At 59.1% G+C, this 55,105-nt stretch carries 63 protein-coding genes and 11 pseudogenes (2 of these 74 only partly in view); 30 read left to right on the forward strand and 44 right to left on the reverse strand.

The features are described from left to right. The 6 genes from GKE73_RS00810 to GKE73_RS00830 form a co-directional block, all read right to left on the reverse strand. Positions 1-572, reverse strand: partial view of a TolC family protein gene (locus tag GKE73_RS00810; RefSeq protein WP_230368706.1) — the 5' portion only. 352 nt of this gene lie to the left of the window's left edge; 572 of the gene's 924 nt are visible here — the first part of the coding sequence; it begins with the start codon at positions 570-572; the stop codon falls past the left edge of the window. Between the two features lie 113 nt (positions 573-685). Continuing rightward, positions 686-2,299, reverse strand: a complete 1,614-nt coding sequence (locus tag GKE73_RS00815) for a GMC family oxidoreductase (protein ID WP_230368707.1) — start codon at positions 2,297-2,299, stop codon at positions 686-688. Next, positions 2,296-2,676, reverse strand: coding sequence for a hypothetical protein (locus tag GKE73_RS00820; RefSeq protein WP_230368708.1), 381 nt, complete (start codon positions 2,674-2,676; stop codon positions 2,296-2,298). The genes GKE73_RS00815 and GKE73_RS00820 overlap by 4 nt, the downstream gene beginning before the upstream one ends. A 9-nt stretch (positions 2,677-2,685) precedes the next feature. Next, the gene (locus GKE73_RS21995; protein WP_280954665.1) at positions 2,686-2,814 is read right to left on the reverse strand and encodes a hypothetical protein; all 129 of its coding nucleotides are present in this window, start codon (positions 2,812-2,814) and stop codon (positions 2,686-2,688) included. A 1-nt stretch (position 2,815) separates the two neighbouring features. Continuing rightward, positions 2,816-3,913 carry an aldehyde dehydrogenase family protein gene (locus GKE73_RS00825; protein WP_230368709.1) on the reverse strand — a complete coding sequence of 366 codons (1,098 nt, stop codon included), beginning with the start codon at positions 3,911-3,913 and terminating at the stop codon, positions 2,816-2,818. Continuing rightward, positions 3,913-4,245, reverse strand: a complete 333-nt coding sequence (locus GKE73_RS00830; protein WP_230368710.1) for a hypothetical protein — start codon at positions 4,243-4,245, stop codon at positions 3,913-3,915. Before GKE73_RS00830 ends, GKE73_RS00825 begins: the two co-directional genes overlap by 1 nt. A 302-nt stretch (positions 4,246-4,547) precedes the next feature. Here GKE73_RS00830 and GKE73_RS00835 point away from each other — a divergent pair, with 302 nt between their 5' ends. After that, positions 4,548-4,691: a hypothetical protein gene (locus GKE73_RS00835; protein ID WP_230368711.1), complete on the forward strand. Its 144-nt coding sequence runs from the start codon at positions 4,548-4,550 to the stop codon at positions 4,689-4,691. Positions 4,692-4,749: 58 nt separating this feature from the next. Here the strand turns inward: GKE73_RS00835 and GKE73_RS00840 are convergent. The 4 genes and pseudogenes from GKE73_RS00840 to GKE73_RS00855 all read right to left on the reverse strand — a co-directional run. Further along, a pseudogene (locus GKE73_RS00840) lies at positions 4,750-6,171 on the reverse strand (DNA translocase FtsK); the annotation flags it as partial. A gap of 394 nt (positions 6,172-6,565) precedes the next feature. Continuing rightward, the gene (locus GKE73_RS00845) at positions 6,566-7,066 is read right to left on the reverse strand and encodes a hypothetical protein (RefSeq protein WP_230368712.1); all 501 of its coding nucleotides are present in this window, start codon (positions 7,064-7,066) and stop codon (positions 6,566-6,568) included. Between the two features lie 104 nt (positions 7,067-7,170). After that, positions 7,171-7,734, reverse strand: coding sequence for a hypothetical protein (locus GKE73_RS00850; RefSeq protein ID WP_230368713.1), 564 nt, complete (start codon positions 7,732-7,734; stop codon positions 7,171-7,173). 31 nt (positions 7,735-7,765) lie between these two features. After that, entirely contained in the window at positions 7,766-8,047 is a 282-nt protein-coding gene (locus GKE73_RS00855; RefSeq protein WP_230368714.1) for a hypothetical protein, read from the reverse strand. Positions 8,048-8,326: 279 nt separating this feature from the next. Here GKE73_RS00855 and GKE73_RS00860 point away from each other — a divergent pair, with 279 nt between their 5' ends. Together GKE73_RS00860 and GKE73_RS00865 are read left to right on the forward strand one after the other, a co-directional pair. Next, the gene (locus GKE73_RS00860) at positions 8,327-9,226 is read left to right on the forward strand and encodes an alpha/beta hydrolase (RefSeq protein WP_230368715.1); all 900 of its coding nucleotides are present in this window, start codon (positions 8,327-8,329) and stop codon (positions 9,224-9,226) included. Next, positions 9,181-9,342, forward strand: a complete 162-nt coding sequence (locus tag GKE73_RS00865; protein WP_230368716.1) for a hypothetical protein — start codon at positions 9,181-9,183, stop codon at positions 9,340-9,342. The genes GKE73_RS00860 and GKE73_RS00865 overlap by 46 nt, the downstream gene beginning before the upstream one ends. A gap of 147 nt (positions 9,343-9,489) precedes the next feature. On the opposite strand, the pseudogene acnB reads toward GKE73_RS00865, so the two are convergent. Beyond that, a pseudogene (gene acnB / locus GKE73_RS00870) lies at positions 9,490-12,084 on the reverse strand (bifunctional aconitate hydratase 2/2-methylisocitrate dehydratase). Positions 12,085-12,265: 181 nt separating this feature from the next. Here acnB and GKE73_RS00875 point away from each other — a divergent pair. From GKE73_RS00875 to GKE73_RS00915, 10 genes and pseudogenes are all read left to right on the forward strand, one after another. Then, a complete protein-coding gene (locus tag GKE73_RS00875) occupies positions 12,266-12,646 on the forward strand; it encodes a LysR family transcriptional regulator (protein WP_230368717.1) in 381 nt (126 codons plus the stop codon). Beyond that, positions 12,589-13,173: pseudogene (locus tag GKE73_RS00880) on the forward strand (LysR substrate-binding domain-containing protein). Before GKE73_RS00875 ends, GKE73_RS00880 begins: the two are co-directional and overlap by 58 nt. Before the next feature lie 78 nt (positions 13,174-13,251). Continuing rightward, complete coding sequence (locus tag GKE73_RS22000; protein WP_280954666.1) at positions 13,252-14,466, forward strand: aconitase family protein; 1,215 nt, start codon at positions 13,252-13,254, stop codon at positions 14,464-14,466. A gap of 49 nt (positions 14,467-14,515) precedes the next feature. Continuing rightward, positions 14,516-15,952 (forward strand): aconitate hydratase AcnA, encoded by a 1,437-nt coding sequence (gene acnA / locus GKE73_RS22005; RefSeq protein ID WP_280954667.1) that lies wholly within the window; start codon positions 14,516-14,518, stop codon positions 15,950-15,952. Positions 15,953-16,139: 187 nt separating this feature from the next. After that, the gene (locus GKE73_RS00890) at positions 16,140-19,091 is read left to right on the forward strand and encodes an MASE3 domain-containing protein (protein ID WP_230368718.1); all 2,952 of its coding nucleotides are present in this window, start codon (positions 16,140-16,142) and stop codon (positions 19,089-19,091) included. Further along, entirely contained in the window at positions 19,075-19,614 is a 540-nt protein-coding gene (locus GKE73_RS00895; protein ID WP_230371370.1) for an HD-GYP domain-containing protein, read from the forward strand. The genes GKE73_RS00890 and GKE73_RS00895 overlap by 17 nt, the downstream gene beginning before the upstream one ends. 234 nt (positions 19,615-19,848) lie before the next feature. Then, positions 19,849-20,850: a class 1 fructose-bisphosphatase gene (locus GKE73_RS00900; RefSeq protein WP_230368719.1), complete on the forward strand. Its 1,002-nt coding sequence runs from the start codon at positions 19,849-19,851 to the stop codon at positions 20,848-20,850. 104 nt (positions 20,851-20,954) lie between these two features. After that, positions 20,955-21,827 carry an NAD(P)-dependent oxidoreductase gene (locus tag GKE73_RS00905; protein WP_230368720.1) on the forward strand — a complete coding sequence of 291 codons (873 nt, stop codon included), beginning with the start codon at positions 20,955-20,957 and terminating at the stop codon, positions 21,825-21,827. Further along, positions 21,827-22,603, forward strand: coding sequence for a hydroxypyruvate isomerase family protein (locus tag GKE73_RS00910; protein ID WP_230368721.1), 777 nt, complete (start codon positions 21,827-21,829; stop codon positions 22,601-22,603). The genes GKE73_RS00905 and GKE73_RS00910 overlap by 1 nt, the downstream gene beginning before the upstream one ends. Before the next feature lie 484 nt (positions 22,604-23,087). Further along, positions 23,088-24,413 (forward strand): annotated as a pseudogene (locus GKE73_RS00915) (DEAD/DEAH box helicase). A 229-nt stretch (positions 24,414-24,642) separates the two neighbouring features. On the opposite strand, the pseudogene GKE73_RS25200 reads toward GKE73_RS00915, so the two are convergent. The 5 genes and pseudogenes from GKE73_RS25200 to GKE73_RS00940 all read right to left on the reverse strand — a co-directional run. Next, positions 24,643-24,852, reverse strand: a pseudogene (locus tag GKE73_RS25200) (YkgJ family cysteine cluster protein); the annotation flags it as partial. Between the two features lie 79 nt (positions 24,853-24,931). Next, positions 24,932-25,330 carry a hypothetical protein gene (locus GKE73_RS00925; protein ID WP_230368722.1) on the reverse strand — a complete coding sequence of 133 codons (399 nt, stop codon included), beginning with the start codon at positions 25,328-25,330 and terminating at the stop codon, positions 24,932-24,934. Then, complete coding sequence (locus tag GKE73_RS00930; protein WP_230368723.1) at positions 25,327-25,971, reverse strand: hypothetical protein; 645 nt, start codon at positions 25,969-25,971, stop codon at positions 25,327-25,329. The genes GKE73_RS00925 and GKE73_RS00930 overlap by 4 nt, the downstream gene beginning before the upstream one ends. Before the next feature lie 184 nt (positions 25,972-26,155). Continuing rightward, positions 26,156-26,886: pseudogene (locus GKE73_RS00935) on the reverse strand (pseudouridine synthase). Between the two features lie 380 nt (positions 26,887-27,266). Next, positions 27,267-27,560, reverse strand: a complete 294-nt coding sequence (locus GKE73_RS00940; RefSeq protein WP_230368724.1) for a helix-hairpin-helix domain-containing protein — start codon at positions 27,558-27,560, stop codon at positions 27,267-27,269. Positions 27,561-27,880: 320 nt separating this feature from the next. Here GKE73_RS00940 and GKE73_RS00945 point away from each other — a divergent pair, with 320 nt between their 5' ends. Further along, entirely contained in the window at positions 27,881-28,183 is a 303-nt protein-coding gene (locus tag GKE73_RS00945) for a YMGG-like glycine zipper-containing protein (RefSeq protein WP_230368725.1), read from the forward strand. Positions 28,184-28,253: 70 nt separating this feature from the next. Here the strand turns inward: GKE73_RS00945 and GKE73_RS00950 are convergent, their stop codons facing one another. Both GKE73_RS00950 and GKE73_RS24440 read right to left on the reverse strand, forming a co-directional pair. Then, positions 28,254-28,790 carry a sulfite exporter TauE/SafE family protein gene (locus tag GKE73_RS00950; RefSeq protein ID WP_312854328.1) on the reverse strand — a complete coding sequence of 179 codons (537 nt, stop codon included), beginning with the start codon at positions 28,788-28,790 and terminating at the stop codon, positions 28,254-28,256. Between the two features lie 98 nt (positions 28,791-28,888). Further along, positions 28,889-29,017: a hypothetical protein gene (locus tag GKE73_RS24440; RefSeq protein ID WP_312854329.1), complete on the reverse strand. Its 129-nt coding sequence runs from the start codon at positions 29,015-29,017 to the stop codon at positions 28,889-28,891. A 28-nt stretch (positions 29,018-29,045) separates the two neighbouring features. Between GKE73_RS24440 and GKE73_RS22010 the strand changes: the two genes are divergently transcribed. Next, positions 29,046-29,174 (forward strand): hypothetical protein, encoded by a 129-nt coding sequence (locus GKE73_RS22010; protein WP_280954668.1) that lies wholly within the window; start codon positions 29,046-29,048, stop codon positions 29,172-29,174. Here the strand turns inward: GKE73_RS22010 and GKE73_RS22015 are convergent. From GKE73_RS22015 to GKE73_RS00970, 5 genes are all read right to left on the reverse strand, one after another. Next, on the reverse strand, positions 29,171-29,353 hold the full coding sequence (locus GKE73_RS22015) for a MarC family protein (protein WP_312854330.1): 183 nt from the start codon (positions 29,351-29,353) through the stop codon (positions 29,171-29,173). The genes GKE73_RS22010 and GKE73_RS22015 overlap by 4 nt on opposite strands. Continuing rightward, complete coding sequence (locus GKE73_RS00955) at positions 29,328-29,876, reverse strand: MarC family protein (RefSeq protein ID WP_280954669.1); 549 nt, start codon at positions 29,874-29,876, stop codon at positions 29,328-29,330. The genes GKE73_RS22015 and GKE73_RS00955 overlap by 26 nt, the downstream gene beginning before the upstream one ends. 244 nt (positions 29,877-30,120) lie before the next feature. Continuing rightward, on the reverse strand, positions 30,121-30,435 hold the full coding sequence (locus tag GKE73_RS00960; protein ID WP_230368726.1) for an EamA family transporter: 315 nt from the start codon (positions 30,433-30,435) through the stop codon (positions 30,121-30,123). A gap of 105 nt (positions 30,436-30,540) precedes the next feature. Then, the gene (locus tag GKE73_RS00965; protein ID WP_230368727.1) at positions 30,541-31,029 is read right to left on the reverse strand and encodes an EamA family transporter; all 489 of its coding nucleotides are present in this window, start codon (positions 31,027-31,029) and stop codon (positions 30,541-30,543) included. A gap of 93 nt (positions 31,030-31,122) precedes the next feature. After that, a complete protein-coding gene (locus GKE73_RS00970) occupies positions 31,123-31,311 on the reverse strand; it encodes a hypothetical protein (protein ID WP_230368728.1) in 189 nt (62 codons plus the stop codon). Positions 31,312-31,385: 74 nt separating this feature from the next. Between GKE73_RS00970 and GKE73_RS00975 the strand changes: the two genes are divergently transcribed. Genes GKE73_RS00975 through GKE73_RS00985 form a run of 3 tightly spaced genes read left to right on the forward strand, consistent with a single transcriptional unit; the run spans position 31,386 to position 32,637 of the window. Continuing rightward, a complete protein-coding gene (locus tag GKE73_RS00975; RefSeq protein ID WP_230368729.1) occupies positions 31,386-31,604 on the forward strand; it encodes a hypothetical protein in 219 nt (72 codons plus the stop codon). Beyond that, entirely contained in the window at positions 31,540-32,424 is an 885-nt protein-coding gene (locus tag GKE73_RS00980) for an aminotransferase-like domain-containing protein (RefSeq protein WP_230368730.1), read from the forward strand. Before GKE73_RS00975 ends, GKE73_RS00980 begins: the two co-directional genes overlap by 65 nt. A gap of 3 nt (positions 32,425-32,427) precedes the next feature. Continuing rightward, positions 32,428-32,637 carry a hypothetical protein gene (locus GKE73_RS00985; protein ID WP_230368731.1) on the forward strand — a complete coding sequence of 70 codons (210 nt, stop codon included), beginning with the start codon at positions 32,428-32,430 and terminating at the stop codon, positions 32,635-32,637. 22 nt (positions 32,638-32,659) lie between these two features. Here GKE73_RS00985 and arfB read toward each other — a convergent pair whose 3' ends face one another. Beyond that, positions 32,660-33,145, reverse strand: a complete 486-nt coding sequence (arfB, locus tag GKE73_RS00990) for an alternative ribosome rescue aminoacyl-tRNA hydrolase ArfB (RefSeq protein ID WP_230368732.1) — start codon at positions 33,143-33,145, stop codon at positions 32,660-32,662. A 98-nt stretch (positions 33,146-33,243) separates the two neighbouring features. Between arfB and GKE73_RS00995 the strand changes: the two genes are divergently transcribed. Then, positions 33,244-33,459, forward strand: coding sequence for an alkylphosphonate utilization protein (locus GKE73_RS00995; RefSeq protein ID WP_230368733.1), 216 nt, complete (start codon positions 33,244-33,246; stop codon positions 33,457-33,459). A gap of 205 nt (positions 33,460-33,664) precedes the next feature. Beyond that, positions 33,665-34,198, forward strand: a pseudogene (locus GKE73_RS01000) (peptidylprolyl isomerase); the annotation flags it as partial. Positions 34,199-34,459: 261 nt separating this feature from the next. On the opposite strand, the gene GKE73_RS01010 reads toward GKE73_RS01000, so the two are convergent. The 6 genes from GKE73_RS01010 to GKE73_RS01035 form a co-directional block, all read right to left on the reverse strand. Further along, positions 34,460-34,966: a hypothetical protein gene (locus GKE73_RS01010; RefSeq protein ID WP_230368734.1), complete on the reverse strand. Its 507-nt coding sequence runs from the start codon at positions 34,964-34,966 to the stop codon at positions 34,460-34,462. A gap of 220 nt (positions 34,967-35,186) precedes the next feature. Further along, positions 35,187-35,861, reverse strand: coding sequence for a hypothetical protein (locus GKE73_RS01015; protein WP_230368735.1), 675 nt, complete (start codon positions 35,859-35,861; stop codon positions 35,187-35,189). 150 nt (positions 35,862-36,011) lie between these two features. Continuing rightward, positions 36,012-36,290, reverse strand: coding sequence for a hypothetical protein (locus GKE73_RS01020; protein ID WP_230368736.1), 279 nt, complete (start codon positions 36,288-36,290; stop codon positions 36,012-36,014). Between the two features lie 117 nt (positions 36,291-36,407). Then, positions 36,408-37,064: an FAD-binding oxidoreductase gene (locus GKE73_RS01025; RefSeq protein ID WP_230368737.1), complete on the reverse strand. Its 657-nt coding sequence runs from the start codon at positions 37,062-37,064 to the stop codon at positions 36,408-36,410. Then, positions 37,057-37,209 (reverse strand): hypothetical protein, encoded by a 153-nt coding sequence (locus tag GKE73_RS01030; RefSeq protein ID WP_230368738.1) that lies wholly within the window; start codon positions 37,207-37,209, stop codon positions 37,057-37,059. The genes GKE73_RS01025 and GKE73_RS01030 overlap by 8 nt, the downstream gene beginning before the upstream one ends. A 19-nt stretch (positions 37,210-37,228) precedes the next feature. Continuing rightward, complete coding sequence (locus tag GKE73_RS01035; protein WP_230368739.1) at positions 37,229-37,786, reverse strand: FAD-binding oxidoreductase; 558 nt, start codon at positions 37,784-37,786, stop codon at positions 37,229-37,231. Positions 37,787-37,918: 132 nt separating this feature from the next. Here GKE73_RS01035 and GKE73_RS01040 point away from each other — a divergent pair, with 132 nt between their 5' ends. The 3 genes from GKE73_RS01040 to GKE73_RS22025 are packed head-to-tail and all read left to right on the forward strand — an operon-like array spanning position 37,919 to position 38,647. After that, positions 37,919-38,146, forward strand: a complete 228-nt coding sequence (locus GKE73_RS01040; protein ID WP_230368740.1) for a FadR/GntR family transcriptional regulator — start codon at positions 37,919-37,921, stop codon at positions 38,144-38,146. Continuing rightward, complete coding sequence (locus tag GKE73_RS22020; RefSeq protein WP_280954671.1) at positions 38,139-38,456, forward strand: FadR/GntR family transcriptional regulator; 318 nt, start codon at positions 38,139-38,141, stop codon at positions 38,454-38,456. Before GKE73_RS01040 ends, GKE73_RS22020 begins: the two co-directional genes overlap by 8 nt. 23 nt (positions 38,457-38,479) lie before the next feature. Beyond that, entirely contained in the window at positions 38,480-38,647 is a 168-nt protein-coding gene (locus GKE73_RS22025) for an FCD domain-containing protein (RefSeq protein WP_376767402.1), read from the forward strand. 285 nt (positions 38,648-38,932) lie between these two features. On the opposite strand, the gene GKE73_RS01050 is transcribed toward GKE73_RS22025, so the two are convergent. Beyond that, entirely contained in the window at positions 38,933-39,259 is a 327-nt protein-coding gene (locus GKE73_RS01050; RefSeq protein ID WP_230368741.1) for a rhodanese-like domain-containing protein, read from the reverse strand. 397 nt (positions 39,260-39,656) lie between these two features. On the opposite strand from GKE73_RS01050, the gene GKE73_RS01055 reads away from it, so the two are divergent. The 3 genes from GKE73_RS01055 to GKE73_RS26365 all read left to right on the forward strand — a co-directional run bounded on the left by GKE73_RS01055 (position 39,657) and on the right by GKE73_RS26365 (position 40,842). After that, positions 39,657-40,304, forward strand: coding sequence for a class I SAM-dependent methyltransferase (locus tag GKE73_RS01055; RefSeq protein ID WP_230368742.1), 648 nt, complete (start codon positions 39,657-39,659; stop codon positions 40,302-40,304). Positions 40,305-40,408: 104 nt separating this feature from the next. Then, the gene (locus tag GKE73_RS01060; protein ID WP_446686317.1) at positions 40,409-40,753 is read left to right on the forward strand and encodes a thioredoxin domain-containing protein; all 345 of its coding nucleotides are present in this window, start codon (positions 40,409-40,411) and stop codon (positions 40,751-40,753) included. Next, the gene (locus GKE73_RS26365; RefSeq protein WP_446686318.1) at positions 40,714-40,842 is read left to right on the forward strand and encodes a thioredoxin family protein; all 129 of its coding nucleotides are present in this window, start codon (positions 40,714-40,716) and stop codon (positions 40,840-40,842) included. The genes GKE73_RS01060 and GKE73_RS26365 overlap by 40 nt, the downstream gene beginning before the upstream one ends. Positions 40,843-40,935: 93 nt before the next feature. On the opposite strand, the gene GKE73_RS22030 is transcribed toward GKE73_RS26365, so the two are convergent. The 3 genes and pseudogenes from GKE73_RS22030 to GKE73_RS01070 all read right to left on the reverse strand — a co-directional run bounded on the left by GKE73_RS22030 (position 40,936) and on the right by GKE73_RS01070 (position 45,333). Next, entirely contained in the window at positions 40,936-41,181 is a 246-nt protein-coding gene (locus tag GKE73_RS22030; RefSeq protein ID WP_312854331.1) for a GGDEF domain-containing protein, read from the reverse strand. Then, positions 41,127-42,272, reverse strand: a complete 1,146-nt coding sequence (locus GKE73_RS01065; RefSeq protein ID WP_280954672.1) for a sensor domain-containing diguanylate cyclase — start codon at positions 42,270-42,272, stop codon at positions 41,127-41,129. The genes GKE73_RS22030 and GKE73_RS01065 overlap by 55 nt, the downstream gene beginning before the upstream one ends. A gap of 242 nt (positions 42,273-42,514) precedes the next feature. Beyond that, positions 42,515-45,333, reverse strand: a pseudogene (locus GKE73_RS01070) (valine--tRNA ligase). 186 nt (positions 45,334-45,519) lie between these two features. On the opposite strand from GKE73_RS01070, the gene GKE73_RS01075 reads away from it, so the two are divergent. Next, a complete protein-coding gene (locus tag GKE73_RS01075; RefSeq protein WP_230368743.1) occupies positions 45,520-46,686 on the forward strand; it encodes a diguanylate cyclase in 1,167 nt (388 codons plus the stop codon). Positions 46,687-46,810: 124 nt separating this feature from the next. On the opposite strand, the gene GKE73_RS01080 is transcribed toward GKE73_RS01075, so the two are convergent. The 10 genes and pseudogenes from GKE73_RS01080 to GKE73_RS01120 form a co-directional block, all read right to left on the reverse strand. Continuing rightward, positions 46,811-46,957, reverse strand: coding sequence for a hypothetical protein (locus tag GKE73_RS01080; RefSeq protein WP_230368744.1), 147 nt, complete (start codon positions 46,955-46,957; stop codon positions 46,811-46,813). After that, positions 46,924-47,718, reverse strand: a complete 795-nt coding sequence (locus GKE73_RS01085) for an ATP-binding cassette domain-containing protein (protein WP_230368745.1) — start codon at positions 47,716-47,718, stop codon at positions 46,924-46,926. The genes GKE73_RS01080 and GKE73_RS01085 overlap by 34 nt, the downstream gene beginning before the upstream one ends. Then, positions 47,670-48,500: an ATP-binding cassette domain-containing protein gene (locus GKE73_RS01090; protein ID WP_230368746.1), complete on the reverse strand. Its 831-nt coding sequence runs from the start codon at positions 48,498-48,500 to the stop codon at positions 47,670-47,672. Before GKE73_RS01090 ends, GKE73_RS01085 begins: the two co-directional genes overlap by 49 nt. A 4-nt stretch (positions 48,501-48,504) precedes the next feature. Further along, a complete protein-coding gene (locus tag GKE73_RS01095) occupies positions 48,505-49,011 on the reverse strand; it encodes an ABC transporter permease (protein WP_230368747.1) in 507 nt (168 codons plus the stop codon). A gap of 1 nt (position 49,012) precedes the next feature. Next, entirely contained in the window at positions 49,013-49,312 is a 300-nt protein-coding gene (locus tag GKE73_RS01100) for a hypothetical protein (protein WP_230368748.1), read from the reverse strand. A 67-nt stretch (positions 49,313-49,379) separates the two neighbouring features. Further along, entirely contained in the window at positions 49,380-49,562 is a 183-nt protein-coding gene (locus tag GKE73_RS01105; RefSeq protein WP_230368749.1) for a hypothetical protein, read from the reverse strand. An 8-nt stretch (positions 49,563-49,570) separates the two neighbouring features. Next, the gene (locus tag GKE73_RS22035; protein ID WP_312854332.1) at positions 49,571-50,020 is read right to left on the reverse strand and encodes an ABC transporter permease; all 450 of its coding nucleotides are present in this window, start codon (positions 50,018-50,020) and stop codon (positions 49,571-49,573) included. Beyond that, positions 49,989-50,510, reverse strand: coding sequence for an ABC transporter permease family protein (locus GKE73_RS22040; protein WP_280954673.1), 522 nt, complete (start codon positions 50,508-50,510; stop codon positions 49,989-49,991). Before GKE73_RS22040 ends, GKE73_RS22035 begins: the two co-directional genes overlap by 32 nt. A gap of 10 nt (positions 50,511-50,520) precedes the next feature. Further along, a complete protein-coding gene (locus GKE73_RS01115) occupies positions 50,521-52,278 on the reverse strand; it encodes an ABC transporter substrate-binding protein (protein ID WP_245393808.1) in 1,758 nt (585 codons plus the stop codon). Positions 52,279-52,355: 77 nt separating this feature from the next. Then, positions 52,356-53,191, reverse strand: a pseudogene (locus GKE73_RS01120) (SDR family NAD(P)-dependent oxidoreductase). Positions 53,192-53,330: 139 nt separating this feature from the next. On the opposite strand from GKE73_RS01120, the gene GKE73_RS01125 reads away from it, so the two are divergent. The 3 genes and pseudogenes from GKE73_RS01125 to dxs form a co-directional block, all read left to right on the forward strand. After that, the gene (locus tag GKE73_RS01125; RefSeq protein WP_280954674.1) at positions 53,331-53,603 is read left to right on the forward strand and encodes an exodeoxyribonuclease VII small subunit; all 273 of its coding nucleotides are present in this window, start codon (positions 53,331-53,333) and stop codon (positions 53,601-53,603) included. Further along, positions 53,593-54,492, forward strand: a pseudogene (locus GKE73_RS01130) (polyprenyl synthetase family protein). The gene GKE73_RS01125 and the pseudogene GKE73_RS01130 overlap by 11 nt, the downstream one beginning before the upstream one ends. A gap of 21 nt (positions 54,493-54,513) precedes the next feature. Continuing rightward, positions 54,514-55,105, forward strand: a pseudogene (gene dxs, locus GKE73_RS01135) (1-deoxy-D-xylulose-5-phosphate synthase) (it continues 1,269 nt past the right edge of the window).

A 55,105-nucleotide genomic window follows, 5' to 3' on the forward strand; every position in this document is an offset into this window, starting at 1 on the left:
CCAACATCGCGCCGATAGGCCGACAGGCTGGTCAGCAGCTCCCGCGCCACCTGTTCGGCATCGCGCGCGCGCAGCACGTTGAAATAGGCCTCGGCCACATCCAGTTTGACATCTTGTCGCGTCCGCTCTTCGCCATATTGCGCGGCCTGTTCCGCGGCCTGAGCAGCATCATGCAGATGCGTCAGTCGGCCACTGGTATACACCGGCAGGCTGATGCGCGCTTCGGCCAACGTTACCTGATCATCCGACAGCGACGCCTCCATGCTGCCGGGCAACAGGCCACGTAGCGGCAGCGGCAAACCGGAGGTGAGCGGGCTGAGGTCCATGCGTGCCTTCGGCTCGCGTTCCAGTTTGAGCCAGTTGCCTTGCAGGCTGACCACCGGGCCAGCCGCCGCTTGCGCCGCGTGGCGCTGCTCGCTGGCGGCGTCCACCTTGCGTGCTTCCGCTTTCAGCGTGCGGCTGCTGCCCAGTGCTTGCGACCAGGCTTGTTCCAGCGTTTCTGCCGAGGCGGGCAGCAGCACCAGCCCCAACAGCAACGGCACAAGACAACGGTTGATAACGGGGTATGCCATTAGCGTAATAAACCGAAATTTATTAATATCACGGTTATTTTAACTCAGAAACTTCGCCATGGCTGCGGCTATCCCGTCGTCCGGCCCTTTCATCGAAATTATTTCACCCATGATCAGGCCTTGCGCCATGTCTGCAACAACTGCGCCGCCGCACGCAAGGCAAAGGCATACACCGACAGCTGCGGGTTGGCACCAATGCTGGTGGGGAACACCGAGCCATCGATCACCGTCAGGTTAGCCAATTGCCAATGTTGGCCGAAAGCATTGACCACGCCCTGCTGTGGTGTGGCGCTCATTGCCGCGCCGCCCATCACATGAGCGCTGACCACGCGCGCCAGCAACGGTTCCAGTGGTAATTGCGCGATATGTTGTTGTGCCTCGCGCCAACGGCTCATCGGCCGCGCCTGTTCATGAATGGTCAACACCTGACGCGCTCCGGCAGCAAACTGCACCTCCGCCATGGTCAGCCAACTGCGGCGGATGCCGTCCCAGAGCGCATCGGTGAGCGGATAGTCCAGTTCCGGCGAGCCATCCGACCGCAGGCGCACCTGCCCGCCGGGGCTATCCGCATGAAAACCATCGCGCTGCAACGCCAGCATCACGTTCAAATGCGGCATCGACGAGGCCAAACGGGCAAACTCGGCGCCGAAGCCGCTGAGCGTGGTGCCCAGCAATACAGGGTGCACCGGTGGCACTTCCAGCTTGTACCCCAGCGGCCCATCCAGCGGCTGGGTATGCATGAAATGATCGGAATAAACGGTTTGCGGCGCTCCATTGAACGCCTCGATCGGCTCGGCCATGACGGCACCGGACAACGCCACCGGATGCAAAAAGGTCCGGCGACCTAGCTGTTGATAGGGGTCATCCAGCTCGCTGCGCAACAAAATGGCCGGGGTGCCAATGGCACCGGCGCTGAGCACCACATGGCGCGCCCGTACTTGCAGGGTATGGCCAGTGGGGGTGATGCCATCGGCAGCGAGCAGGCTGCATTGCACCCCCTCCACCTGCTGACGATTGGCATGCAGCCGCAGGCGTTCCACCCGCGCCCGCGTCACCAGCTGCGCGCCATGCTGCAAAGCGCCGGGGATGGTAGTCACCAGCATTGACTGCTTGGCATTGATCGGACAGCCCATGCCGCAGTAGCCCAGATTCCAGCAGCCGCGCACATTGCGGCGAATTCGGCCAAACTTCAGGCCCAGCGTCTGACAGCCGCGTTCCAGCACCGTGTTATTGGCATTAGGCACCATGCCCCAGTCAGCAATACCCAACCGCGCCTCGGCCTGTTCAAACCACGGTGCCATGGCCGCTTCGGTCAGTTCGTTCAAACCATGACGGGACCGCCACCACGCCAGCGTTTCGGGTGGCGTGCGGAACGAGCTGGTCCAGTTCACCGTGGTGCTGCCACCCACCGTGCGCCCCTGCAAAATGGTAATGGCCTTGTCGGCGGTTTTGCGGCTGGCCGATTCCTGATACAGCTGTGGATAGGCCTGCGATTCCAGCAAACGAAAATCGCGGGACGAGTGCAATCCGCCCTCTTCCAGCATCAGCACCGATAACCCCGCCTGCGCCAGCTGCTCCGCCACCATGCCGCCACCGGCGCCAGTGCCGACAATCACCACATCGGCGCTCAATATCAGGTCTTGCCCAACCCGGCTGCCATCAGTCACGCGCCAGCCGCTGGCCAGCCCGTCTGCCACCGGGTCAGGAATCGTTACACGTGCAGTCATGGCAAGCGCTCCAGAACGTATGCAGGCCGGGTGTAGCCCAAGGCTGGCCAACTGGCCGGATTACCAAACCAGGCGGCGGCAATCAGCGCATGTAACGCCTGATAGCCCGTGCGCTGCCACTGCAAGCGGCTGATTTGCCAACTGCGCAAGAACGCTGACAGCTCGGCCACACCCGCTTGCGACCACGGCACCGCCACGCCCAGCAGATAACGGCGCGCCCAGCGATTGGCCAGCAGATCAAACAACAGGCGAACCTCGCGCTGCACGGCAGGCGGCAGGCTTGGCAACCGCCTGATCGACACCACGCACCACCTCATCACGCGGCACATCCGGCTGTCCCAGCAGTACCGGCGCCAGCGCCCGGACGATGACCGCATCCAGCGGTGTCAGGAATCGCCAGCCAGACGGTGATACAGCCGATGACGCAGGATCGGCGGCAGGAGCCGCCAACCAGCAGCCAGTACTGCCACGCCACCCACCAGACCGGTTTTAAACAATTGACGGCGGGTCAGCATGTCAGCGCCCCAACATCCACTTGAGCATCCATACCACGCGCGCGCCATAAGGTGGCCGGGTCAACCACACCCCGCTCAAGCGGCTTTGCTCGAACACAGGCTTGAGTTTGGAGAAAGTCAAAAAGCCTTCGTAAGCATGGTAATGCCCCATGCCGGACGGCCCGACACCGCCAAACGGCAAGTCATCCTGTGCCACCTGCAACAAGGTGTCGTTGATGGCCACGCCGCCGGAAATGGTTTCGGCCAACGTCCGGCGGATACGTGCAGGTTGGGTGTCAAACAGATACAGCGCCAATGGCCGCGGGCGGGCGTTGACATAGGCGAGCGCGTCGTCAAACTCACGGTAGGTCACCAGCGGCAGAATCGGCCCAAAGATTTCCTCTTGCAGCAGCGTGGCACTATCCGGGCAACCCAGCACCAGCGTCAGCGCCATCTTGCCCGTGGCAGCAAGGTTTTCTTGCACCGGATTGATCTCGATTGCCGTCGCGCCAGCCGCCACCGCTTCCTGCAGCCAGGCTTGCAAGCGGCCCCGATGACGCGCATTGATAATGGCGGTGTAATCCGGGTTTTCGGCCAACGTGGGATAGGCCCTGCTGGCAGCCGCCCGCAGCGCCTGCGTCAAGGCATCAATTTGGTTTTCCGCTACCAGCACATAATCCGGCGCGACACAGGTTTGCCCGGCATTGAGCAGCTTGCCCGCCACGATGGATGCCGCCGCCCGGCTAATATCCGCGCCCGGAGTCACAATTGCCGGGGACTTGCCGCCCAGCTCCAGCGTCACCGGTGTCAGGTTCTCTGCTGCCGCGTGCATGACCTGCCGCCCGACCGCCGTCGAGCCGGTAAACAGCAGGTGATCAAACGGCAAGCGGGTAAATGCCTGTGCCAGCGCGGCTTCGCCATTGACCACCGCCACCCGTTCGGGCCCGAGATAGCGTTCCAGCAAGGTAGCCAGCAGCGCCCCGGTGGCCGGGGTGTACTCCGACATTTTGATCATCACCCGGTTACCCGCCGCCAGCGCCGCCACCAGCGGGCCGATGGCCACGAAAATCGGGTAATTCCACGGCACCACAATACCTACCACACCCAGCGGCTGCGGCATCACACGGGCACGCGCCGGTTGAAACCACAGCGATACCCGGCGCCGCTGGGGCCGCATCCAGCCTTAAGATGGTGGCGGGCATGGCGAATACCCTGCAAGGCCGGAAACAGTTCCGCCAACTGTGTTTCCACCTCGCTGCGATGGCCAAAATCACGGCTGACGGCTTCGACAATCGCGCTTTTGTTGTCCAGCAACAACCGCTCCAGCTGGTTCAACCAGTCACGGCGCTGCGACAGGGTCGGGACGCGCTCCTGCTGCCAGCTCGCGCGCAAGCGTGCATAAGTGGCCTGCAGATCCTGCTCTTCAGGCGACAACGAGGAAGGAAGGCTCATACGGGGTCATCCTTGTGCGGTGGGATTTTTTAAAAACGTATGTTTGAAGCTTGAACTCTAAACAGACTAACACCCTATTTAACGCGTTGTCACCGGCCACACATCTGAGCGTGGTACTTCGCACACACTGCACGTCGAATCGGAGGCCATGCCCCAGCGGATGCGGCCTTCGGCCAACTTAATGACAGCACCATGACGTTTCACACAAAAAAACCCTGTTTTTCCCCTTGAGCTATCCGCCAGCTGTCACCACAATGAAAATATCAAGGCCCGCCCGGGGCCCGCACACGGAGGAAAGCACAATGGCACCTTTTTTATTTTTACTCCTGATGGTGGCTTTCGCCGTGGTGATCGGGCTGCTGCTGGCACCAGTACAAAAGCGACCGGAACTGATCCCGATTCGTATCCGGCATGACGACACCACCCGCCGCCCGCCACGCCGCTAAATAAAAAACGCGGTACAACATTATCTGTTGTACCGCGTTTTGCTTGCTTCGCCCCGGCTTAGTAATCGCGCTGTGGCACCAGTACGGTGCGGTTGCCATTGTTCTCCATCGAACTCACCAGCCCTGCCGCCTCCATCTCTTCAATCAGACGCGCCGCCCGGTTATAGCCGATGCGCAAATGGCGCTGTACCGAGGAAATAGACGCCTTGCGGGTACGCAGCACAATCTCCACCGCCTCGTCATAGAGCGGATCGGTTTCCGACGCCGCCAGCGCCTTGGCCGTAGCCGCAGCGGATTCTTCCTCCGCCTCGCTTTCCCCGGTCAGCAAGCCTTCTACGTAGTCCGGTTCACCAAACTGCTTGAGGTGTTCCACTACCGCGTGCACCTCGTCATCGGTGACAAATGCCCCATGCACGCGTTGCGGATAACCGGTCCCCGGCGGCAAAAACAGCATATCGCCCTGACCCAACAGCGTTTCTGCCCCCATCTGGTCCAGAATCGTGCGGCTATCCACCTTGCTGGATACCTGAAACGCAATACGCGTCGGAATATTGGCTTTGATCAGGCCGGTAATCACATCCACCGACGGGCGCTGCGTTGCCAGAATCAGGTGAATCCCGGCCGCCCGCGCCTTCTGTGCCAAACGGGCGATCAATTCTTCGATCTTCTTGCCCGCCACCATCATCAGGTCGGCAAATTCATCCACCACCACCACGATAAACGGCAGCGGCGCCAGTGGTTCCGGCGTTTCCGGTGTCAGGCTGAACGGGTTGGTAAGTTTGCGTCCCGACTGTTCGGCCTCACGCACCTTGTCGTTGTAACCGGCCAGATTGCGGACACCCAGCGCGCTCATCAGACGATAGCGGCGCTCCATCTCGCCCACACACCAGTTAAGCGCGTTGGCCGCCAGCTTCATGTCGGTCACCACCGGCGCCAGCAGGTGCGGAATGTCGTTGTAAACCGACAATTCCAGCATCTTGGGGTCGATCATGATGAAACGCACCTCATCCGGCGTCGCCTTATAGAGCAACGACAGAATCATCGCGTTCACGCCAACGGATTTACCGGAACCGGTCGTCCCCGCAACCAGCAAGTGAGGCGCCTTGGCCAGATCGGTCACCACCGGCTCACCGGTAATGTCCTTGCCCAACACGATGGTCAATTTCGAATGGGACGCCTGAAACTCTTCCGCCGACAAAATCTCCGACAGACGAATCATCTGCCGCTTGTCGTTGGGCAACTCCAGCCCCATGCACGTCTTGCCGGGAATGGTTTCCACCACCCGAATCGCCGCCAGCCCCAAGGCGCGCGACAAGTCTTTCATCAGGTTAACCACCTGATTACCACGCACGCCCACTCGCTTACCCACCTCGTAACGGGTAATCACCGGCTAGGCGTAGGCGTCCACGACACTGACCTTGACCTTGAATTCGGCCAACTTCTCCTCGATGACAATCCCCCGCTCCAGTAGCTCGTCTTCCGAGTACACCACGCTCGCCTCTTCTGCCGGACGCAACAACGTCAGCGGTGGCAGACAGCTGTCGTCAAAAGCCACAGTAAGCTTTTGGCTGTCGGCGCCACTTGGGGCGCAACCACCGCTACTGACGGCAACATCGACGGCTCGACAGGGGCAACCGGTGTTGTGGCCGCCAGCGGTTCATCCAATACCTGCCAAACCAGCCCTGATGGAGCTGCCTTTGAGTCGGCAGAAGGATGCGGCGCGTCCTCCAACAGCACCCACGGCGCAATCGCCGTGGCAGATGGCGTATCCGCCGGTGCTACCGGAGCGACATGTGGCACCAGCACTGTCGGTGGGTTATCTGCCTCAACCTCAATCGAATCAACAGTCGCAACCTCCGGCGGCACAGCTAGCTTCACCACCGGTTCGGCTGTTGGCAACGACTCGGCCTCTGGCACCGCCTGCGGCTCCGGTGAGCTAACCGGCCAATGCCGGGCGTGCGCGGCGAGGTTTCCAGCAGGGTTGTCGTCGTAGTCGCTGCCGTCGGCGGCGTCGAAATCTCCGACCGCGAGAGCGGTACGTTATCAGCAGGGATGGTTGGCTCGGCTACCGGCGCGGCCACCTCCGGCTCCACCGACGTCCGGCTTTCGCCAAGGGGAGAAATTGACGGCACAACCGCAGACGGCTGAATGGCGCAAGATGCCTGTGCAGATGGCATCACGACTGGTACCACCACCTCAGGCTCCGGCACCGCCGCCGCTTGCTCTGGCGATGGCTTGGGCGCGACAACCGGCGGATTAATCCAGCCGCTCAACACTGCCGGTTTGCTCACCGGTTTTTCATGCCGAACAATCTCCGGTATCGCTATCTCCGGCTGAATACGATTCACTACCGGCTTGGCCACGTTCGGAGTCAACGCTTACTTTAACGGTGATACGGGTTTAACTGGCGCCGCCACACCCGGCACCGGTGGCGGCGCACCGTGCAGAGCCCTGGATCTGAGCGCGCACTTCTTCCGGATCAATCACGGGCAGTGGTGCTTTTTTCGGCCGGGCAATCAAGCTTCCGTTGCGCCCGGCGTAATAGCGGGCTGGATTGCAAATTGGCTTGCAATTCTTCCCTGCCGATAACCGGCAAATCCTTAGGCAATGGCGTCGATGCCGGAATCGTCTTTTTCAGGCGGTAATGTTTGGGTAACTGCACAATTTCCGGTGGTGGCGCAGGCGGAACCGTAACAGGGCTCGGCGCGGTCGGCAGGGTAATCGTTTCTCTTGCCGTAGCCTTAGTCTGGCTTGGGCGCTGAGGCGGCAAGGCATCACGCGGCGCGGTGGGCAACTCAACCACTGGTAGCGGCACAATCGGTTTGCTTACTGAAGCCACTGGTACAGCGGCATCTGCCTTGGTTGGCCCGGTTTCGGTACGAGGTCGCGACAGCGTTACCGGTTTGTCTACCGGTGGCACGCTCGCAGGCTTAGGCTCGACGACCGCAGGGCGCTCGATAGCTGCTGGCGCGGCGCTCATGGCACTCGCCTCGGGCTCTGCCAACGTGGCCACCGCTGGCGTCTCTGGGCTGGTTTCGGCCACGATGTTGGGTTTGACCGGATCACGCCGCCGCTCACGGAAGGTGGCTAAGCATGGGTTCTATCGGCTCGGATTCATCGGTACCCAGCAAACGATCCAGCCGTTTGAGCAAGTCAGCACCGAGCGGAAAGGTTTGCAAGCGTGGCGGCAAGCGCACCCAGCCGGTCAGGCGGTTAAGCCATTGTTGCCCGTCAAACTGGCTCAGCTGTTGTTGCAGCCGCTCGCGTAACTGCGCTGGGTCAGGTCGCCCTGCGTATACCCACCATCCACCAGCCGCCGCAACGACTACCAGCAATAAAACTAGAACAAACCACACAGTCGAAAATCCAGAGTAGCCAAGATTAGTCGCCAAGGTCACGGCAACTCACTGCCATGGCCCGCCTCCCCTGCCAACAACACGGCAACAGGGACAGGAATTGTACCGCCTTTGTCTGCAATACGCTGGCCATGCTGCACACAACATCATCAACAAGCCATGCGGCGGCGTTATGCCAAACAATTGTGACAAACGCTATACTTCAGCAACCCATGCCGAATCACCCAGACCATCAGCCGTACCCTTGCCCCAGCGTTAACGCTTGCCGATAGGATCATGATGAAAATATCGAAACTGCTGCTCAGTATTGGCCTGCTGTCATGGCTAAATGCCACCTGCGCCCCGGCTCTTGCCGACACACCGCTACGCTCGCTCCTGCGCGAACGGCTGGCCGCCCGCCAAAACGCCTCATCAAATGACGGTTACGGGCGCTTTATCAACCACCTGAGTTGTGAAAAATTGGCTCGCTTGTCGCAAGGCAAAAACCGTAATGGACAGAGCAGCAGCACACCCAGCCAAACCGCTTCGTATGGCTCACACCCGGCACAGAAGCTGGAGCTTTACCTGCCCGAGCACACTAAAACCGCCGCGCCCATCATCATCATGGTACATGGCGGCGCGTGGTGCGTTGGCGATATGGACGCGGCCAATGTCGTCAACAACAAACTGGCCCACTGGCTACCCAAAGGGTTCATCTTTGTTTCGGCCAACTACCGCATGCTACCGGATCAGGCCGACGTATTGACCCGGGCTAGCGATGTCGCCAGAGCCATCGCTTATGTACAAAAGCACGCGGCAGACTGGCATGGAGATCCATCCCAAATCATTGTCATGGGCCATTCCGCTGGCGCACATCTGGTATCGCTGCTGAGTGCTGATCCGGCCATGGCACGCACATACGGCGCCCAGCCCGGCTTGGCAGCATTTCGCTGGATAGCGCCGCACTTGATGTCCCGGCCACCATGCAGGCACAGCATCCGTTGTTCTACGACGATGCCTTCGGTCAAGACCCCGAGTTCTGGCAAAAAACCTCGCCGCTGCAACGCCTTGGTCAAGCGCCACTACCTTGGCTTGGCGTCTGCTCCACTCAACGCAAGGATTCCTGCCCACAAGCCCATGCTTACAGTGCCGCCTTGCGCCGTCATGGTCGCCATAGCGAAGTACTGGAAGTCAACCTGAAACATGGCGAGGTGAATTCCCAACTGGGCGAACCAGGCCCTTACACCGAGCAGGTTGAGCGTTTCATGGCATCGCTCGGTAAAGATATCCGGCAACATCTGGCCTTGCAGCCCTAAACCTAGTCGAAAGTCCTAATCTCGCGCTAAAACTGCCAGCATCAGGCGCAAAAAAATACCCCGCTTGCGCGGGGTATTTTTATTCATGCCAGCAATGGAAGTAAGACACTTCCATCGCCCGGCATGTTACACAGGCGTACCCATGAATTACACAGTCACCTTGTCAGCCACTTCGGTGTACTGCGGATTCTGGTTGAAGTTCATATAACGATAAACTTCAGCACCTTGCTGATTGATGATACCGATGTTGGCCTGGTATTCCTCAACCGTCGGGATCTTGCCCAGTTTCGAGCAAATAGCGGCCAGTTCAGCAGAGCCCAGATAAACAAAGGTGTTCTTACCCAGACGGTTCGGGAAGTTACGGGTAGAGGTGGACATTACGGTCGCCCCTTCACGTACTTGTGCCCTGGTTACCCATACACAGCGAGCAGCCCGGCATTTCCATACGCGCACCGGCACGGCCCAGAATACCGTAGTAGCCTTCTTCGCTCAGCTGCTTGGCATCCATCTTGGTCGGCGGAGCCATCCACAGTTTTACCGGGATATCCTGTTTGCCTTCCAGCAGCTTACCGGCTGCGCGGAAGTGACCGATGTTGGTCATGCAAGAACCGATGAACACTTCGTCGATCTTGGTGCTTAAGCAACTTCGGACATGAACTTCACATCATCCGGGTCGTTCGGGCAAGCAACGATCGGTTCCTTGACGTCAGCCAGATCAATTTCGATCACGGCGGCGTATTCGGCATCGGCATCGCGTTTCAGCAGCTCGCCGTTGGCAATCCAGTCTTCCATCGACTTGATGCGGCGTTCCAGAGTGCGTGCATCCTGATAGCCCTCTGCAATCATCCACTTCATCAGGGTGATGTTGGACTTCATGTACTCAACGATCGGCTCTTTGTTCAGCTGTACGGCACAACCGGCAGCAGAACGCTCGGCAGAAGCGTCAGTCAGTTCGAATGCTTGCTCAACCTTCAGGTTCGGCAGGCCTTCGATTTCCAGAATACGGCCAGAGAAGATGTTCTTCTTACCGGCTTTAGCCACAGTCAGCAGGCCTTGCTTGATAGCGTACAGCGGAATGGCGTTAACCAGATCACGCAGCGTTACGCCCGGTTGCAGTTCGCCCTTGAAGCGGACCAGTACCGATTCCGGCATATCCAGCGGCATAACACCAGTGGCCGCCGCAAAGGCAACCAGACCGGAACCAGCCGGGAAGGAAATACCGATCGGGAAACGGGTGTGCGAGTCACCACCGGTACCCACGGTATCCGGCAACAGCAGACGGTTCAACCAAGAGTGGATCACACCATCACCCGGACGCAGGGCAACGCCACCACGAGTGGAGATGAAGGCGTTACAGTTCTTTGTGCATCTTCACGTCCACCGGCTTCGGATAAGCGGCGGTGTGACAGAAGGATTGCATCACCAGATCAGCGGAGAAGCCCAAGCAAGCCAGGTCTTTCAACTCGTCGCGGGTCATCGGGCCAGTGGTATCTTGCGAGCCGACGGTGGTCATCTTCGGTTCGCAGTAGGTACCCGGGCGTACGCCTTGGCCTTCCGGCAGACCACAGGCGCGGCCAACCATCTTCTGTGCCAGCGAGAAGCCCTTGCCGGAGTCAACCGGGTCTTTCGGCAGACGGAATACGGTGGACGGAGCCAGACCCAGTGCTTCGCGAGCCTTGGTGGTCAGGCCACGACCGATGATCAGGTTGATACGACCGCCAGCGCGGACTTCGTCCAGCAGCACGTCGGATTTCAGTGCGAAGGTTGCAACGGTTTCGCCGTTCTTGACGATCTTGCCGTCGTACGGGTAGATGTCAACTACATCGCCCATTTCCAGCTTGGTTACATCCACTTCGATCGGCAACGCGCCGGAGTCTTCTTGCGTGTTGAAGAAGATCGGAGCGATCTTGCCGCCCGTGCAGATACCGCCGAAGCGCTTGTTCGGTACAAACGGAATATCCTGACCGGTAGCCCATACCACGCTGTTGGTGGCGGACTTACGGGAAGAACCGGTACCTACCACGTCGCCGACGTAAGCAACCAGGTTACCTTTTTTCTTCAGATCATCGATAAACTGGATCGGACCACGCTTGCCATCTTCTTCCGGTACAAACGCTGCACCCGGACGGGTGTTTTTCAGCATGGCCAGATAGTGCAGCGGGATATCCGGGCGGGACCAGGCATCCGGGTAAGCGACAGATCGTCGGTGTTGGTTTCACCCGGCACCTTGAATACGGTGATGGTGATTTTCTTTTCCACTTCCGGACGGCTGGTGAACCATTCGGCATCGGCCCAGCTTTGCAGCACAGCCTTGGCGTTGGCATTGCCACCGTCGGCCAGAACTTTTACGTCGTGGAAGAAATCAAATACCAGCAGGGTCTTTTTCAGGCCAGCGGCAGCGATTTCGCCAACCTTGTCATCGCCCAACAGGTCGATCAGCGGCTTGACGTTGTAGCCACCCAGCATGGTGCCCAGCAGTTCGGTAGCTTTTTCGCGGGAAATCAGCGGAGAAGCGACGTCGCCTTCAGCAACGGCAGCCGGGAACGAGGCCTTGACCTTGGCGGCGTCATCCACACCCGGCGGAACACGGTGGGTGATCAGATCAACCAGTACATCTTCCTCGCCTTTAGGCGGATTTTTCAGCAGCTCGACCAGTTCTTCGGTCTGCTTGGCGGAAAGGGGAAGGGGCGGGATGCCCAGCGCGGCGCGCTCGGCAACATGCTGACGGTAGGCTTCGAGCATGGCTGTGGACCTTTTTGCTTAGATTGTTTGCAATGAGTCTGCCGCGACGCTGTAGCAACGTCAGCGGCAACCGTCCCGAAAGAATGTTCTACCCAGTTTTGATAGGTAGGAGAGGTTACGCCGTCTATGATGAGGATACAAACGAGTAATCGCAACATAGATTGTGAGTTAAAATCACACGATGAACACATACCCTCCCCTCAATGCTCTGCGCATTTTCGAGTCTGCGGCCCGACTGGAAAGCTTTTCAGCCGCCGCCAACGAACTGTATGTTACCCACGGCGCTGTGAGCAAGCAGATCAAACAACTGGAAGAATGGTTGGCGGTAAAACTGTTTGAGCGCACCGGCGGCCGGGTCAAGCTCACCGATACCGGCTGGCGCTATCTGGTACAGGTGCAGGATGGGCTGGACCTGATTGCCAACGCCACCTCACAAATCCTGCAACCGGACCGCCAGCGCTTACCACCATCAACTCTACCCCGACCTTTGCCAGCTATTGGCTCATGCCAAGGCTGGCTCAGTTTCGCGAGCTGTTTCCTGATGTCGAGCTGCATCTGGTGACGTCCGACCGTGACATCAGCTAACTGGATGCCCCCTTTGACATCGCCATCCGCCGCGGCCCCGGCGACTGGCCGGGGCATATCGCCAAACCGTTTCTGGATGAGTGGGAACTCCCGCTGTGCCACCCCGATTTGCTGGCCAGACTACCCCTGACCACCCCGGCCGATCTGGCACGACACACCCTGCTCTACGCGGACACCAAACCGACAGCCTGGCAGCGCTGGCTGACGCTGGCTGGCGCGCCTGAACTAAAACCCGCCAGCGCCCTGCACTTCGACCGCTTCTCGCTGGCCCTGCACGCCGCGGTCAATGGCTTGGGCGTAGTGCTTGGACCGCTGCCAATGGCGCAAGGGGAAATCGACGCGGGCCGACTGGTTGCCCCGCTGAAACAGCCGGTGGTACCAGTGCGCGGCTACTGCTGGGTGGCTTCGCGCGCGGCCATGGATGACCCAACCGTCAGCGCCTTCTGTCACTGGCTGGAACAAGGAGCGGAAAACACACCCAAGCCACCCGATACCAGTTTGTAACCTGTACGTCGTCATTGCTAGCACCTCGTCGTAAGCGGCGCCACCGCTGGCCCACCTGTCTCGCCCAAGGAGTCCGTCATGACACACAGCTTTGCTCACACCCGCCGCCACCTCACCCACCCGGATGGCCAGCAACTGGAATACTTCAGCCTGAAAGCGCTGGAGGATAGCGGCATAGGGCCGGTGTCACGCCTGCCGGTATCGCTGCGCATTGTGCTGGAATCGGTGCTACGTCACTGCGATGGGCAGAAAATCACGGCCGAACATGTGCGCCAGCTCGCCAACTGGCACGCCACCGCGCCGCGTAGCGAAGAAATCCCGTTTGTGGTGGCGCGTGTGGTGTTGCAGGATTTTACCGGCGTGCCCTTGCTGGCCGATCTGGCAGCCATGCGCAACGTGGCCGCAGACATGGGGCAAAACCCCAAGACCATCGAGCCGTTGGTTCCGGTAGATCTGGTGGTCGATCACTCGGCAATGATCGATCACTACGGCAGCCCGGATGCGCTCCGGCTGAACATGGAACTGGAGTTTCAGCGCAACAGCGAACGCTATCGCTTCATGAAATGGGGCATGCAGGCCTTTGACACCTTCAAGGTAGTACCTCCCGGCATTGGCATCGTGCATCAGGTGAATCTGGAATACCTGTTCCGTGGGGTACAACTGCGTGACAACACGGTATTTCCGGATACGCTGGTTGGTACCGATAGCCACACCACCATGATCAACGGAGTCGGCGTGGTGGGCTGGGGCGTCGGCGGCATCGAGGCCGAAGCGGCCATGCTGGGGCAACCCGTTTATTTCCTGACGCCGGACGTGGTGGGCGTGGAACTGACCGGCAAGTTGGCCGAAGGCATTACCGCGACCGATCTGGTGCTGACCATCACGGAAATGCTGCGCAAGGAAAAAGTTGTCGGCAAGTTTGTCGAATTTTTCGGCGAAGGCACCGCCAGCCTGACAGTGACGGATCGCGCCACCATCGGCAACATGGCGCCAGAGTATGGAGCGACCATGGGCTTCTTCCCTGTCGACGACAAAACCGTCGATTACCTGAAGAAAACCGGCCGCAGCGATGACGAGGTAGCGCTGTTTGAAGCCTATTTCAAGGCACAGGGGCTGTTTGGCGTCCCCCAAGCTGGCGAGATTCAGTACAGCAAGACGCTGACGCTGGACCTGTCCAGCATCGTACCCAGCCCGGCCGGGCCCAAACGGCCACAGGACCGCATCGCCTTGTCCGCCATGCGCGCCACGTTTACACACCTGTTTTCACAGCTATACAGCCGAAGGCGGCTTTAACAAACCGGCGGAACAACAATACATCCGCTACACCACCGGCATTGACAACATGGACCCGGGGCATGGCGACGTACTGATCGCTGCCATCACCAGCTGCACCAATACGTCCAATCCGGGCGTTTTGCTGGCGGCTGGCCTGCTCGCCAAGAAGGCCGTCGAAAAAGGCCTGCACGTTCACCCGCGCATCAAGACCAGTCTGGCGCCGGGGTCGCGCGTGGTCACCGAATACCTGAGCAAGACCGGGTTATTGGACGCCTTGTCACAGCTGGGTTTTAACGTGGCGGCCTATGGCTGCACCACCTGCATCGGCAACGCTGGCGACCTGAGGCCCGAGTTCAACGAGACCATCACGCAACATGATCTGGTGTGCGCCGCCGTACTATCGGGCAACCGCAACTTCGAAGCGCGCATCCACCCCAACCTGCGCGCCAATTTTCTGGCTTCGCCACCGCTGGTGGTCGCCTTTGCGCTGGCTGGCAGCGTCAATATCGATCTGACCACTGAACCGCTGGGCACCACGCCAGACGGGCAAGCCGTGTACCTGCGCGACATCTGGCCAAGCTCCGATGAAATCAGCCAGCTGATGCGTTATGCCATGGACCCGGATACGTTCCGGCGCCTATATGCCGACTTCACCCGCGATCACGATTTATGGAACGCCATCACCGCACCAAGCGGGCAGGTTTATAGTTGGCCGAAAAGCAGTTACATCGCCCGACCGCCGTTCTTTGACGGCTTCCGCATGCAACCTGCGGCCGTGCACGATATCCATCAGGCCAAAGCCATCCTGCTATTAGGCGATTCCGTCACCACCGACCACATCTCGCCAGCCGGGTCGTTTAAAGACACCACTCCGGCGGGGCAATACCTGTTGGCCGAAGGGGTGGGCAAACAGGACTTCAACAGCTACGGCAGCCGACGCGGCAATCACGACGTGATGATCCGCGGCACGTTTGCCAATGTACGCATCAAGAACCTGATGTTGCCGGTCAAAGCCGATGGCAGCCGTATCGAAGGTGGCTATACCCTGCTGGATGGTCAACAAACCACGATTTTTGAAGCCGCCAGTACCTACCAGCAACGCGGCATCCCCACCATTGTTTTCGCCGGTGAGGAATACGGCACCGGATCGAGTCGTGACTGGGCCGCCAAGGGCACCCAGCTATTGGGCATCAAGGCCGTCATCGCCCGCAGTTTTGAACGCATTCACCGCTCCAATCTGGTTGGCATGGGTGTATTGCCGCTGCAGTTCAAGGGTAACGATAGCTGGGAAACACTGGGCATCAGCGGGCAGGAAACGTTCGACATTCTGGGCGTGGAGGGTGAATTGGAGCCGCAGCAAGATTTCACCTTGCGCATTACCCATGCCGATGGCTCACAGCGTGACGTACCTGTGCTCTCGCGCATCGACACCGCCATCGAGGTGGATTACTACCGGCACGGCGGCATCTTGCCGTTTGTCTTGCGCCAGCTGCTGGCACAGTAGTCACCGCCAGACACCACCCCATCGCCAAGCCTGATTAACCCGGGCTTGGCGGTTTTTTGCGCCGACGGCCACAAGTTTTCTCCATCCTACCCAGCAAAGACACCATGCCATTGGGGTTTGTGTAGAATGATTCACTGACACGTGCTGCATTAATTAACGGAACAACACCATTGACCGGGAAACGCCCGTGAGCCACCACTCCATTTTTACCAGTCTGGCCAATCAACGCGAAGCAACAGCCTTCAGTTGGCAATCCGCGTTATGGGTCAGCTTGCCGCCGTTGCTGCTGTCGGCGGTGTGTGTGCTCGGCACCTCCATCAGTTACCTGCTGTTCCATACGTTGGCCGAACTGATCTCCATCATCATCGCGCTGACAGCCTTGGTCGTGGCAACCACCTCACGGCGTTTCACCCGCAATCACTTTGTCGTGTTTATCGCCGTCGTCATTGGCTGGTGTGCCGCGCTCGACCCGGCGCACACGCTGGTCTTCAAAGGCATGGGCCTTACGCTGAACAACAGTGCCAATCCGGCCACGCAGATCTGGATCGCCGCCCGTGCCATACAGGCGGTCGCGTTGTTGTTTGCGCCACTGTTTTTGCGCCGCTCGGTGCGTGTTGGCTGGTTACATCTAGTCATGGGCGGCATAACGCTGGGGGTTGGGGGCCTGATTGCCGCCGGTCATTTCCCAACCGCCTATATCGACGGCCAAGGGCTGACGCCGTTCAAGATCACCAGTGAATACGTGATCGTGGCCTTGCTGGGCGTCACGCTATGGCGCCTGTGGCGCGATCGCAAACTGATGGCACCAACCCTCGCTTACCATCTGGCGGCGGCGGTCGTCGCCATGATCCTGTCGGAACTGGCGTTCACTCACTATGTCAGTGTGTACTCCAATGCCAACCTGATCGGGCACCTGTTCAAGATTTTTGCCTACTGGTTCATCTACATCGCCCTCGTGCATAACACCTTGCGCGAGCCGTTCACCATGCTGGCGCGAGCCGCCAGTACCTATGACGCCGTCCCCGAGCCCACCATCGTGGTACAGACCGATGGCACCATCCGCGAAGCCAACCAGGCCTCGGAGGACTACACCGGACTGCAACTGGAACAGCTGATTGGTCAATCCAGCCACACACTGTTTCACGATGCCAGCATTCCGGCAGAGCACTGCCCGGTTTGCCTGCGCATAGCACAAGGCACGGCGACCTTCACTCAGGAACTGGTTCAGGAAAAAGGTTTCTGGGCGGTGGAATGCAGCGTGGCACCCTTCTCCGGCAACGACCCGGAACACGCCTACGTCCGGGTCATCCGCGACATTTCCCAGCGCCGCCAGCTGGAAGCCGAACGCGAAACGCTGGTCTACAACCTGGGCGAGCGCATCAAGGAATTGCGCTGTCTGTATGCCATTTCCGACCTGATCGAAAAGCCCGACATCGATATTCCAAGCCTGCTCAAAGGCGTTATCGACGTACTGCCATCGGCCTTCCGCTTTCCGGAGCAGGCTCAGGCCGGGCTGGTGAGCCAGTGGGGACAATTTGGCATGGCGTTTGGTGACTGCCACAACGACAACACCCGACAACTGCAGCGGCCACTGGAAGTTAATGGCGCCACAGTGGGTACCGTATGGGTCTGCTACCCTGAAGCCATACCACTGGATGACGCGCCCTTTCTGGCAGAAGAGCAGGAACTGATGGACACCGTGGCGCTGCGCGTCAGCGAAACCATCGAAAACAATCTGGCCGCAGCCAGATTGCAGCGCCTCACCAATTTCTACGAAATGCTGAGCGCCACCAACCGTGCCATCGTGCACTGCCGCAGCATCGAGCAACTGCTGGTGGCGCTATTTGAGGCACTGAGCGCACACAGCACCTTCCCCATGCTGTTCATCGCCCGAACCAACAACGGCCAACTGCCGTTTTATCCGGTGCACGCCTATGGCATCAACGACACACACCTGCAGACATTAACCCGAACGCTCGCTGACCCAGCCAGCCTGATCGGACAAATCCTGCCGCAGCTGCAAACCGGCAACATCGTCTGCACCGCCGTTCCGCCAGCCAGCGACGACAACGCCAGCGAGTGGATCACTTACCTGCACGCCCAAGGCATTACCGAACGCGCCATCATGCCCTTGCTGCGCGAAGGCGAACTCTTGGGCATTGTCGGCCTGTACGCCACTCGTGCCGATGCCTTTGATCAGGACCAGCTCCGCCTGCTCGGGGAAATGGCCACTGACATGTCGTTTGCGCTCTACAGCCCGGTAGCCGAACAACGCCGCATTGCGGCCGAAGAACTGGCCACATTGTCGGAACACCGTTTCCGCGAGGTGTTCGAATCTTCCCCGCTGCCAATGCAAATCCACTCTGTCACCACTGGTACCATCCACGCCATCAACCGGGCGCACACAAAGTGGCTGGGCTATACCACGGCGGACATCAGCAACGAAAACGACTGGTTCGAACACGTCTTTGTCGACCCGGATATTCGCGAACAAATACGACAGCTGTGGCAACAAGACCTGCGTCTTGCCCAAAGCAGCAGCTTGATCGCACGTTCGCCAGAGCTCACGCTGCGTTGCAAGGATGGCAGCAACCGTATTGCGCACGGCACCATGACCGTCGTGGGTAACGATGCCGTGCTCGCCTGGACGGATCTTACCGATATCCGCCACGGCGAACTGGCGCTGCGTGAAAGCGAACAACGCTTCCGCAGCATGATCGAGCAAACCGTATCCGGTATCTACGTGCGGCGCGACGGGAGTTACATTTACGTTAATCCACGCTACTGCGAAATGACCGGCTGGGCAGCCGAAGACCTGCTGGGCAAGAATGTGCTGGAATTTACCGTGCAAGACCCGGCAGTGCTGCAATCCATCCACGCTGCACCGGGACCGGCTGGCCGCCGGGGAACGCAGCATTGCCTATTCCGTGCCGTTCCGGCGCAAGGACGGCGTACTGCTGGAGCTGGGCCTGCAAGCGGCCATCATCAACTGGGACAACAGCCCGGCCACCATCGTCATGGCGCAGGACATTACCGAGCGCAAGCATACCGAACAGCAGATCGCCAGCTACGTGAAACAGCTGGAAGGCTCAATGAAAGCCACCCTGCAGGCCGTATCCAACATGGTCGACCTGCGTGACCCGTACACGGCAGGCCATGAGCGGCGCGTTGGGCTGATTGCTTACGCCATCGCAAGGGAACTGGGCTGGGAGCCGGAACGTTGTAACGCGATGGAAATGACCGGTCTGGTACACGATATCGGCAAGATAGCCATTCCGGCCGAAATTCTTTCCAAACCCACCCGCCTGACACCACTGGAAATGGCGATGGTGCGCGGCCACGCCCAGGCTGGCTATGACATTCTCAAGGATGTGCCATTTGCCGCCCCGGTTGCCGAGGCCATCCGCCAGCACCACGAGCGCATGGACGGCAGCGGCTATCCGCAAGGGTTGAAAGGCGACGAGATTCTGCCGGAAGCACGCGTACTCGCCGTCGCCGACGTGATCGAATCGATGGCCGCGCATCGCCCCTACCGCGCCGCATTGGGGCTGAATACCGCTCTGGCGGAAATCGAACAGGGCAAAGGCCGCCTCTACGACACCGAGGTAGCAGAAGCCGCCCTTCGGCTGGTACGCGAAAAAGGCTACCAATTGCCGCAGTAACCTTCCGGGCTTACCACTCGTGGCGGCCTTTAAACTCGGAAAAACTGCCGATGCATGCGGCAGCGTTGGCCAGCTCGGGTATAATGGGCCGCAACTTGACCGCTGGCGGGAAACACCAAAAACCCTCCTCCACCATGGCGCCACTTGGCTTGTTTCGGCCAACTTAGCCTGCCATGCAGGAAGGCTTTTGGGGTTTTCCAGCCGCGGCATTCCGAACTCTGCTTGAGGATAACCATGAGCCGCATCACACTCTCCCGGTTTCTGATCGAACAGCAACGCCGGGACGGCACACTGCCTGCCGATTTGCGTCTGTTGATCGAAACCGTTGCCCGCGCCTGCAAGGCCATCAACTTTTCCGTGAACAAGGGCGCGCTTGCTGGCGTACTGGGCGAAGCCGGTACCGGCAATGTTCAGGGCGAAGCCCAGAAGAAGCTGGATGTCATCGCCAACGACGTCCTGCTGGACGCCAACGAATGGGGCGGCAGCCCGGCCGCCATGGCCTCCGAAGAAATGGAGTTGCCGTATCACATTCCGGGCGAATACCCCAAAGGCGAATACCTGCTGCTGTTCGATCCGCTGGATGGCTCGTCCAATATCGACGTCAACATTTCCGTTGGCACCATCTTTTCGGTCCTGCGCTGCCCCGCTGGCGTCAGCCACCCGAGCGAAGCCGACTTCCTGCAGCCGGGTACCACGCAGGTAGCCATGCCTTACACGCTGTACGGCCCGCAAACCATGCTGGTGCTGACCTTTGGCAACGGCGTACACGGTTTTACGCTGGATCGCGAATTTGGCTCCTTCGTACTGACGCACCCGGACATGCGCGTACCGGAGAGCACCAAGGAATTTGCCATCAACATGTCCAACATGCGCCACTGGGAAGCTCCGGTACAGCGCTATGTGAACGAGCTGCTGGCCGGGACCGATGGTCCGCGCGGCAAAGATTTCAACATGCGCTGGGTGGCCTCAATGGTGGCCGAAGTGCACCGCATCCTGACGCGCGGCGGCATCTTCATGTACCCGCGCGATGCTCGTGACCCGGCCAAGCCGGGCAAGCTGCGCCTGATGTATGAAGGCAACCCGATGGCCTGGATCATCGAGCAAGCCGGAGGCATGGCCACCAACGGCTATCAGCGCATCATGGAAATTCAGCCGAGCAAGTTGCACGAACGCGTTGCCGTATTCCCGGGCTCACGCGAAGAAGTGGAAATCGTTACCGGTTACCACGCCAAGTAACTGCATAACGTCAGACCAAGCCCCATCTTTGCATGGGGCTTTTTCGTATTGATCTGCGCCGTCGGGCAACACACTCAACGACGGCCCGCATAGTGATGATAATCATGGAACGAATCGGATTCATCGGCCTTGGCCTGATGGGGCAACCCATGGTGCGACGGCTACTGGCGAGCGGCCTGAGTGTCAACGTCTGGAACCGCTCCAGCGATAAAATCGCCGCGCTGGCCGCCAGTGGCGCCCACAGCATGCCATCGATTGCCGAACTGGTACGGCAAAGTGACGTGCTGATGCTGTGCGTCTCCGACACCGCTGCCGTGGAAGACGTGGTGTTCGCCGAGCACGGCATCATTCACCACGCCCGCGCGAGACAGTTGCTGGTGGATTTTTCCAGCATTGCGCCGGAAGCCACGCGGAGTTTTGCCTTGCGCCTGCAACAACATTGCGGTGTTGCGTGGGTGGATGCTCCGGTATCGGGCGGTGTCGTGGGAGCCGAAAGCGGCAAACTGGTAATCATGGCTGGTGGCGAAGCCGCAGATATCGAGCGCCTGCGCCTACTGACCGCACCACTGGCGCAGAAACTCACGCACATGGGGCCGGTGGGCAGCGGGCAAGTGACCAAAGTGTGCAACCAGCTGATCGTCGCCGCCAATGCCATGCTGATTGCCGAGGCAGTATCGTTGGCCGAAAAAAACGGCGTCAACGCCAATCTGCTGGCTCCGGCACTGGCAGGAGGATTCGCCGATTCGCTGCCATTGCAAATTCTGGCACCGCGCATGGCGGAACGCAGCCATCAACCGGTGCAGTGGAAAGTCGCCACCTTGCTCAAGGATCTAGACAACGCGATGACGCTGGCCAAAAGCAGTGAAGCCTCCTCGCCACTGGCAGCACTGGCCACGCAGCTGATGCGTCTGCATGCCCACCAGGGCCATGGCAGCGAGGATTTGAGTACCGTCATCCAGCTTTATGGAGACGCCTGATGCTACGTCTTTCGGCCAACCTTACCCTGCTCTACCCCGACTTGCCATTAGGCAAACGCTTCGACATGGCCAAGGCAGTTCTATGCTTAAGCGTGGAAATCCAGTTTCCCTACGACACCCCGATCACCGAGCTGCACGACGCCATGGCGCGTACCGGTCTGCCCATCGTACTGATCAATATCCCGGCGGCGGATTTGCTGCAAGGCGGGGACGGACTGGCCTGCGTACCCGCTCGCCAGCAGGAATGGGCAGGTGCGGTAGAGCAGGCCCTGCGCTGGGCACAAGCCCTCAAGGTACCCACGGTCAACCTGCTGGCCGGGCGACAACCCGCTGGGCTAAGCCGTGAAACCTGCCTGCAAACGCTGGTTGATAATGCCCGCCATGCCAGTAGCAAGTTGGCCGAACACGGCATCCGCGTGGTCTGTGAAGCCATCAATCACCACGACATGCCGGGCTACCTGCTACCCACGTCGCACGATCTGGCCGAACTGCTTGCCCGGGTAAATCATCCCAATCTGGGCATGCAACTGGATCTTTACCACATGGCACGCATGGGCGAAGACATCGCCAGCGTGCTGACACAGCAAGCCGCACACATCGGCCATCTGCAGTTTGCTGATGTGCCCGGCCGGGGAGCACCGGGAACCGGATCGCTGGATTTCCCCGCGCTGTTCCGGCTGATCGCGCAGCTTCCTTACCATGGCTGGTGCGGTGCCGAATACCGCCGACAAGCCGATGATCCAGGCTGGATGAGCAACTGCCTGCCCGGCACTTGATACAAGTCAACCCGGACAGCACACATAAGCGGGCAAAATAACGCCGTTTTGTAACGGTTTTCAAGCAACCCGCTCAACTTGATGGCGGCCTTTTGGTCGCCTGTTTTTTTACTGGCCACATCAACGCCCATAGCTACGCCACCTTGCCAGCGCCAGCCAAACTGGTGCAAACATCAGTAAATCAAAGATTTACCAACTCAAACGGGTAAATATCCTTGCCATGAAATGGCTTTAGGGGTATAGTCCGCCCCTTGAAGTTTCCGACGGGCTTTCTTCTGTCATTCACACCCAGCCCGCTCATGAACTCTAAGTTCATCGTCCCTAACCGCTTTTCAGGCTTCGTCCACGGAATATTCCCTACTCGGACCGCTGTTCGCCGCTTGCCTGGTTGGTGCCGATGATTCGGGTGGCCCAATAGAGATGGCCACGATCTACCGCCTCCCAGGCCAAGACACGCCGGTGCACTACCGGCTAAAAGGACAACATGCAATTTTCCGATCTGGGTCTTGCACCCACCATTACCCGTGCCCTCGACGAAGCTGGTTACACCACACCGACACCAGTACAAGCTGCCTCGATTCCTGCTGCGCTAGCCGGTCACGACCTGCTGGTTTCCGCACAAACGGGTAGCGGTAAAACCGCCGCCTTCCTGCTGCTAACCCTGATGAAAGTCAGCCAACGCTCCACCGGTAGCGGCAATGGCCCGCGCGTACTGGTGTTGACACCGACCCGCGAACTGGCCCAACAAGTTGAAAAGAACGCCATGCAGTACGCAGCCTAGGCATGCGCTGGTTCCGTACCGTTAGCCTGGTCGGCGGCTCCTCTTTTGGTTTCCAGACCCGCGCCCTGTCGCGCCCGATCGACCTGATCGTCGCCACCCCGGGCCGTCTGATGGACCACATGCGCTCTGGCCGCGTGGATTTCTCCCGTCTGGAAATGCTGGTACTGGATGAAGCTGACCGCATGCTGGACATGGGCTTCATCGAAGATATCGAAACCATTGTCAAAGCCACGCCGGAAAGCCGTCAAACCGTGCTGTTCTCCGCTACGCTGGATGGCACCGTTGGCCGACTGGCCGCCAAGCTGACGCGCGACCCGCAACGCATTGAAATCGCTCGCGAAGAAACCGGTGGCTCGATTGAAGAGCACCTGCTGTACGCCGACGACATGAATCACAAGAACCGCTTGCTGGATCACATCCTGAAAGAAGCGGGCTTCGATCAGGCGGTGATTTTCACCGCCACCAAGATTGGCTCCGAAGAACTGGCTGACAAGCTGTCGGATCAGGGTTACTCCGCCGCCTGCCTGCATGGCGACATGCCGCAAAGCTGGCGTAACCGCACGCTGAACGACCTGCGCCGTGGCCGCATCAAGATTCTGGTGGCCACCGACGTAGCGGCTCGTGGTATCGACGTGCCGACCATTACCCACGTTGTAAACTTTGACCTGCCGAAACAGGCCGAAGACTACGTACACCGTATCGGCCGTACTGGCCGTGCTTAACCGCGACGGTACTGCCATCACGTTGGCCGAATCCAAGGAATTCCACAAGGTTCGCCGCATTGAACAATACCTCAAGCGCCAGATCGTGGAAGCCGTGATTGAAGGCATGGAACCGACCCGCCGTCCACCCAAAGGCGGCCCGCGTCGCAACGGCAGCGGCAATGGCCAACGCCGTCATGGCAGTGGCACCGGTAACGGCCGCAGCTACGGCAGCAACCGTCGCGAAGGTGGCTACAGCAGCCAGCGCGGCCCGCGCTCGGGTAGCGGCCAAGGCCAGCGTAGCCATTCCCGCAGCAGTGCCGACTAAGCCTCAGCCCTGTCTGACATGAAAAAAGCGACCTTCGGGTCGCTTTTTTATTGACGCCATCAACGCCACCGATCAACACCCACCACCGCTTAATCCAACTCCAGCGGCGGCAAACCATGCCGCGCACGGGCCCGATTGCAAGCTTACCGAACACACCAATCGCCGCACGCGCTCCAAACTCACGGCATGGCGACGGACGCTCCTTGTAAATCCCGCAGTGGACGGACTCGCCCACCGTACCCACCAGCGCCGCACAACGCGGCTGCGCATAGTCGGTTCCACGCAACCGGTACAGGGTGGTGGTTTCCTGATCGGCCAAACCACTTGGCACCAGGCCGCCGGGCTCGCTATCCAATTCGGAATAATGGAAAGTCACACGGAATGCAGCGCAGCACGCACCGCAGCTCATACAGACGTTATGGGAAGGACGGTTGGACATGACAACGATTAACCCAGAGGTTCAGGCAGCAAAGGCGCGATTTTGATCAGAAATGCGATTTTCAGCAAGCGACAGGCGGCTAGATTCCAAACGGACTGATATTTAGCGCTCCCGCCAGCTCTTCGCCAAACTGCTCTTCCAACTCCTGCCGGGCCGTGCGCGGAATATGCACCGGCAATACTGCACGCCGGATTGGTTCGGTCTGACCAAGAATAACTTCCTCAAACCCCAAAGCATTGGCTTCGGCGTCATCCGGATTATCCAGCTTGATTCCCATGCGGTTCAGATAAAGGGTGAAAGCTTCCACCCGGAAATAATCACGCGGATGCTCCAGCATGTGCCGCACCAGATCAAGCACCCCGGTCAGCTCGGACAAAGGCCGTAATTCGGCCAACTGCTGCTCCACTTCGCGCAGGCGTTGCTGCAATTCTTCGGCCGTCTCTGGCAAAGAGGCCAGATTGGCGGTTGCATCAATCACCGGCTACCCGGTGTCGTCAAGGCGTTGAGTTTCAGCAGAATATGCGAGCGCTCTCCTTCCAGCTCAACACGACTGCGGTCCAACAGATGCAAGCGCCGGACCATCGCTTCAATCAACACATCCAGACAACGCCCGGCCATGGTTGATTGTAGCACTGCAGACGACGGGCACGTCAGCAACAACTGGTGATTATCAAAACTCACCACCACCTGCGGCACATCACTGAGAATCTCGCCATTTTCTTCTGACATGCCAAAACGACGGGTTTCCGAGCGATGCATGCTCAGCAAGCCCCGTGCTTCGTCACCATTAGAAGCATTAAGAAAGAATTCGCTCAGATTCTGGCTGTCACGCAAAAACAGCAACAGACTCAACGGGCTGGAGAACAACAAGCCAATACGTTTATCGGTAGTAAACGCACGCAGCGACAACTCAAGGGGAGGAGGAAGATGTGACGGAATACCGGCAAGATACGCCAGCGAAGTTTTCATGCCCTTGCTGAGTTGTGACCGATAGCCCGGCAACAAACGCAGGCGCGGATCGGTACCATCAATCACCTTCTCGATGGCGGCCACCACCTGCTCATTGTGACGGCGGGTCGATCCATCCATCCCCAACCATTTCAATAACGCCGCCAGCATCCAAACACCTCCCAAGCAAAGCGACAGTGTGCCACGGATTACCGTGACTGACACCCGTGACCCAAAAGTTTCTTGAGGTAATACAACAATCCCTATAGACCAGGATCATCAACTCAACACATACCGAAGACCCAAAACAAAAAACGGGGCATTTAGCCCCGTTTGGTTATGGACATCCAGCCCATCAGATGGTTTCGTCATCCCGCAGATAACGCCACTGCCCGGTCGGCAAATTGCCCAGCATGATATTGCCGATGCGGATACGTTTGAGCCCGACCACGCGCAGCCCCACCATTTCACACATACGGCGAATCTGGCGTTTTTTGCCTTCACGCAGGACAAAACGTAACTGATCCCGGTTTTGCCAGCACACCTTGGTAAAGCAGCAGCGCTTCGCCATCGAGTTTCAAGCCGTGGTTCAACAGCTTGAGTCCCTGCTCGGAAAGCTGCCCCGTCACCCGCACCAGATATTCTTTTTCAACATTGGAATGCTCGCCAATGATGTGTTTGGCGATGCGGCCATCCTGCGTCAATACCAGCAGCCCCACTGAATCGATATCCAGCTATCCAGCCGGTGCCAGTCCGCGCAAATGCGCCAGAGAAAAGCGCTGCTTGCTGCTATCTTCCTTCCAGTGGTTTTCTGGCTTGATCAACACGACGGCTAAGCTCGTAACCTTTTTCTGCCTGTCCGGAGACATAGCCTACCGGTTTGTTGATGAGGATCGTGACACGAGAAGACTGGGCATCCTGAGCCTTCTTGTCCACCTCGATCACGTTATGCGGCAATACCTTCTGCCCCAACACCGCGACCTCGCCATCAACCTTGACCCAGCCTTGCTCAATATAGCTGTCGGCCTCGCGACGCGAACAGATGCCCAACTCGGCCATTTTTTTGGAGAGGCGAACAGGTTCCATGTAACTTTCCATAATGAAAAAAGCGGCACCAATGCGCCGCCTAGCAACGGGTGACTATTGTACGGGGATTCGAGCAGAACAACCAAGAACAACAAGGCGCGGGCAAAGCCAAAGAAAAGCCCGGAGGGCGCGGGGGTAGCGTCTCCGGGCAGATAGAATAATACCAATACTAAAGAGTGGAACAAAAACCAAAATGGTTACAATCACAAACCAAAAGAGATTGGCAGCCGGTGCTACTATCCAAAAAAGTCATCACCGCCAACGAGCGACACTTTAGCCTGAATCACCGCTGGCTCCAATCCGTAGAAATTCGTAGTGACCTCCGTTGATTGGATACAACCGTCATCCCGCCCCGTTTATTCGGCCAACCTTGCCGCTCATCAGGCGGCTTTTTGCCTGGCTTTGCGTTGCCCGGTGTAGTGCCACCATGGCAACGCCACTCCGGTATTCATATAGGTAACGATGGAGGCAAATACATCAAGCACACATGGGTCGGGAGCCTGCCCTGTCATGACGCCCAACTCGTCGTACAACTGGCTGGGGTCCTGCCCCCGCAGCTGTGACGGGTGCTGAATTCCCAGTAACAACAAACCGGCCTCCAGACGCGGGCCAATATTGGGCAAATCGCGCAAACATGATGCGGCTTCCGGTGGTGGGCAACGAGAGGGATGCATCAGACGCCTCCATTCAATCAGGTAAAATCAACAACGGCATTCGTACATGACAGTGCATTGGTATTTTGAAAATGTACTGGCGAAAACTGACTGTCGATGCGCGAAAATTCCGTGGTAATTATTGAGCACATTAACAATTACATTGATTAATACACACGAATTTTTATTATTAGAATCAGATAATTGCACTCAAATAAAAATATGACAAAAAGGCATTTCGGTAAAAACCTGCCAATCCGCAATATTTCCTAACAGATTGCTCCGCTGGGCTGATGCGGTTTTTCTTTATACTGCGTCCATACCTTCTCAGGAGAACAACTATGCTGCTCAAAAAATGGACCCCGATTATTGCCCTGTGCTTGTTGTCCGGCCTCAGTCAGGCCGGTTCGGCCAACACCGACGCCATTCTTGGCGGTGCACTGGGTGGCGCAGCCGGTGCAGCGGTAGGTCAGGCAGTTGGCGGACGTGATGGTGCCATGCTTGGCAGCGCCATCGGTGGCGCTACCGGCGTAGCCGTTACCACCAGCCGCAGCGAACCGGAATACCGTGGTGGCTACCGCGATGGTCGACGCCGCCATGATCGCGGTCATCACTATGGCTGGCGTCACCACCATGGCCGTTAACTGATTAACAGCCATACCCAGACAAAAAGGCTGCCACAGGCAGCCTTTTTGATATAGCCCGCGCCAAACCTCAATGCAACATGTCGTAGGCCAGCTTGAGAATGAGACTGGTCGTCAACAGCAAGAACAGCACCCGCACAAAGCCTGCCCCTTTTTTCATAGCAATATAAGTGCCAGTCATGGCGCCCGCCACGTTAAACGCCGCCATCGGCAAGGCGTAATGAAACAATACGTTGCCAGAGGGGATGAAGAACGCCAGCGCGGCCACATTGGTGGTGAGGTTTACCACCTTGGCCGCTGCCGACGCGTGCAGAAAATCAAAGGCAAAGAAGCGAATGAACAGAAACATCAGGAAACTGCCGGTCCCCGGCCCAAACAAGCCGTCGTAAAAGCCGATGGCACCACCGATCAGCATCCCCATGGCCATTTCGCGGCGACCGATGGCCACCGGCTTGTGCAGCTTGCCAAAATCCTTCTTCCACAGCGTATACACCGCCATAACCATCAGCAGCACCAGTACCATCGGGCGCAAGACTGCTTTGGGAATATGGCTCACGGCCGCCGCTCCAGCAAACGACAGCACAAAGGCCGCGACGGCGGCGGGCAAAATCAGGCGCCGGGCAACTTGACCTGCTTCAGGTAGGATCGCGTGGCCGAGAGTGTCCCAACCGCCGATGACATCTTATTGGTACCAAATAGCGTGGCTTAAGCTGGGATATGTGGCAAGGCACTGAACAGGGCGGGAATCTGGATCAGGCCACCACCGCCGACGGCAGCATCGATCAGCCCGGCCATATAGGAAAAAACACACAGGAAAGTCAGGGTCAACAACATACATAGTCTCCAATCAGGGCGACATTATATGTTTTGCAACCCTCGTGAGGTGACCTTGTCGAGCAACAAGGCCATTCGTTTCATGCAGGCTGACAAGCGGTTTCGGCCAACCTGTCCGTTGCCGCCGCATCATCACCGCAATGCACCAGCAGGCTAACGGCGCAGCAACTCCGGATTGGTTTTTACCAGTTCAATGATCAGCTGCCCCAAGCCTTCCCACAGAATTTGCACGCCGAGGCACAGCAGGATGAAGGCCGACAGGCGCAAGAACACCACGGAACCGGTTTGCCCCAGATAACGCAGCAGTTTGTCAGCATGGCGATAACACAGGTACACCAGCACGCTCAGTGCCAATACCGCCGCCAGGGCTGGCCAACGGGGCGATGGTGTATTTGACCAGCGCCTGTCCGGAACCGGTGAGCGACGCGCCGACGGTGATCGCCACGGAAATGGAGCCGGGGCCAACCGTAAGCGGAAAGGTGAGCGGAAAAAAGGCGCGCTGTTTGAGCTGATCGCGATTTTCCGAACGCGCCGGGGCGGAGCTGGGCTGGTTGTTTTCCGCCGGCGTGTCGTTCAGCATGCGCCGGGCGGCAATGGTAATCAACAGACCGCCAGAGAGCTGCACCACCGGCAGTGAAACGCCAAAGAATGACAGCACAAAGGTGCCGACATACATGCTGCCCAACAACAGCAGAAAGCAGTACATGGCGATGCGCAAGGCCAGATACTTGCGCTGCTGTGGGGTGTTGTGCACCGTCAGCGAAATAAAAATCGGCACCAGACCGGGCGGATTGATCAGAGGCAGCAAGGCCGCCACGACAAACAGGAATTTGCTGGCGAAAATAGACAACAGTTCCATAGCGAGTCTGACTCCGGGCACCGCCCTGTTGATGAAAGGGAGTGGATTCTAACAGCTGTTTATCGCATTGAATGAATAGCGTGACAAGCAGTGAGGTAAGATGGCCAGTAAGCAAGCGGGCCGCAGTCTAAGCAAACAACAGCAGTGCGCCTGATTTTTACGGCTGACCATGGTGTTGCGCGAGGAAGATGGCAATCAGGGTTGGCCGAAAACCCTCACCGCTTCGGCCAACCTTCCCGGAACATCAGGCGTGATGTCTCAATGAACGCTGGTGCAGTACGGTATGGCTGGTAATCAGCAACACAGCCAGCCAAATCGGGCCATAGGTCAGCCATTGCGCCGCGGTGATCGGCTCGCCCAGCAGGGTGATCGCCATGACAAACAACAGCGCCGGTTCAACATAACCCAGAATACCCATCAAGCCTAACGGCAAAGCGCGGCTGGCCGACAGATAACACACCAGCGCTACCGTGCTGATCACGCCAAGGCCCGGCAACAGCAGCCAGAACACCGGCCGATGCAACACGCCCCAGCCGCTGGGGTCCTGGGTAAACAGCATCCACAACGCCGTAGCCGAGCATCAGCCCAATCTCTACCGCCATGCCGGTAATGGCATCCAGCCGCGCCCAGCGACGCAGCATGAAATACGGCGGATAACCGGTCATCACCCAAACCGTCGACCAGAAAGCTGGCGCGTCAGCCACAACTCATGAGCCACGCCAAGCATGGCACAAGCCAGCGCCAGCCATTGCAGCCGGTAGAGACGCTCGCGGTAAAACAGGCGGCCAGCCAGCACCATGGTAAACGGCAGCAGGAAGTAACCCATGGCCACCGGCATGGCCTCGCCATGCAGCGGCGCCCACATGAACAACCATAGCTGAGACCCCAGCAGCGCTGCCATCAGCGGCAGCACCAGCCACAGTGATTTCTCACGACTGATGCGCGCCAGCAATGCCCGCTGCGCTTCCCACTGACCACGCCAGCTCACCACCAGCAGCACACCGGGAAAGGTCCAGACCACGCGCCGGGCGTAAATCGCCAAACCATCCAGCGGCTTGAGCAGCGTGACATAGCCGGACAAGAAGGCAAACAACACCGATGCCGCTACCGATTGGGAAATCCCCTTGCCGGATTGGGCCTGCGCATACGACATGACAACTCTCCAGAAACCAGACCATGGTTCCGCTCGACTACCACCACAGCGACGGCGCATGAGACTTGGAACAGGTGAGAGAAAACTGTATCGTTAAGCCCTGTACAGTGACAGACACAGACCGGCCTCACTGTATAGCTTCAAGCCCCAATACAGTGCATATGCACCATTACTGGTTATGCCATGCCCGCCATTATCGACATCAATGCCAACCGCCCCGAGCCGCTGGTCAAACAAATCGTTGACGGCCTGACGCGCCACATCGGAAACGGCCTGTGGCATAGGAAGCCGCGCCCCGAGCATCCGCGAGTTTGCCAAAGCCCATGACGTCTCGACATTTACCGTGGTGGAAGCCTATGAGCGGCTGGTCGCCCAGGGGGCTACTCAAGGCCCGGCGTGGAGCAGGTTTCTACGTCACCGGCCCGGTGGCCAGCACCGAAACGGGGAAACCGGCACCGGAACAGCTGACCGAGCGCGCCATAGACAGTGGCTGGCTGTTACGCAAAGTGTTTGAGCATACCGAAGGCAACCTGCACGCTCGGCTGCGGCTGGCTGCCAGCCAACTGGCACCATGAGGAAGGCATCGGCAAGGGTTTGCGTCAGTTGGCGTTGCGGCCGCAGGAAGTGGTGCCCTATGGCCAACCCAAAGGCTATGAACCGCTGCGCCAGTTGGTAAGCCGCCAGTTGGCCGAACTGGAAATCGACGCGCCGCCGACGCAGATTCTGCTCACCTCCGGTGCGATTCAGGGGCTGGATCTGGTCGCCCGCCGTTTTACCCAGCCGGGCGATACCGTTCTGGTGGACGATCCGGGCTATAGCGATTTGCTGTTTGCCTTGCGTCTGCGCGGGCTCAAGCTGGTGGGCGTGCCGATGACGCCCAATGGCCCGGACATTGCCGCACTGGAAAACATCCTCAGCGAACATCAGCCGCGGCTGTACTTCACCAACACGCAACTGCAAAATCCGACCGGGGCCAGCTATAGCACTGCCACCGCGTTTCAGGTGCTAAGGTTGGCCGAAAAACACCAGTTCAGGATCGTGGAAGATAATGTATCGGCTGATCTGGTTACCGGGCGCGCCCTTACGCTGGCCGCCGCCGATCAACTCCAGCGCGTGATCTACATCGGCAGCTTTTCCAAGACCATCGCGCCGGGGCTGCGCGTCGGCTTCGTCGCCGCCGAACCCGCTCTGCTGGACGAACTGGTGTATTACAAGCTGGCATGTGGCATGGCCACGCCGGAATTGAACGAGCAGCTGGTACACGCCATCTATCAGGAAGGCGTGGTGCGCAAGCATCTGGAACAGCTGCGCGGTCGGCTGGCGCGGGCGCAGGAGCGCACCGGTCAACGGCTGGAAAACGCCGCCTTTACCCTATTCCACCAACCCGGTGCTTGAGCGATGTTTGTCTGGGCGCGGCCACCGGAAAATACGCTTTCGGCGCTGGCGTTGTCACAACAAGCCGTGTCGCACCACATCTTGCTGGCGCCCGGCCACTTGTTCCGACCCAATCAGGAAGATTCGCCATGGCTGCGCTTCAACGTGGCGTATTCCAATAACGACAAACTGTTTGCCTTTCTGGCGCGGGCACTATCACAGCCCGCCGCATGAACCGGCTGAGTGACCAGAGAAATCAGAAGTCCACCTTGCCACGTAGCGCCTTGGTGACACCACGCTTGGCCTTGCCCTGCAAGCGGCGCTGACGCGCGCCGAAGGTGGGCTGGGTGGCCTTACGCACCTTGGGAGTATGGCTGACGCTATCCACCAGCGCCTGCAGGCGCAACAGCGCATCGGCACGGTTCTGCTCCTGAGTACGATATTGCTGCGCCTTGATCACCAGCACGCAGTCCTTGGTCAGGCGCTGGTCCGCCAGCGCCAGCAGGCGCGCCTTGATCTCATCCGGCAACGATGACGCCCGCACATCAAAGCGCAAATGGATGGCCGACGAGACTTTGTTGACGTTTTGCCCACCCGCGCCTTGCGCGCGCATTGCCGACCATTCCACCTCGTCCTCGCGCACCGGATATCTGGAAACCGACATAGGCGTCACCACGACAGACAAAATAACATTGTAGCGGCTATGCCAAGGTTGGCCGAACGACAATGCGCCATTACGCAAGCCAGCCTGCCGTCAGCTGCCAGCGTCAATAGAAACAAGGCACTACTGGCAACATGGGCTATAATCCGCGCTTTCAATCACCTCCGCACAGGACGCACATGGAAGTCAGAGACAGCAACGGCACCCAGCTTAACGACGGCGATACCGTACAAGTGATCAAAGACCTGAAAGTAAAAGGCTCTTCCACCGTGATCAAGCGCGGCACGGTTTTCAAGAACGTCCGCCTGCAAGAAGACGATGACGAGCACGTTGAATGCCGTAACGACAAGATCAAGGGCCTGATGCTGAAGACCTGCTTCCTCAAGAAGTGCTAACCACACCTGCCCCACGGTTGACGGCCGCACTCGTTACTGAGGCGGCCGTTTTGCATGACAACACCGCTGCCTCTATTGACAACACCGGCCATGCCACCTTAAATGCCGATACCAAACGTACGGCTGGCAACTGGCAGCGTACTCTCTAACCACACAGGAAATCCTCATGGCCATTACCGTAAACGGCGTTGAACTGACCGAAGAAATGATTGAAGCCGAACAGGCTAACCACGCTGAAACCCCGAGTCCGCGCGACGCCGCCATCCAGCAGCTGGTACTGCACACCCTGCTGCTGCAACGGGCCAAGGAACAGGGCCTTGATACCAGCAACGAAGGCCGGGCCATTGGCACCCTGCTGGATCAGGAACTGCACTTTACGCCGGTAGACGAAGCCGCCTGCCGGGACTTCTACAATCAGCATCCGGAACAATTCAGCCAGGGCGAAAGCGCCGTGGCCAGCCATATCCTGTTCAAGAACGAAGGCGGCAACGAGCTGTCCGCTACGCTGACCAAAGCCAAAGCCGAAGGCGTGTTGGCCGAAGTACAAGCCAATCCGTCCCGTTTTGCCGACCTCGCCCGCGAACACTCCGCTTGCCCGTCCGGCAAGCAAGGTGGCGACCGGGCCAGTTTGGCCGCGGCCAGATGGTGCCGGAATTTGACCAGGCCGTGTTCACCGCCGAGGCAGGTCAGATCGTCCCCAATCTGGTGGAAACCCAGTTTGGCTACCACATCATTCAGGTAAACGATCGCCAAACTGGCGGCAAGATGGCTTATGAAGACATCAAGGATCGCCTGCAGCAATACCTCAACGAAATGGCTGGCCGCCAAGCCATGCACCAGTACCTGAGCCAACTGGTGGATGCCGCCAAGATCGAAGGCTACTCGATGGGCGGAAAATAATTTCCGACCGAGCGATGCGCAAAAAAACCGGACCTCGCGTCCGGTTTTTTTATTGCAGCAGGCCAATCATCGCCGATACGGCAATGGCCTGCCGCGTATCTCAGTAATAAAAGATCTCTCGCCGCGTCACCAGACAACCCGCATCAGACTGTGGCGTCATGTAAAGAAAAACCGTCTTGTTATCGTTGCGCAGTACGGTTGTGTGCTTATTGAGCGAGCCGTGCATCGTGAACTTACTAAACGCCTCATCGCGCAACACGACGCAGCTTTTTGCCCAATAAGCCGTTTCGTTGTACTCGGCAAAGCACTGCCCCGTCTTGTCTGGCCCGACAATCAACGATACATGGCTGTCGCCATCGGGATATTGCTTCACGATCAGGCTGGAAAACGGCCGACGGTCTGGACTGCGCTCGTTCCATAAATCATGCGAGGCGTGCTGTGCGACATCTTTCACCAAATAAGTCGCGATCTCTTTCAACGGCGCCATGCACGATTTAACGCCAGCCTCACGGGCACTAGCCACGGGAGTAGGTTCTTCCTCCGCCTGAGCCATGGCAGGCAAGAGCAGCGCCAGCAGCGTGGCAGGCAAGATAAAGGCTTTGAGCATAAGCATCTCCGACGAAGCACATGGTTAAAGTCACCTGAAGCCATGCCACCTTATCTGCGCCACAGGCAGCCGCTCCTGATACAGATCAGAAACCGTGCAACCACGGCGACAAGGCTGGCCGAAAAGGGAGGAGTCAGGACATAAAAATGGCGGGTATCAATAACCCGCCATGGCCTACGCCCATCCGGCTTCTCAGCCGGATGCTTCCGTTGTCATGAACCTAGCGTTCATATTCCAGACGGCCGTCTTCAGTCACCAATTTGCCCGCCACACGCCGCAACTTCAATTGATCAAACGGCGGCGGCGCCACCTGACTCAGGTCATCCACGGCAAAAGCCGTCAAGCGTGCGTCCGCCCGCACCGGCGGAATATCAAACCACTGCCGGGCGCCGTTATCGCCCTGACGCCGCAAACCGGCCCGTGTCCAGCGCTCCGTCGCAGGCATCGCCACCATGGCATCGCCGTTACGGTCGGTCACGGCACTAGTCAGCTTGCCGGAGGCACTTTGAAACTGCACTTCAATACCGGTCGCCGGGCCGACGCCGGGCATGCCAACAATCGCCAGCCAGTGCCCGTCTTCCGCCGGGCGGCGAATGCGCAGCTCGCCTTCTTCAAACAGCCGTAATTTAGGCGTGCCTTTCGGCGCATCGGGGGTAAGCACCACTTCATCACGCTCTAACACCCAATGGCCTTGGGCATAGCGATCCATGGCACCGTAGCTCATCGTCCACTCAAAGGAGCCATCGGGTTGCAATTTCAGCTCCGAGCCCACTTCACGCATGTTTTTGGCGTAATAATGCCCGACAAGTTTCGCCGCTTTCGGCGCCATGGGCGATGCAGCCAGGCCGATTGCGCTCCACCACATCAACGCCACAGCCAACCAGGTTTTAACCATGTTTCACACCCTTTCAATGACGAGGACATGAAGATAGCCGTTTATGTCAGAACATGACAGCAAGCGCGGTTAGCTGCCCGGTCTGACCGGGCAAAAAGTGGAACGGAGTAATCAAACCAGACGAAAACAAGCTCGCAGACAAGACAACGATCACAGCAACCAGTCGAGCAACTCCAGCCCCACCCAGTTGGCGGCGATCAGCCCCAGCGCCCACAGCAGAATGTTTTCGCCAGCTTTTTGCCGAATACCAGCGACGGCAACCCAACCATAGCCGAGCGAAGCCAAGGCACATACCGCCATTTCACCCCACGAGCCAATAAGAAAACGGCCCGGCAAATGGCCCAGCCACTCCACCAGCACTACCGCCAACAGATTGAAACCGGCCAGCCAATACAACAAACGATAGACCGGCGCACGAACAGAAGGCATAAAAACTCCGCGATAGACAACGAACAGCGGCAAGCATACGCGCTTGCCAGCGCACGCCAAAGGGTCACGCCTGCACGGCAATAACCTATTGGCGTTGCCGACCGCCAGCCTCAGCGATTAAAGATCAAACACCCGGCCACGATTAAGCAGCCCTTGCGGATCGAGCGCTTGTTTCAGGGTACGCATCACGGCGATTTCCTGCGGGCTGCGGCAAGCAGCCAGCCAGGCTTTTTTCTCGGTACCGATCCCGTGCTCGGCCGATACCGAACCGTTGCGACCATCCAGTGCCTGGTACACCACCTGATCGGCATCGGCATGAGTGGCAGCCGCGTCTTCCGGCTGCAAAAACAGGTGCAGGTTGCCATCGGCGATGTGGCCAAACAGCAGACAGCGACCGTTCGGCCAACGTGTCTCGAACTCCGCGACTACCGCCCGGCCGTAGCTCTCCATCTCGCGCAACGGCAAGCTGACGTCGTAAAGATAAGTGGGATGCCCGGCCAGAATATGCTCAAAATTTTCACGGATGGCCCACAGCGCATGGCGTTCCGTTTCGGAACGAGGCAGCACGGCATCGGCAATGACGCCCTCTTCCATCAAGCGGCTCAACACCCGCATGAAACGGGCGCTGTCAGATTCCGGTTCCGCGCCCTGCGCTTCAAGCAGCACATAAAACGGATACTTACCCGACATGGGCGCCCGATGACCACCGGGAGCCGTGGCCGCCTGATAGTAGCTTTGCCACATCACCTCATACGAACTTAATGTCTTAAGCAAGATCGCGCTGCATGTGGTGCAGCAGCGTCATCACCTGCTCGAAATTATTGACGGCCAACAGTGCGGCATCGCGGCTAGAGGGCAACGGATGCAGCCGCACCACCACGCGGGTGACAATGCCAAGCGTGCCTTCGGTACCGATCATCAGTTGCTTCAGGTTATAGCTAAGCGTTGTTTTTGAGCATGGGCGACAAGCTGGACAGCACGGTGCCATCGGCCATCACCGCTTCCAGCCCCAAGACCTGATCGCGCATCATGCCATAGCGCAGCACGTTGATGCCGCCTGCATTGGTGGCAACATTGCCGCCAATGGTGCAACTGCCGCGTGCGCCCAGATCCAGTGCAAACAACATGCCATGGGCGGCGGCTTCATCCTGCAGGGTTTGCAATACCACGCCCGCCTGCACCACGGCGGTACCGGCCAGCGGGTCGATCTGTTCAATCACGTTCATGCGTTCCAGCGAGATGATGACTTCTTCCCCGCTCGCCACCGCGCCTTGCACACAGCCGGTCAGACCACCCTGAGTCACCACGGGCTGGCCGAACCGGTGGCAAATGGCCAGCGCCCGGCTGACCTCTTCGGTACGGCGGGGTTTGACGACCGCCAGCGCCTGCGTGGGCGACGCATCCCAATAGCTGGTGGCGCGCTCATGGACGGCGGCGCCAATTTGCACGATATCCTGTCCCAATTCGGCCAACAGCGCTTCTACTACCTGTTGCATGACTTGTCTCTCTTTGCCGGGGCGCCTTATCATGCGCCCGCATCATTCCGATTACCCGCAAACCTGTCATACAGGTTTGTCAGTCACTATAACAACAGTTGCCATTTCGGCCAACGTGATACGGACTCCCTCATGCCATCCAGTGATGATCATCTAGCGCCCCAGCCTTCGTCCGGCACTCTGGTGGACCGCACCATGCAGGCAATTCTGGATTATCTCTACGGCGAAAAACTGGCGGTGGGTGATGCCTTACCCGGCGAAAACCGGTTTGCAGAACAATTGGGGGTCAGCCGTACCGTGGTGCGCGAAGCCTTCAAATCGCTGGCGGCCATGCATATTTTGCAACTGGCCAATGGCTAAGCGTGCACGCGTGGCACCGTTTGATGGCGCCATCATCAACCAGATGTTGACGCACGCACTGCGTACCGCCCAGCTCAATGCGCCCCAATTATGGGACGCCCGCCAAGCGCTGGAGTACCGCATTGTCGAACTGGCGGCACTACGCCGCACAGCGCAAGACGTGGCTGAGCTACAAGGGCTGGTTGAGGCCATGCAGCTGGCCGTCAACGACCCAGCCACCATGACCGAACTGGATATCCGCTTTCATACAACGCTAGCCAGAATCAGTGGCAATCCGCTGTTTCCGGCACTGATTACAGCACTGGCTTAAGCACCATCCGCGAAACCAATCCGCTGGTCTGGCGCCAGCGGCAAAGTGCCGACACTCGCACCGCCGTAGTAGCGGTACATGCCAAGTTGGCCGAAAGCATCGCCGACGGCGACCCGCAGGCAGCGCAGCAAGCACTCAAGGCGCACTTCGATCTGGCGTTTCGTGACCTGATCGCCGCCGGTCTGCATTAAACAGGTAGTTGGCCGAATACTGCTTCCCCCGTGGCGGGGTCAGAGGCAAAAGGAACTTGTCATTCGGGTTTAGGCTATCAACTCTGGCAACCTTCAGGGACGACACGACAACAAGCTGGCCGAGATAGCCGGTTTTGACAGGAAACTACTGGACAGGTTGGCCGAAAACTGGCCAACAACAAGGCGGGCGCACCATCAAAATGGCTATCGCGCTACGCGGAAAAATAACGCACAGACACCATGCGGCTCGGCGGGCGCCACCGTTACGCGACGACAACCACCGCACTAATCAGGACGGGGCGAGGCCTGCAACGCGCGGTTGACCAGCGCCACGGTCTTGCCGTTGATCACCGTCTTCAGGCCACCGGCCAGTAGCCGTTGCCGGGCAATAGCGGAACGGATACCGGAACGGCAATAAGTCACCACCACCTTGTCCTGCTTTTTTAGCGATTCCACCTGACCGGCGAGCACCGATAACGGCACATTAATTGCCCCCTCAACATGCCCTGAGGCGTACTCGGCAGGCTCCCGCACGTCGACAATGATGGAACCCTCGGGAATCACCAACGCCTGCCGTGGCAAACCGAGCAACCTACAGAAGAAATCAAGCATGACCACCTCATTGTTTCAGCGCATTCAACCGGACAATCCAGCAGGCCGCATGCAATCCCTGTCACGGCACAGCAAAACCGTAAGATAACGCCAGCAAGCGCAGAGTTGATGCCACCGGGAAACACCGTCCCCACCGGCTTTGGGGGCTGCTTTGTCACCCCATGCCATAAAAATTGGCCCAGATACCAACCGGCATAGGCTCTATATTTTATTTTCTCATATATTATAAATAAGCATAAAATAATCGAGCCATAAATCAGCTGGCCCGGGCGATTCGGCCAGCATGGTTGGCTAACATTTTGCAGGCCGCACCCCGGCTACAAGCGATCGCTGGCCTGCGCTACACTTTGAAATACCGGATAAAAACCTGCAGCACACACCGTGCTTCGCACATCACTTGCGCACCCACATCATGAACAGCACAACAACACAACCTAACTGGGAAGAACGCTACCAAAGCGTCGGCGCCGACTACCTGTTTGGCACCCAACCAAATGAATTTCTGGCCTCTTGCCAACCGCTTTTCAACGCCGGAGAAACGGCAATTTGCGTCGCTGATGGCGAAGGACGCAATTCCGTCTGGCTGGCAAAACAAGGGCTGGATGTGACGGCGGTGGAATACTCCCCCACCGCGCTGGCCAAAGCCGAACACCTCGCCGCGCAGCATGGCGTGAAGGTTTCGTATGTAAAAGCCGATATCCTCGCCGCAGACTGGCCTTCAAGTCCTACGGCACAGTATGACTGGGTAATCGCCGTCTTCATCCAGTTTGCCGACGCCCGCCAGCGGGCCAAACAGTTCAATGACCTCAAGGCACTGTGCAAATCCGGCGGGCGTATCCTGCTGGTGGGCTACACCCTCAAACAGCTGGAGTATGGCACGGGCGGCCCATCCAATCCGGACAACCTGTATAGCGAAGAATTGCTGCAACAGGCGTTTGCCGATTACCAGATCGAAACCTTGCGTTCGTACGAAAAAGTGCTGGATGAAGGCAGCCGACACCGCGGCCAGTCGGCGGTCGTGGGGATGATTGCGGCCAAGCCATGAGCCATCGAGGCGATTGCAGCATGCCAGCTCACCACAAGAGGTATTGCTGCCGCCCGAGCACGGCAACAGACATTTAGCGATAGGACACCCATCGAGGAGCCACCATGTCAGAGCCACTCCATATCGTCTGCCCCCACTGCCGGGCTATCAACCGGGTTCCCGAATCAAGGTTGGCCGAACAGCCACGCTGCGGCAAATGTAGCCAGCCGCTGTTTCAAGGTCAGCCCAGCGCACTGGATCAGCACAGCTTTGACCGCATGATCATGCGCAACGATATTCCGGTACTGGTCGACTTCTGGGCGCCGTGGTGCGGCCCATGCAAGATGATGGCGCCGCAGTTTGCGCAAGCCGCTGCCACACTGGAGCCGCGTATTCGCCGGCCAAAGTCGATACCGAAGCCGAGCAAGGATTGGCCCAGCGATTTGCCATCCGCAGCATTCCTACCCTGATTTTATTCAAGCAAGGGAAAGAAATTGCCCGCCGGGCTGGCGCCATGGGAGAAGCAGACATCGTCCGCTGGGTACGGACCCAGATCTAGCCGTTGCTGGCGCCATTTCGGCCAACTTGCACAAAGAATGATTAAACCGCCCTTTCATCCAGGGCCGGGTTTGCATGCAATGGCGCTTTCGGCTTACTCATTGGTGGCAAAACGCACCTGATTCCGCCCGGAATTTTTGGCCTGATACAGCGCCCGATCCGCGCGATTCAGTAATGCGTCGATGGTGTCATCGGAGGAGCGCATGGTGGATACACCAATGGATACGCTGACGGGTACCGGCATGCCGCTTTCCGGCGAAGGTAACGCTTCGGCAATCACTTTTCTCATCCGCTCGGCCACATCCAGTGCTGCATACAGCCCGGTTTGCGGCAGCAGCACGGCAAATTCCTCGCCGCCCAGCTTAAGCCAAGAATATCTTCGTAGCGCAAGGTTTCCTGACACAGCCGGGCGACCGCCACCAGCACGGTGTCGCCTACCTTGTGGCCGTATTCGTCGTTGATTTTCTTGAAATGGTCCAGATCGAGCATCAGCATGGACAGCTGGTTGTCATAGCGGGCGGCGCGGTGCAACTCCTGCTCGGCACGTTCCATGAAATGCCGCCGGTTGTACATGCCGGTCAGGTAGTCGATGTGGGCCTGTCGAACCAGCTCCTGCTCCATCAGCTTGCGCTCGGTCACATCGGTATGGGTGCCACACATGCGCGTCGCCCGCCCAAGCTCGTCGCGCTGCATCACTTTGGCCTGATCAAGTATCCAGCGAATGCTGCCGTCCTTATGCAGCATGCGGTACTCCAGCTTGTGGGCGGAAGAATAGCCTTCGATGGCATTCAGAATGGATGCCCGTGCGCGTGCCCGGTCTTCCGGATGAACAAAATCAGACCATTGCTGAGTGGTATGACGGATTTCTTCGTAGGTGTAGCCAAGCATGATCGCCCATTGCTCGTTACGGTCGACCTCACCCGTTGCAATGTTCCAGTCCCAAAACCCCAGCTCGGCCCCTTCCAGCACAAACTGCAGCTGCGTAGCGCGTTCGTGCAGCGCCGCCTCGGCGTTCTTGCGCTTGGTGATGACGTCGAACAGGGAGATGAAGTGCCCGGCTTTGGGCGAATAGGCGGCAACAGAAAACCACTGCCCCAGCGTTTCGGAAAACAGCTCAAAGACTTCCGGCTTGCCGCCTTGCGACACCCGGCCATAGGTTTCCAGCAATGAGGCGTGCGAAGTGCGAATATCCGGGAAAATCTCGCTGATGTATTTGCCCACCACACCATCCAGACCGGTAAGCCGATGAAACGCCGGATTGGTATACAGGCACAGCACATCATAGGGCTGATCGTCATGAAAAATCATGCGGCAGTAGGCAACCCCACTGAGCATATGCTGCAGCAAGCCATCAATCTCGTCTTGCGAGAGTTTCTCGATGAATTCAGAGGAATCCGGCCGAGGTAACAGGGCGTTGGGCGACACGGTCATGGCGACATGCACTCGAGGTTACCGGTGAAAAAATGTTACACGAATAATGACGTGAGCACGTGTAATTTTCCAACTACCACGGTAACCCAAAACACACGGGCCACAACCAGCTGGTTGGCTACTTAAACCGGTCGGCAACACCTGACTAACGCCTACCCCGAAAACCGCCAAAACAAATAACGACAATGTCATCATCATGGGCAAATAAAAAGGCAGGAAACCCTGCCTTTTTACCCAGATCATCAGGCCAGTTTTGCCAACTGTCCCTTAACCTTCTCCAGCTTGTCATGCAGTTCGGCCAACTGCGCCTTGTCGCGTTCCACCAAGTGCGCCGGGGCTTTGTCGACATAGCCCGGTTTTTCCAGTTTGGCGGTCAGCTTGGCCAGTTCCGCTTCGACCTTACCCTGCTCCTTGGTCAGGCGTGCGGTTTCAGCGGCTTTGTCGACTTCCACCTTCAGCATCAGGCGGGCGTTGCCGCTGATCGCCACCGGTGCATCGTCTTCCGGCAATTTGGCAACGATGGAGCCTTCGGTCAGGCGGGCCAGCAACTTCAGGTACGGCACGAAGTCAGCCACGGTGGCATCAGCGGTTTCGATAAACAGCGGCGCCTTGACGGCCGGGCCGATGCCCATTTCACCACGCAGGTTGCGCACCGCGTTGACCATGTCCTTGAAGGCGGCCATGCGCGCGTTGGCTTCGGCATCGATCTTGTCGCTCTGCGCCACCGGCCGGCAGCCATCATGATGGAGTCGGTATGCTTGGCATTGGCAAGCGGCGCCACGGTTTGCCACAACTCTTCGGTGATGAACGGCATGATCGGATGCGTCAGGCGCAGCGCCACTTCCAGCACGCGCACGATGGTGCGGCGGGTGGCGCGTTGCTGTGCCTCGTTACCGGTTTGCAGCTGTACTTTGGCCAGTTCGACATACCAGTCGCAGTATTCGTTCCAGATGAACTCATACAGCGTTTGTGCGGCCAAGTCGAAACGGTAGGTTTCCAGCGCGTGGGTCACGTCCGCTTCGGTCTGTTGCAGCAGGCCAATAATCCATTTATCGACAAAGCTGTACTCCAGCGGCAGGGTTTCATCCTGACCGCAGTCTTTGCCTTCCACGTTCATCATGACAAAACGGGTGGCGTTCCACAGCTTGTTGCAGAAGTTGCGATAACCTTCGGCACGCTTGAAGTCGAAGTTGACCGAACGCCCCAGGCTGGCATAGCTGGCCATGGTAAAGCGCAGCGCATCGGTGCCATAGGCCGGGATGCCATCCGGGAACAGCTTTTCCGTGGCTTTCTTGATCTGCGGCGCCTTTTCCGGGCGACGCAGGCCGGTGGTACGTTTTTCCACCAGACGCGGCAGGTCGATACCGTCGATCAGGTCCACCGGGTCGATCACGTTGCCCTCGGACTTGGACATCTTCTTGCCTTCGTGATCGCGCACGATGCCGTGGATGTAGACATCGCGGAACGGCACTTTGCCGGTGAAGTGGGTAGTCATCATGATCATGCGCGCCACCCAGAAGAAGATGATTTCGTAGCCGGTTACCAGCACTTGCGACGGTACGAAAGCACGCAGCTCGGGGGTATCGTTCGGCCAACCCAGCGTGGAGAACGGCACCAGCGCCGAGCTGAACCAGGTATCCAGCACATCATCGTCACGGCGCAGGGTCTTGCCCGGTGCCTTGGCCTGGACTTCTTCCAGAGTTCGGCCAACGTATACCTTGCCGTCTTCGTCGTACCACGCCGGAATCTGGTGGCCCCACCACAGCTGGCGGCTGATACACCAGTCCTGAATGTTGTTCATCCACTGGTTATAGGTATTGACCCAGTTTTCCGGGATGAAACGCACCTGACCGGATTCCACCGCGTCAATGGCTTTTTGCGTGATGGATTTGCCCGTGGCATCGCCCTCACCCACTTTGGTCATGGCCACGAACCATTGGTCCGTGAGCAGCGGTTCGATGACCGAACCGGTACGGTCGCCACGCGGCACCATCAGCTTGTGCGGTTTCACCTCAACCAGCAGGCCCTGTGCCTGCAAGTCGGCCACCATGGCTTTGCGCGCTTCGGCCGTGGTCAGGTTTGGCATATGCCGCTGGCAGGTCGATCGTACCTTGCACCGAGCCGTCGAAACCAAACACTTGTGCCTTGGCCAGCATGGTGGCTTGCAGGCTCATGACGTTGATCAGCGCGGTATTGTGGCGCTTGCCGACCTGATAGTCGTTGAAGTCGTGCGCCGGGGTAATCTTGACGAAACCGGTGCCAAAGGCGGCATCGACGTAATCATCGGCAATCACCGGGATCTGGCGGCCAGTAAGCGGCAGTTCCAGCATTTTGCCCAGCAGATGCTGATAGCGTTCATCGTTGGGATTGATGGCAACGGCCACGTCACCCAGCAGGGTTTCCGGACGGGTGGTGGCAACGACCACCGTTTCGTCGCTACCAACCACCGGGTAGCGGATATGCCACATGTGGCCGTCTTCTTCTTCCGACACCACTTCCGGGTCGGATACGGCCGTCCCCAGTTTCGGGTCCCAGTTGACCAGACGCTTGCCGCGATAGATCAGCCCTTGCTCGAACAGGCGGACAAACACCTCGCTCACCACTTCGGCGCGGGTGCTATCCATGGTGAAGTATTCGCGGCTCCAGTCCACCGAGCAGCCGACGCGGCGCATCTGGCTGGTAATGGTGCCACCGGATTTTTCCTTCCACTCCCACACCTTGCCGATAAAGGCTTCGCGCCCGAGATCATGCTTAGGCTGACACCCTGTTCGGCCAACTGGCGCTCGACCACGATCTGCGTCGCGATACCGGCGTGGTCCGTCCCCGGAATCCACACGGTGTTATCGCCCTTCATGCGATAGTAACGAGTCAGGCCATCCATGATGGTCTGGTTGAAGGCATGGCCCATGTGCAGCGTGCCGGTAACGTTGGGCGGCGGCAACTGGATACAGAACGCTGGGCGGGTGGAATCCATGTGCGGCTGGAAATACCCAGCCTGCTCCCATTGGTCATACCAGCGGCGTTCGATGTCGCCCGGTTCAAAGCTCTTGGCAAGTTCCATGATGCGGTTTCGATTTTTTGCAAGGTAAAAAATGGGTATGATTATAGCGCATCCCATCCGCCTGCCGGGCGGCATCTGCGACGACGGGCAATTGGCATAATCCAATCAACAGGTTATGCTAAATGAATTTACCAAAACGCGTCGCTACCCGGAATGCACGAACAACATTAATAACAACGGTCTCCCATGTCGCTCCTGAAACGCGCTCTTATTATTGAAGACAGCTCCACGCTGATCCGTCCGCTATGCCGCATGGCGGAGGAACAGGGGTTTGAAGCCGTGGCAGCGATGACCTTTGCCGAAGCCCAGCAAGCGTTTGCCGACAACCCACAGTTCAGCGTGGCAGTAGCCGACTATTGCTTGCCCGACGCCACTGACGGGGAAGCGCTGGAGTGGGTGCTGCAACAAGGCATCCCCACTATCGTGATGACCTCGCGTCAGCACGCCAACATCCATCACACCATCCTGCAACGCCCTGTGGTGGACTACATCCCCAAGGAAAGCCCCTCGGCGCCGGAATATCTCTCGCGTCTGCTGCGCCGGATTTATCGCAACCCGGAAATTTGCGTACTGGTGGTGGATGACTCGCAAGCGGCGCGCGGCGAGTTGTGCAGCTACCTGCACCGCCATTGCTATCGCACACGCATGGCCAGCAACGCCGAAGAGGCACTGCGCGCCTTGCATGAAGACCCCAGCATCAGCCTGGTTCTGGCCGACTACAACATGCCGGACATCGACGGCATCCAGATGACCAGCACCATCCGGCGCTTTACCGGCCCCAACCGCATTGCCATCGTTGGCATTTCCGGCTCGGGCAGCCCGGATCTGACCCCGCGCTTCCTCAAGTGGCGCGGACGATTACCTGCAAAAACCGTTCAGTTACGAAGAATTCATCTGCCGGGTCACGCGCAACGTGGAGTTCGTGGAAAACCGGCCACGCTGGAACATATCGCCCACGCCGACCCGCTGACGGGCCTGTCCAATCGTCGCCACTTCTTTGAAGAAGTACAGAAAATGCGTGGCGATTTTGGCATTGGCATGCTGGACATCGACCATTTCAAGCAGATCAACGACACCTTTGGCCACGACGTGGGCGACATGGTGATCTGTCAGGTCGCCGACACCCTGCGCCATTTCCCGGGTTCCCTGATCGCCCGCTTTGGTGGCGAGGAATTTGTCGTGGTGATGGAACGTGACCCGTTGCATCCGCTGGCGCAGCGGCTGGAAGAATTACGTCGGGAAGTGGCAGCACAAGTCCGCCTGCAGGAAAAAGGCGACTTGCGTTTTACCGTCAGCGGCCGGCATGGCAGCAGGGCTGGACAAGGACGTGCGCGACCTGCTCAAACTGGCTGATGAGCGCCTGTACAAAGCCAAGACCCATGGCCGCAATCAGGTTTGGGTCGATTGACGCACAAGACGGTATTGATGTGACAAGGGCGGCCATGGCCGCCCTTGTGCTTTTCGGCCAACCTTGCCGTTAACCGCGCCAGCCGCGTGGAATGGCGGCCAGCAGCTGCCGGGTGTAGTCGGCCTGTGGCTGGCGATACAGCGTATCGGCATCGGCCTGCTCCACCACCTGCCCCTGATGCATCACCAGCACCTGATCGGAAATATGCTTGACCACGGCCGGTCGTGCGAGATGAACAGATAAGACAGTCGGAACTCATCCTGCAAGTCTTGTAGCAGGTTGAGCACTTGCGCCTGTACCGACACATCCAGCGCCGAGACCGATTCATCGCAAATCAATACCTCCGGTTGCAAGGTGAGGCAGCGCGCGATGGCAATGCGCTGGCGCTGGCCACCGGAGAACTCGTGCGGATAACGCTGCAGCGCGCTGGCGGGTAGCCCTACCCGGTCCAGCCAATCGCGCGCCAGCTTGATCCGTGCGCCCGCGTCGTTACCGATGCCGTGCAACTGCATCGGCTCGGTAAGGATCTGCTCCACGGTAAAACGCGGATTGAGCGAGGCGTACGGGTTCTGGAAAATGATCTGCAAACGGCGCTTGTAGGGATGAAACTGGCGCGCGTTCATGGCCAGAATGTCCTGACCGTCAAACAGCGCCTGCCCGGTGCTGGCCTGATGCAAGCGCACCAGCGTCAGCCCCACCGTGGTCTTGCCAGAACCGGATTCGCCGACAATGCCCAGCGTGCGGCCGCGCGCCAGCTGGAACGACACGTCCTTGACCGCATGAAATGGCCGCGAGCCAAACAGGCCGTGGCGCACATCAAAGGTTTTGCTCAAGCCTTTGACGTCCAGCACGATTTCGTCGTCGGCACGGTAGCCGCGTGGGCGTTCGGCAGGTTCGGTGTAGCCGTCGGGACGCATGAAGTCGTCGATCACCGCCAGCCGCGCCGGGCGGCGCTCCAGTGGTGGCCGACACGCCAACAGCGCCTTGGTGTAGGCATCCTGCGGTGCGCTGAAAATCTGCGCGACCGGGCCTCGCGAATCTCGCCATGGCGCATCACCACTACATCATCGGCAAACTCGCCAACCACGCCCGGGTCATGGGTGATGAACAACACCGACATGCCACGCTTCTTTTGCAGGTCGGCCAGCAACTGCAGGATTTGTTGCTGGATGGTCACGTCCAGCGCGGTGGTGGGTTCATCGGCAATCAGCAGCTTCGGCTCGCAGGCAATCGCCATGGCAATCATCACCCGCTGCTGCTGGCCACCGGACAGCTGATGCGGATAGGCGCGCGCCTTTTTCTCCGGCTCGGGCAGGCCGACTTCGGCCAACAATGCCAGTACGCGCTGCCGGGCGGCGCGCCGGGTCAGGCTGGCATGCAACATCAGGGTTTCCGCAATTTGGTCGCCCACGCTGAACACCGGGTTGAGCGAACTCATCGGTTCCTGAAACACCATGGCGATATCCTTGCCACGCACGCGCCGCAGGCTGGCCGCCGACTCGCGCAGCAGGTTACGACCCTCCAGCAGGATTTCGCTGTGCGGGTCGATGTAGGCCGCACCGGCTGGCAGCAGCTGCAGGATGGACATCGCCGTTACCGACTTGCCGGAGCCGGATTCGCCCACCAGCGCCACGGTACGATTGGCCGGAACCTCCAGACTGATGCCTTTGAGCGCGGGGGAAAGCTGGCCGCCCTCCTGCCAGAAGCCGACGGTCAGGTTACGGATGGAAAGCAGGCTGGGTGCGCTGGTCGTGGTCATGCAATCACCTCACCTTGGGGTCGAGCGCGTCACGCAGCGCATCCACCAGCAGACTGAAAGCCGTCACCAGCAGCGACATCGACAGGGTTACCGCCAGCATCTGCCACCAGTAGCCCTGTACCAGTTCGGACGGGGTTTCGGCCAACATGGAACCGAGGCTGACTTGCCGCACGCCAACACCAAAGCCGAGGAAGGACAGGATGGCCTCGTACTTGATCAGCCCGACGGTGAGCAGGGAAAACTGCACCAGCAACAGGTGGGAAAGATTGGGCAGGATATGCACGAACATGCGCCGGGCATTGCTGGCGCCGATGGCGTCGGCCGCCTGTACGTATTCGCGGCTTTTCAGTTTCAGGTATTCGGCGCGCACCAGCCGGTAGGTGCCGGTCCAGCTGGTCAGTGCCATCACCAGAATGATGGTGGTAATGCCACGCCCGGAAACGGCGGCAAACGACAGCAGCAACAGCATGTCCGGCACCGAGGTAAAAACGCTGTAAAACCAGTTGAGCAAGTCATCCAGCTAAGCCGCCGAAATAGCCGGACAGCGCCCCCAGCAAGCAGCCGATACTGAGCGAAAACAGCGCACCAAAGATGCCGACAAAAATCGAGGTAGACGTACCCTTGAACGTCTTGGCGATCACGTCGCGGCCACGCAAGTCAGCCCCTAGCGGCAAGCTACTGGCCTTGGGAGCGGCATTGACCTGATAGCGCCCAGCCTGTTGCTGCGCTTCGGCCAACTCCCGGCCGATGGGGTCTTCCGTCGGGGACAGCGTCACAATCGGGCCACTGACCACAGGGTTGGCCGAAAGCATAGCGGCTTAAGCGGCAACTGTTCGTCGGCGGGCGGCGTCCACCACGACGGCGGCGCGTAAGGCACCGCTACTTCGTCGGTCCAGCGTTCGCCCACCAGATTGAACCAGCAATCGCCAGCAGCAGATACGCCACCACCACCCACAGGGACAGCCAGCCCACACGGTTACGCTTCAACCGTTGCCAGCCCTGCCCCCACAAACTGCGCGAGGGTGTGGGCGACGCATGCGGGCTTGATACGGCAGTCGTCATGACAGTTCCTAACGCAGTTCCACGCGCGGATCGATCAGCTTGTAGACCAGATCCGCCAGAAGGTTGAACACCATGGTGGCCATGGCAATGTAGAGGGTAATCGCCTTGATCACCGGGAAATCGCTCTTGTTGACCGCCATGACCACCTCATTGCCCATGCCGGGAATGCCAAAAAAGTTTTCCAGCACCAGCGCGCCGATCATTAGATACGGCAATGACATCATCACCGTGGTAACCACCGGAATCAGCGCATTGCGCAGCACGTGCTTGAGCATGACCCGGCTTTCGGCCAACCCCTTGGCACGCGCCGTACGCACATAGTCCTGCCCCATTTCCTCGACAAAGAAGGTGCGATAAAAACGGATGTCTGGCCCCAGCGACACCAAGAGGCCCAGCAGCAACGGTAGCGGCACGTACACCAGCAGATTAGTCCAGAACGAATCGCTCCAGCCGCGCACCGGAAACCAGCCCAGCTGGTAAGCCAGAAAATATTGGCTTAGCGATGATGTATACCAGCGCGCTGATCGACATCGCTACCGTGCAGACGATGGTGACGATGCGGTCGGTCAGCCCGCCACGGTAATAAGCCACCAGCGCGGCCAGTGGAATGGCCACCAGCAAATCCACCAGCAGCAACGACCCGGTCAAGGTCAGCGACGGGCCAATGCGCGAGGACAGAATCTCGGCCACCGGTTGCTGGGTGGACCAGGAGGTGCCAAAGTCCAGCGTCAGCACCTGATGCACAAAGATCAGGAACTGCTCGGGCAGGCTTTTATCCAGCCCCAGCTGACTGCGGATATTGGCCAGCACATCCGCGGTAAGATGCTTGCCCGCCAGAATGTAGGACGGGTCGCCGCCCACCAGCGTGAACAGGGTAAACACCAGCAGCATGACCCCCAGCAGGGTGGGAATCATCTGCAGCACACGGCGAATCAGATAAGCCAGCATCGTTTTCCCTTCATCGGCCAACAATATCCAGATAACGCCACATGCTCATCAACTGCGGATGCGGCTTGGCGCCCTGCACCCAGCGTTGTACCAGCAGATTGCGGAACCGGGTTTCGCCCAGCACCCACGGCGTATCGGCCATGAACACCTTGTTCATCTGGTCATACAGCTGGTTGCGCGCCGAGCCGTCTGGGGCGCGGGCGGCGGCTTCGTACAGTTTGTCAAAGCGCGGCGAACGGTAGCAGGCCAGATTGGAATCGCCCACGTTCTTGCCATACAGCAGCTGCACGAAGTTGTCGCCATCCGGGTAGTCGGCCAGCCACGCCGCACCGGCCATGCCGTACTGGCAATCACGCAGCGTCTTGCCCTGTTCGTTCCACTGCATCACGCGGAAATTGACACGCACCTTGATAGCGTCAAACGCCTGTTGCCAGTATTCGTTCCACTGCTTGTCCACGGCGGTGGGGCCGGTAATGAAATCCACCACCAGCGGGCGGCCATCCGGCTGACGGCGCTTGCCATCCGGCCCGAAGCGATAACCGAAACGATCCAGCAGCGCATTGGCCAGCGCCGGGTTATACGGCACGGCGGCGCGGAAACGCGGATTGTGGCCAGCGACGTTATCCGGGATCAGATACTGCGCCTTGACCGCCTGATTGCGACGAATATTGAGGATGGTGTCATCGGTATTGAACGCCATGGCAATGGCGCGGCGCAGCGCGATCTTGTCCTTGCCGTAGCCGCCCACCACCGGGTCTTGCATGTTGAACGGGAAATAGGTGATTTCTTCATCCAGCGAGCGCAACAGACGCACCCCTTTTTGCTGCAAGGCCGGTTTCAACGCCACGCGCCACGGGTTTTTCGGGTCGAGAATCAGCGCCTGCCGCACCACCGGTTGCGGGATGCCACCCATGTCCAGATCACCACTGCGGAACGCCAGCCACATTGGCTGTTCTTCCTGAATCACCGAAATTTCCACCCGGCCGATCTGCGGCATGGTCTTGCCGTTCATCTCGCGGGCGATGCGCTGGTCCAGCGGGTCGGCGCCGGGGCGGTAATGGAACACCACCTTGCGGAAGTTGGGGTTGGCCACCAGCGAAATGTGGTTGCCCGGCTTCCATTCACGCAGCATGTAAGGCCCGGTGCCCACCGGGTGCGCGTGCGTGTTGTTGCCATACGCCTCGATCACCTCGCGTGCCACGGCGCCCAGCGTTGGCATGGCCGGGATATAGGGCAAGGCCGGTTGTGGCGCCGTCAGCGTCAGGCGCAGGGTGTAGCGGTCTGGCGTGGCAATCCCGGCAACCGGCGCGTTGTAATCCAGCCGCCCCTTGGCTTTCTTCACCAGCGCATCCAGACCAACAAACTTGCCGGTCACCAGATAGCTGGAGGGAGAGCCAACGGCCGGGTCGGCCAGCCGCTTGATGCTGTAGGCAAAATCCGCCGCGGTCAGTTCGCGCTTTTTGCCTTTGAACACCGGGTCGGGCGCAAAGTGGATGCCACGTTGCAGGTGAAAGGTATACACCTTGCCATCGGCACTCACCTCCGGCATGGCAGTGAGCACATTAGGCACCAGCCGGGCCGGGCGGGCGAGATAGTCGTAGCCGAGCAAGGTATCGAACACGCTTTCCGTCACGGCCGACGAATACACATCCGACACCTTGGCCGGATCAAAGCCGGTTTCCGGCGCGCTGAACGCCACACGCAGCACCTTGTGCGCATCCGCCGCGAGCGCAGCGGTGCTTAACGTCAGCAACAGCGCGCTGCTCAACACTCTGCCCTTCCATCCGCTCACTGGCTCTCCTCCCTGTCGGTTACTGTGCGCATTCTAGCAAGACCCGGCGAGATTCAGGCGGCCGCACCGGTGGCTTTGTCAAACCAGCGGGTGGGCAATATCCGCTTGAGAAACCAGAACAGGTGCGTGGGAAACGTTACCCGGTAGCGCGGTGCCGGGCGCGAGCAGGTCAGCGCCTTGAGCACGGTATTGGCCACGGCGCTGGCTTAAGCAGGGTAAACGGCGCGGCATGCCCAACCTTTTTCAAGCGTTGCAGCTGACGCTGATACATGTCGCGGTGCACGCTATGCTCGATATACACGTGCTGCACAAACCGCTCCAGCGCATTGGGGCGGAAGCGGCTTTCGATCGGCCCAGGCTCCACCAGCGACACATGAATGCCGCTGCCCGCCAGTTCCAGCCGCAACGTGTCGCACAGGCCTTCCATTGCGTACTTGCTGGCGTTGTAGGCACCACGCCACTTCATCGCGGCAAACCCGAGAATGGAGCTATTGAACAGAATCCGTCCATGCCCCTGACGGCGCATCACCGGCAACACGGCATTGGTCAATTCCCGGGCACCAAACAGGTTGACCTCAAACTGATCGCGCATCACCTCGCGGCGAATATCTTCCACCGCGCCCGGCTGGCCCACCCCGGCATTGTTGAACAACGCATCCAGCGTGCCGCCACTACGCGCCAGCACCTCGGCCAAGGCCGCGTTGATGGAAGCCGAATCACGCACGTCCAGCTGCAGGCTTTCCAGCCCTTGTTCGGCCAACCTGGCCACATCCGCGGCCTGACGGCAACTGGCAAACACGCGCCAGCCCGCCGCCTTGAGCGCCAGCGCCGTCGCCGGGCCGATGCCGCTGGAACAACCGGTAATCAGTATGGTCTTGGAAGGAGTCATCACATCTTTCTGACAGCAAATAACGCGTTACCCTACACCATCGCGACACGCCGCAGAACCCGTCGGTGGCGACCTCGCCCCGGCACCGCCACAACACGCCGCAGGCAAACGCCTCCACGGCGCACCGATTTGGACTAAAATGGCGCCCGGACAACGCAACCCGCACAAGGAAACCGCCATGGCGAAATCCGCCAAAGCCCCGGCCAGCTTTGAAACGGCACTGGCCCAGCTGGAGGACATCATCCAGGCGATGGAAAGCGGCGACATGCCGCTGGAAACGGCCCTCACCTCTTACAAGCAAGGCATTGAGCTGATCAAGTTCTGCCAGAGCAAGCTGAGCGACGCCGAGCAGCAACTGAAAATTCTGGAAAACAACGAACTCAAACCGCTGGACCTGCCCAATGGCCCATGATGCTTTCATCGGCTGGATGACCGCCATCCAGCAAACCACCGAATCGGCGCTGGAAACCCTGCTGCCTGCGGCTGACATCGCGCCGCAGACGCTGCATCAGGCCATGCGCTACAGCACCCTGCAAGGTGGCAAGCGTGTACGGCCGTTGCTGGTCTTTGCCGTAGACGAACTGGTTTCGGCCAACCCTGCGCATCTGGCGCGGCTGGGCTCAGCCGTCGAGATGATCCACGCCCTACTCGCTGGTGCACGACGACATGCCGTGCATGGACGATGACGTGCTGCGCCGCGGCAAGCCGACCTGTCACGTGGAATACGACGAACCCACCGCCTTGCTGGTGGGCGATGCGCTGCAAACCCGGCGTTCGAGCTGCTGACCGTACCGCTGGAAGGTATTGCGCCAGCGCGCCAGCTGGCCATGGTGCGCACGCTGGCTCAGGCGTCCGGCCACGCTTGCATGGCTGGCGGTCAGGCCATTGATCTGGCCAGTGTCGGCATCAGCCTGAGCCTGCCCGAGCTGGAATACATGCACCTGCTCAAGACCGGCGCCCTGATTCGTGCCTCGGTCCTGCTGGGCGCCATGGCTTAGCCAGCCGCTTAACGACGAACAGACCGCGCAGCTGGACCACTTTGCCAAGCGCATCGGGCTGGCGTTTCAGGTGGTGGACGATATTCTCGACTGCGAAGCCGACACCGCCACGCTGGGCAAAACCGCTTAAGCAAGGATGCCGCGCACGACAAACCTACCTACGTCAGCCTGATGGGGTTGGCCGAAGCCAAGCAGTTTGCCCGCGACCTGCACGATGAAGCCTTTGCCGCGCTCGACAGCTTTGGCCCTGCCGCGCAACGACTCAAGGAACTGGCCGACTACATCGTCGCCCGCTCGTTCTAAACAGCACAAAGAACAACAACCATGTATCCGCTGCTTGAAACCATCAACGCCCCCGCCGACCTGCGCAAATTGCCACGTCAGGATCTCCCCAAGCTGGCGCTGGAACTGCGCGACTTCCTGTTGCAATCAGTCAGCCAGACCGGCGGCCATCTGGCCTCCAACCCGGGCAGCATCGAACTGACCATCGCCCTGCACTACGTATTCAACACCCCGGACGACCGGCTGGTATGGGATGTCGGGCACCAGACCTATCCGCACAAGATCCTCACCGGGCGCCGCGAGCGCATGTCGACCATGCGGCAAAAAGGCGGGCTGGCCGGTTTCCCCAAGCGCGAAGAATCGGAATACGACACCTTTGGCGTGGGCCATTCGTCCACCTCCATCGGCGCCGCACTGGGCATGGCGGCCGCCGCCAAGCAGCAAAAACTGGCTCGCAAGTGTGTGGCCATCATTGGCGATGGCGCGATGACCGCCGGGCAAGCGTTTGAAGCCCTGAACAACGCTGGCGCCATGGACACCGATCTTTTGGTGATCCTCAACGACAACGACATGTCGATCTCGCCCAACGTCGGTGCGCTCAATAACTATCTGGCCAAACTGATGTCTGGGCGCT

Source organism: Paludibacterium denitrificans (assembly GCF_009707705.1).
Classification (GTDB): Bacteria; Pseudomonadota; Gammaproteobacteria; order Burkholderiales; family Chromobacteriaceae; genus Paludibacterium_A; species Paludibacterium_A denitrificans.

What these genes read in the sequence shown, in the direction of transcription:
- GKE73_RS00815 (WP_230368707.1), bottom strand. Translation starts at nt 2,299, where the DNA reads ATGACTGCACGTGTAACGATTCCTGACCCGGTGGCAGACGGGCTGGCC.
- GKE73_RS00820 (WP_230368708.1), bottom strand. Translation starts at nt 2,676, where the DNA reads ATGCGGTCATCGTCCGGGCGCTGGCGCCGGTACTGCTGGGACAGCCGG.
- GKE73_RS21995 (WP_280954665.1), bottom strand. Translation starts at nt 2,814, where the DNA reads ATGCTGACCCGCCGTCAATTGTTTAAAACCGGTCTGGTGGGTGGCGTG.
- GKE73_RS00825 (WP_230368709.1), bottom strand. Translation starts at nt 3,913, where the DNA reads ATGCCGCAGCCGCTGGGTGTGGTAGGTATTGTGGTGCCGTGGAATTAC.
- GKE73_RS00830 (WP_230368710.1), bottom strand. Translation starts at nt 4,245, where the DNA reads ATGAGCCTTCCTTCCTCGTTGTCGCCTGAAGAGCAGGATCTGCAGGCC.
- GKE73_RS00835 (WP_230368711.1), top strand. Translation starts at nt 4,548, where the DNA reads ATGGCACCTTTTTTATTTTTACTCCTGATGGTGGCTTTCGCCGTGGTG.
- GKE73_RS00860 (WP_230368715.1), top strand. Translation starts at nt 8,327, where the DNA reads ATGAAAATATCGAAACTGCTGCTCAGTATTGGCCTGCTGTCATGGCTA.
- GKE73_RS00875 (WP_230368717.1), top strand. Translation starts at nt 12,266, where the DNA reads ATGAACACATACCCTCCCCTCAATGCTCTGCGCATTTTCGAGTCTGCG.
- GKE73_RS22000 (WP_280954666.1), top strand. Translation starts at nt 13,252, where the DNA reads ATGACACACAGCTTTGCTCACACCCGCCGCCACCTCACCCACCCGGAT.
- acnA (WP_280954667.1), top strand. Translation starts at nt 14,516, where the DNA reads ATGGACCCGGGGCATGGCGACGTACTGATCGCTGCCATCACCAGCTGC.
- GKE73_RS00895 (WP_230371370.1), top strand. Translation starts at nt 19,075, where the DNA reads ATGGTCGACCTGCGTGACCCGTACACGGCAGGCCATGAGCGGCGCGTT.
- GKE73_RS00900 (WP_230368719.1), top strand. Translation starts at nt 19,849, where the DNA reads ATGAGCCGCATCACACTCTCCCGGTTTCTGATCGAACAGCAACGCCGG.
- GKE73_RS00905 (WP_230368720.1), top strand. Translation starts at nt 20,955, where the DNA reads ATGGAACGAATCGGATTCATCGGCCTTGGCCTGATGGGGCAACCCATG.
- GKE73_RS00910 (WP_230368721.1), top strand. Translation starts at nt 21,827, where the DNA reads ATGCTACGTCTTTCGGCCAACCTTACCCTGCTCTACCCCGACTTGCCA.
- GKE73_RS00930 (WP_230368723.1), bottom strand. Translation starts at nt 25,971, where the DNA reads ATGCTGGCGGCGTTATTGAAATGGTTGGGGATGGATGGATCGACCCGC.
- GKE73_RS00940 (WP_230368724.1), bottom strand. Translation starts at nt 27,560, where the DNA reads ATGCATCCCTCTCGTTGCCCACCACCGGAAGCCGCATCATGTTTGCGC.
- GKE73_RS00945 (WP_230368725.1), top strand. Translation starts at nt 27,881, where the DNA reads ATGCTGCTCAAAAAATGGACCCCGATTATTGCCCTGTGCTTGTTGTCC.
- GKE73_RS24440 (WP_312854329.1), bottom strand. Translation starts at nt 29,017, where the DNA reads ATGTTGTTGACCCTGACTTTCCTGTGTGTTTTTTCCTATATGGCCGGG.
- GKE73_RS22010 (WP_280954668.1), top strand. Translation starts at nt 29,046, where the DNA reads ATGTTTTGCAACCCTCGTGAGGTGACCTTGTCGAGCAACAAGGCCATT.
- GKE73_RS00955 (WP_280954669.1), bottom strand. Translation starts at nt 29,876, where the DNA reads ATGGAACTGTTGTCTATTTTCGCCAGCAAATTCCTGTTTGTCGTGGCG.
- GKE73_RS00960 (WP_230368726.1), bottom strand. Translation starts at nt 30,435, where the DNA reads ATGCTGTTTACCCAGGACCCCAGCGGCTGGGGCGTGTTGCATCGGCCG.
- GKE73_RS00965 (WP_230368727.1), bottom strand. Translation starts at nt 31,029, where the DNA reads ATGTCGTATGCGCAGGCCCAATCCGGCAAGGGGATTTCCCAATCGGTA.
- GKE73_RS00970 (WP_230368728.1), bottom strand. Translation starts at nt 31,311, where the DNA reads ATGCCACAGGCCGTTTCCGATGTGGCGCGTCAGGCCGTCAACGATTTG.
- GKE73_RS00975 (WP_230368729.1), top strand. Translation starts at nt 31,386, where the DNA reads ATGAGCGGCTGGTCGCCCAGGGGGCTACTCAAGGCCCGGCGTGGAGCA.
- GKE73_RS00985 (WP_230368731.1), top strand. Translation starts at nt 32,428, where the DNA reads ATGTTTGTCTGGGCGCGGCCACCGGAAAATACGCTTTCGGCGCTGGCG.
- GKE73_RS00995 (WP_230368733.1), top strand. Translation starts at nt 33,244, where the DNA reads ATGGAAGTCAGAGACAGCAACGGCACCCAGCTTAACGACGGCGATACC.
- GKE73_RS01010 (WP_230368734.1), bottom strand. Translation starts at nt 34,966, where the DNA reads ATGCTCAAAGCCTTTATCTTGCCTGCCACGCTGCTGGCGCTGCTCTTG.
- GKE73_RS01015 (WP_230368735.1), bottom strand. Translation starts at nt 35,861, where the DNA reads ATGGTTAAAACCTGGTTGGCTGTGGCGTTGATGTGGTGGAGCGCAATC.
- GKE73_RS01020 (WP_230368736.1), bottom strand. Translation starts at nt 36,290, where the DNA reads ATGCCTTCTGTTCGTGCGCCGGTCTATCGTTTGTTGTATTGGCTGGCC.
- GKE73_RS01030 (WP_230368738.1), bottom strand. Translation starts at nt 37,209, where the DNA reads ATGATCGGTACCGAAGGCACGCTTGGCATTGTCACCCGCGTGGTGGTG.
- GKE73_RS01035 (WP_230368739.1), bottom strand. Translation starts at nt 37,786, where the DNA reads ATGCAACAGGTAGTAGAAGCGCTGTTGGCCGAATTGGGACAGGATATC.
- GKE73_RS01040 (WP_230368740.1), top strand. Translation starts at nt 37,919, where the DNA reads ATGCCATCCAGTGATGATCATCTAGCGCCCCAGCCTTCGTCCGGCACT.
- GKE73_RS22020 (WP_280954671.1), top strand. Translation starts at nt 38,139, where the DNA reads ATGGCTAAGCGTGCACGCGTGGCACCGTTTGATGGCGCCATCATCAAC.
- GKE73_RS01050 (WP_230368741.1), bottom strand. Translation starts at nt 39,259, where the DNA reads ATGCTTGATTTCTTCTGTAGGTTGCTCGGTTTGCCACGGCAGGCGTTG.
- GKE73_RS01060 (WP_446686317.1), top strand. Translation starts at nt 40,409, where the DNA reads ATGTCAGAGCCACTCCATATCGTCTGCCCCCACTGCCGGGCTATCAAC.
- GKE73_RS01065 (WP_280954672.1), bottom strand. Translation starts at nt 42,272, where the DNA reads ATGACCGTGTCGCCCAACGCCCTGTTACCTCGGCCGGATTCCTCTGAA.
- GKE73_RS01075 (WP_230368743.1), top strand. Translation starts at nt 45,520, where the DNA reads ATGTCGCTCCTGAAACGCGCTCTTATTATTGAAGACAGCTCCACGCTG.
- GKE73_RS01090 (WP_230368746.1), bottom strand. Translation starts at nt 48,500, where the DNA reads ATGACCACGACCAGCGCACCCAGCCTGCTTTCCATCCGTAACCTGACC.
- GKE73_RS01100 (WP_230368748.1), bottom strand. Translation starts at nt 49,312, where the DNA reads ATGCTTTCGGCCAACCCTGTGGTCAGTGGCCCGATTGTGACGCTGTCC.
- GKE73_RS01105 (WP_230368749.1), bottom strand. Translation starts at nt 49,562, where the DNA reads ATGACGACTGCCGTATCAAGCCCGCATGCGTCGCCCACACCCTCGCGC.
- GKE73_RS22040 (WP_280954673.1), bottom strand. Translation starts at nt 50,510, where the DNA reads ATGCTGGCTTATCTGATTCGCCGTGTGCTGCAGATGATTCCCACCCTG.
- GKE73_RS01125 (WP_280954674.1), top strand. Translation starts at nt 53,331, where the DNA reads ATGGCGCCCGGACAACGCAACCCGCACAAGGAAACCGCCATGGCGAAA.